Here is a 53389-nt window from a genome sequence, read left to right as displayed (position 1 = left end):
TCGCGATGTCGCCGGAGTACTGCAGGCCGCCGTCGCCGATGACCGGGACGCCCGCGGCCTTGGCGGCCAGCGCGGCCTCGTAGATCGCGGTGACCTGCGGGACACCGATGCCGGCGACCACGCGGGTGGTGCAGATGGAGCCGGGGCCGACACCGACCTTGATGCCGTCGCAGCCGGCGTCGACCAGCGCCTGGGCGCCGTCGCGGGTGGCGACGTTGCCGCCGATGACGTCGACGGAGGAGTTCGACTTGATCTTGGCGACCATGTCGCCGACCAGGCGGGAGTGGCCGTGGGCGGTGTCGACGACGATGAAGTCGGCGCCCGCCTCGATCAGGGCCTGGGCGCGTTCGTACGCGTCGCCGGCGACGCCGACGGCCGCGCCGACGAGCAGCCGGCCGCCCTTGTCCTTGGCGGCGTTCGGGTACTTCTCGGCCTTGACGAAGTCCTTGACCGTGATGAGGCCCTTGAGGGTGCCCGAGTCGTCGACCAGCGGAAGCTTCTCGATCTTGTGGCGGCGCAGCAGCTCCATGGCGTCCACGCCGGAGATGCCGACCTTGCCCGTGACCAGCGGCATCGGGGTCATGACCTCGCGCACCTGGCGGCTGCGGTCCGACTCGAAGGCCATGTCGCGGTTGGTGACGATGCCCAGGAGCTTGCCCGCCGCGTCCGTGACCGGGACGCCGGAGATGCGGAACTTCGCGCACAGCTCGTCGGCCTCGCGCAGCGTCGCGTCCGGGTGCACCGTGATCGGGTCGGTGACCATGCCGGACTCGGAGCGCTTGACCAGGTCGACCTGGTTGGCCTGGTCGGCGATCGACAGGTTGCGGTGCAGTACGCCCACACCGCCCTGACGGGCCATCGCGATGGCCATGCGGGCCTCGGTGACCTTGTCCATCGCCGCGGACAGCAGCGGAACGTTCACGCGCACGTTCCGGGAGATGAGGGAAGAGGTGTCGATCGCGTCAGGCGACATGTCCGACGCGCCCGGCAGCAGCAGCACGTCGTCGTAGGTCAGTCCGAGCGTGGCGAATTTGTCGGGCACTCCGTCGGCGGTCATGACACCTTCCCAAATGGTCTTGCTCAGCGCGGATGTCCATGCTAACGGGATCCCGACGCGTCTCATTCCACGACCAAGGTCAAGGAGAAGATTCGTAGTTTCCTACGGAGGAGATCCCAGAGATCCCCGCTCGCCTCCTACTGCTCGGCGAGCGCGCGGAGCCGGCTGAGCGCCCGGTGCTGGGCGACGCGCACCGCCCCGGGGGACATGCCGAGCATCTGCCCGGTCTCCTCGGCGGTCAGCCCGACGGCCACCCGCAGGACGAGGAGCTCGCGCTGGTTCTCCGGGAGGTTGGCCAGCAGCTTCTTGGCCCAGGCGGCGTCGCTGCTGAGCAGCGCCCGCTCCTCCGGACCCAGCGAGTCGTCGGGCCGCTCCGGCATCTCGTCCGACGGCACGGCCGTGCTGCCCGGGTGCCGCATGGCGGCCCGCTGCAGGTCGGCGACCTTGTGCGCGGCGATGGCGAAGACGAAGGCCTCGAAGGGCCGCCCGGTGTCCCGGTAGCGCGGCAGGGCCATCAGGACGGCGACGCAGACTTCCTGCGCCAGGTCCTCCACGAAGTGGCGGGCGTCACCCGGGAGCCGCGAGAGCCGGGCGCGGCAGTAGCGGATGGCGAGCGGGTGAACGAACGCGAGCAGGTCGTGCGTGGCCTGCTCGTCGCCCTCCACCGCTCTGCGTACGAGCGCGCTGACGGCCCCGGCACTGCCGCCTTTGGCGGCGCCGGTGGGGCCTGTGGCCGCAGGTGACCCCAGGGCCTCGTCGTCGCGCATCAATCCATGGTGCCTTGACGCCGGAGCTTCCGTGGCACCACGGCCGGTTTCGTGCATCGAAGCGTTATGAGCGGGTGCGCCGGAACTCATGATTGCGCCCTCCCCTCCCGCTCGGCCGAATGGTCCTCAAGGACGAGGACCCCACATCTCCAAGAATGCGGCACACCCTCAAGGATGCGGCATCGCGCACGAAGCGACACGTCCCCCGGATTGTGCCCCGCCAATCCCCGAGTGCGCACCGGGTACGGCGGGACACGGACCGGACCGTGACCCGCCGGTCAGCGGACCAGGCCCCAGCGGAAGCCGAGCGCCACGGCGTGCGCCCGGTCCGAGGCGCCGAGCTTCTTGAACAGCCTGCGGGCGTGCGTCTTGACCGTGTCCTCGGAGAGGAAGAGCTCGCGCCCGATCTCCGCGTTGGACCGGCCGTGGCTCATGCCCTCCAGCACCTGGATCTCGCGGGCGGTGAGGGTGGGCGCCGCGCCCATCTCCGCCGAGCGGAGCCGGCGCGGGGCCAGTCGCCAGGTCGGGTCGGCGAGGGCCTGGGTGACCGTGGCCCGCAGTTCGGCGCGCGAGGCGTCCTTGTGCAGGTAGCCGCGGGCGCCGGCGGCGACCGCGAGGGCCACGCCGTCGAGGTCCTCGGCGACCGTCAGCATGATGATGCGGGCGCCGGGGTCGGCCGAGAGCAGTCGGCGGACCGTCTCCACACCGCCGAGCCCGGGCATCCGTACATCCATCAGAATCAGGTCGGAGCGGTCGGCACCCCAGCGGCGGAGGACTTCCTCGCCGTTGGCAGCCGTCGTCACACGCTCGACGCCGGGCACGGTGGCAACCGCGCGACGGAGCGCCTCTCGGGCAAGCGGGGAGTCGTCGCAGACGAGGACGGATGTCATGACCGCCCTCCGCAGCTGCTGATGCGCGTCACCTTGAGCCTCCAGGCTGGTACGTATCGTCACCTGTGCGGTCGATGCCCCCGGACACCTGTCCGAGAACTTATTGGTTCAACCGCCTTCGCACTCTCAACGATGGTCACTCGAAAGAGTTACGGGTCGGACGGACACCTTCAGCACTCTACGTGAGGAAGCGATCACAACGCCGGAGCCACGAGCCGGTCGTCCTCCATCTGGAGCTATGCCCTATTTGGCGGCTTTCCTTCCGTTTGGCACATGTCTGAGGCTAGATTCCCAATGAGTCATATTTACATCTACTACGACAGTAGGTGTGGAGACATGGACCGTATCCGCCTCAGTACCGGCACCAAGAGGACTACCAATGGCAGATTTCTCCCGGCTCCCCGGACCGAACGCCGACCTCTGGGACTGGCAGCTGCTCGCCGCCTGCCGCGGGGTCGACAGCTCCCTCTTCTTCCACCCGGAAGGCGAGCGGGGCGCGGCGAGGAGCGCGCGCGAGGCCTCGGCTAAAGAGGTCTGCATGCGATGCCCGGTGCGCGCGGAGTGTGCCGCGCACGCACTCGCCGTCCGCGAGCCCTACGGGGTCTGGGGAGGGCTCACCGAGGACGAACGCGAGGAACTGATGGGCCGCGCCCGGCATCGCCTGATCCCCGCCTCCAGCGCGATCGGACCGATCCCGCCGCACTGATCCGAGTACAAACGTCCGAAGGAACGTTGCTGCAGCTTTCCGCGCGTCTTTCCGCGCGTCTTTCCGACCGCTGCCGTCACCGGGCGTGTCGCAGTCCCGCGCGCGGCGTCACGCGTCCGGCCGTACCCGACGCCACGGGTGCGGTCAGCGCGCGGCGGCCCGCTCCAGCTCGGCCAGGGTCGCGGCCACCGCCGGAACCCTGGCCAGGTCGGGCAGGGTCAGCGCCACGACCTCCCGCTCGACGGCCGGCTCCACGGCCACCGTGCTCACGCCCTTGGCCCGGACGGACTCCACCGCGAGCTCCGGCAGCACCGCGACGCCCAGCCCGGCGCCGACCAGGCCGACCACCGCCGGGTAGTCGTCGGTCGCGAAGTCGATCCGCGGGGTGAAGCCCGCGCCCTCGCACACCTCCACCAGGTGGCGGCGGCAGCGCGGACAGCCCGCGATCCAGGGCTCGTCGGCCAGGTCCGCCATGCCCACGCGCTCCGCCCCGGCCAGCCGGTGCCCCTCGGGGACCAGCCCGACGAGCCGGTCGGTCAGGAGCGGGCGCACCACCAGGTCCTCCCACTCCGCCGCGGAGGCCCGTCCGTCACCGTCTCCGCCGTACCGGAAGGCGAGCGCCAGGTCGCAGTCGCCCTCGCGCAGCATCTCCACCGAGCGCGGCGGTTCGGCCTCGACCAGGGAGATCCGGGTGCCCGGGTGCGCGGCGCGCATCGCGGCGAGCGCGGTCGGCACCAGCGTGGAACTTCCGCTGGGGAAGGACACCAGCCTGACCCGGCCCGCGCGCAGCCCGGCGATGGCCGCGACCTCCTCCTCGGCGGCGGTCAGCCCGGCCAGGATCCCCGCGGCATGCCGGACCAGGGCCTCACCGGCCTGGGTCAGCCGCATCTCGCGGCCGGTGCGGATGAGCAGCGGGGTGCCGGCCGACTGCTCCAGCGCCTTCATCTGCTGGGAGACGGCGGGCTGGGTGCAGCCGAGCTCGCGGGCGGCGGCGGAGAAGGACCCGGTCCCGGCGACGGCGCGCAGAACCCGGAGATGACGTGCCTCGATCACCTTTCGAGCATAAGCCCTTCTTTGACCGTCGCGCGAATACCCCCGTGACTCTTTGGGGTGGGCTCGGTTAGCGTGTGCGCATGGGTCGCATGCATCTGATCTCCGTGAACGTCGGCCGCGCCGAAGCCGTCGACTACACCGACGCGGAGGGCGGGGTGACGGGCCACGGCAAGCGCCCGGTCCCCGGGCCGGTCCGCGTCTTCGCCCCGGGCCCGCGGGCCACCGGCCTCGGCAGCGGTCTGGAGGGCGACGCCGTGTGCGACCGCCGCCACCACGGTGGCGACCACCAGGCCGTCTACGCGTACGCGCGCGAGGACCTGGACCACTGGGAGGCCGAGCTGGGCCGCGAGTTGCCCGGCGGGATCTTCGGCGAGAACTTCACCACCTCCGGCATCGACCTGAACGACGCGCGCCTCGGCGACCGCTGGCGGGTCGGCCCCGACCTGCTCCTCGAAGTCGCCTCGGCCCGCATCCCGTGCCGGACCTTCCAGGGGGTCCTCGGCGAGAGCGCCTGGGTCAGGCGGTTCACCCAGGCGGCGCGGCCGGGCGCGTACCTGCGGGTGGTCGAGGAGGGCTCGGTCTCGCCCGGCGACGCCATAGAGGTCGTCCACCGCGCGGACCACGAGGTGACGGTCGAATTCTGGTTCCGCGCCTTCACCACGGAGCGCGCGCTGCTGCCGCGCACCCTGGCCGCGGGCCCGGCAATGGAACCGCAAGGTCACGAGACCGTGCGCCGGTACGTGGAGAAGTACGGGACCGGGGCCGGGGCGAAGTAGAACCGACACCCGGGGCGGCTAGGTTGCGCCTATGACGACTGCGTTGATTACGGGATCCACGGCGGGCATCGGTGCCGCCTTCGCCAGGCGCCTCGCCGCCCAGGGCCACAACCTCGTGCTGGTGGCGCGCGACACCAAGCGGCTGGGCGAGCAGGCCACCGAGCTGCACGACCGGCACGGCATCGAGGCCGAGGTGCTGGCCGCGGACCTGGCCACCGAGAAGGGCATCGCGGCCGTCGAGCAGCGCCTCGGCGACCGCACCCACCCGGTGGACCTCCTGGTCAACAATGCCGGCTTCGGCAACAAGGGCCGCTACCTGGAAGTCTCCATGGCCGACGAGCTGACCATGCTGAAGGTGCACGTCGAGGCGGTCCTGCGGCTGACCTCGGCGGCCACCGCGTCGATGCGCACGCGCGGCCGCGGCGGCGTGATCAACGTCGCCTCGGTGGCCGCCTTCGTCCCGCGCGGTACGTACGGGGCGAGCAAGGCGTGGGTCGTGCAGTTCACCCAGGGCGCGGCGAAGGACCTGGCGGGATCCGGGGTCCGGCTGATGGCGCTGTGCCCCGGCTTCGTCCGGACGGAGTTCCACCAGCGCGCCGGCATGGGCACGGACAACATCCCCGGCTGGATGTGGCTCGACGCCGACAAGCTGGTGGCCACCGCGCTGGACGACCTGGCGCGGGGCAGGACGGTGTCGATCCCGGACCCGCGGTACAAGGCACTGATGGCCGTGGTGAAGCTGACGCCGCGCGGGCTGCTGGGCGGCGTCTCCTCGCGTACGGGCCGCAAGTACGGTCCCCAGTAACGCCCGTACACCCAGTACTCACCAGTAAACCGGCCGACTAGGCGAAATCTCCCTAAACTGGACATGTCCGACCAAGCCCGGGAGACCGCCATGACATTCGTACAGATAATCGATTACAAGACCAGTCGGCAGGATGACCTCAATCAGCTGCTGGACCGGTACGTCTCGCAGAGCCAGGGCAGGCGCACTGTCACCCACAGCATCGTGGGCAAGGACCGCGAGAACGAGAACCACTACGTGGACGTGGTCGAATTCCCCTCGTACGAAGAGGCCATGAAGAACTCTCACCTTCCGGAAACCGACAAGATGTTCCAGGAGATGATGGCCCTCTGCGACGGGATGCCGAGCTTCACCAACCTGGACGTGGTCCGGGACGAGCACCTCAACACGGTGCTGGTGAACCGGATGTACGACGAGATCGCGATGAAGGGTGACATGTCCGTCATCGAAGAGATCTTCGCGTCGGACTACCACGACCACGACATCAGCAACCCCGAGGACAAGATCGGTCGGGCGGGCATCCGCGAGGACATGGAGATGTGGCGGTCCGGCTTCGACTTCACCTTCACGCAGGACGCCCAGACGGCACAGGACGACTACGTCACCACGCTGTGGACCTGGACCGGCAAGCACAAGGGCGAGTTCATGGGCGTCGCCCCCACCGGCAAGACCTGCACGATGACCGGCACGACGGTCTTCCGGTGCGAGGACGGCATGATCAAGGAAGGCTGGTGGCACTACGACGCCATGGGCCTGATGCGCCAAATGGGCGCGATGTAGCCCCGTGCATACGGGAAAGCCCCGTTCCGCCGATGCGGAACGGGGCCTTCCTGGTGTGGAGCGCGATCAGTGGCTGTGGCCGTGACCGTGGCCGTGGCCCGCGTCGCCCTCTTCCTCAGCCGGCTTCTCGACGACCAGGGTCTCGGTCGTGAGCAGCAGGGAGGCGATGGAAGCGGCGTTCTCCAGCGCGGAGCGGGTGACCTTGACCGGGTCGATGACGCCGGCCTTGACCAGGTCGCCGTACTCGCCGGAGGCGGCGTTGAAGCCCTGGCCCTTGTCGAGCTCGGCGACCTTCGAGGTGATGACGTAACCCTCGAGACCGGCGTTCTCGGCGATCCAGCGCAGCGGCTCGACGGCGGCGCGGCGCACGACCGCGACACCGGTGGCCTCGTCGCCGGTCAGGCCGAGGTTGCCCTCGAGCACCTTGACGGCGTGGACGAGCGCGGAGCCACCGCCGGAGACGATGCCCTCCTCGACCGCGGCGCGGGTCGCCGAGATGGCGTCCTCGAGGCGGTGCTTCTTCTCCTTGAGCTCCACCTCGGTGGCGGCGCCGACCTTGATGACGCAGACGCCGCCGGCGAGCTTCGCCAGACGCTCCTGCAGCTTCTCGCGGTCCCAGTCGGAGTCCGTGGACTCGATCTCGGCCTTGATCTGGTTGACCCGGCCGACGACTTCCTCGTGGCTGCCGCCACCGTCGACGATGGTCGTGTCGTCCTTGGAGATCGTGACGCGGCGGGCGGTGCCCAGTACGTCCAGACCGGCCTGGTCGAGCTTGAGGCCGACCTCCTCGGCGATGACGGTGGCACCGGTGAGGGTGGCCATGTCCTGGAGCATCGCCTTGCGACGGTCACCGAAGCCGGGGGCCTTGACGGCGACCGCGTTGAAGGTGCCGCGGATCTTGTTGACGACGAGGGTGGAGAGCGCCTCGCCCTCGACGTCCTCGGCGATGATCAGCAGCGGCTTGGAGGCGCCGGCCTGGATGACCTTCTCCAGCAGCGGCAGCAGGTCCTGGATCGAGGAGATCTTGCCCTGGTTGATCAGGATGTACGGGTCGTCGAGGACGGCCTCCATACGCTCCTGGTCGGAGACCATGTACGGCGAGAGGTAGCCCTTGTCGAAGGCCATGCCCTCGGTGAACTCCAGCTCCAGGCCGAAGGTGTTGGACTCCTCGACGGTGATGACACCGTCCTTGCCGACCTTGTCCATCGCCTCGGCGATGAGCTCGCCGACCTGCTGGTCCTGCGCGGAGAGCGCGGCCACGGCGGCGATGTCGGACTTGTCCTCGATCGGGCGGGCGGTCGCGAGGAGCTCCTCGGAGACGGCCTTGACCGCGGCGTCGATGCCCTTCTTCAGGGCGGCCGGGGACGCGCCCGCGGCGACGTTGCGCAGACCCTCGCGGACCAGCGCCTGGGCCAGCACGGTGGCGGTGGTGGTGCCGTCACCCGCGATGTCGTTGGTCTTGGTCGCCACCTCCTTCACGAGCTGCGCGCCCAGGTTCTCGTACGGGTCGTCCAGCTCGACCTCGCGGGCGATGGTGACACCGTCGTTGGTGATGGTCGGCGCGCCGAACTTCTTGTCGATGACGACGTTGCGGCCCTTGGGGCCGATCGTCACCTTGACCGTGTCGGCAAGCTTGTTGACGCCGCGCTCGAGGGCGCGACGGGCGTCCTCGTCGAACTTCAGGATCTTCGGCATGGGAGCGGTTCAGTCCTCTCGTTGCGATCCTCGGCCGCTCACCGCGACCTCCACCGCCTAGAACGAACTACGCCCCTCGCCGCCCGGCATCAGCAGGGTGACCAGGGGCGCAGCTCAAATCAAAACTGGAAGCGAATTACTTCTCGACGATCGCGAGCACGTCGCGAGCCGAGAGGACGAGGTACTCCTCGCCGCTGTACTTCACTTCGGTGCCGCCGTACTTGCTGTACAGCACGATGTCGCCGACGCTGACGTCCAGCGGGAGACGCTGGCCGTCCTCGAACCGGCCCGGGCCCACGGCGAGGACGACGCCCTCCTGGGGCTTCTCCTTCGCGGTGTCCGGGATGACCAGGCCGGAGGCCGTGGTCTGCTCGGCGTCGAGCGGCTGGACCACGATGCGGTCCTCGAGCGGCTTGATGGCAACCTTGGAGCTGGCGGTCGTCACGATCCGACCTCCCCCTTCGGAGATCCGGGGTTAACTGTCTGAGGTGGCGACCAGGTCGATCCGTCGTCGCGGGTGCCGGACCTGCCTGTCGCTGTGTTGGCACTCACCGGGGGTGAGTGCCAGGTGCGAGACTATTCCGGCGATTAGCACTCGGTCAAGCGGAGTGCCAATTCTCGCCGCCGGGCGTTGCGCGGATCAGGCCCCCGAGCCCCGGAAACCCGGGCCGGCGGGCGTCCGGATCATCACTCACTCCTGGGCATTGTGTCTTGATATGTGGCGCTTGAGGGCGTGCACATCCTCGTGGTCGCGGACGAAGAGGGCCTCGCCGAATCCCTGCGGCGCGGTCTGGACGGCGGGGACGCTGAACCCGGCCGGGACCTTCACCGGCCCGGTGAAGCCGATCAGGCCGATCGACGCCGCGAAGCGGGACGTGGTGACCGACGAGGACTGGGGCCTGCTGTCGTTCGTCCGGCAGGCGAAGAACCCGTCGGGCGGGAAGGTGTACTTCAGGACACTCCCCGTCGAGCGCTTCGGAAGGAACCACGGGGAGGACATCAACGTCGTAGGTGATATGAAGATAAAGCGCCTCATTGCCGACCAGATCGGACCCAAGGCCGCTGGGAGCCCGAGCGCACCGGGTGCCGCCCCCTCCTCGCCGGACGCGGCGCCGCCGCCGTCCTCACCGCCGTCCTCGCCCGCCCCCGCGGACGGTGGCGGCGTCCCGTGCGCGGACTGAGGCCCCTGACGACGGCGGGCGCGCGCCGCCGCACCGAGGCGCTGCTCCTGGTCTTCGTCGTCGCGATCGCCGTCTTCGGGCACGCTGCCGCGGGCCTCGCGATGAACGGGGTGCTGCCGCCCAACCTCACCGGCTTCACGATCAGCATGACGCTGCTGTCGCTGGTGGGTCATCTGGGCGTGCGCCGCTTCGCCGCCTACGCCGACCCGCTGGTCTTCCCGCTGGCCATGCTGCTGACCGGGCTGGGGCTGGTGCTGCTGCACCGGCTCGACCAGGGGTACATCGAGCGGTACGGCTCGGAGGCCAACGCACCCGGGCAGCTGATGTGGACGGTGGTCGGGGTCGCCGCCTGTCTCCTGGTGCTGGCGCTGCTGCGCGACCACCGGCTGCTGCAGCGGTTCATCTACATCACGATGGCCGTCGCACTGGTGCTGCTGATCGCTCCGGCGTTCTTCGGCGCGGACACGTACGGCGCGAAGCGCTGGATCATCCTCTTCGGCTTCTCGCTGCAGCCCGGCGAGTTCGTGAAGATCATGATCGCGGTCTTCTTCGCGGGCTACCTGGTCGTCCACCGCGACTCCCTGGCGCTGACGGGCCGCAGGTTCCTGGGCATGCGGCTGCCGCCGATGCGCCAGCTCGGCCCCATCGTGACGGTGTGGATCGTCTCGATGCTGGTGCTGGTCTTCGAACGCGACCTCGGCACCTCGCTGATCTTCTTCGGGGTGTTCGTGGTGATGCTCTACGTCGCCACCGAGCGCACCAGCTGGATCGTGTGCGGCGTGCTCATGGCGTCGCTGGGCGCCTTCGTGGTGGGTTCGACGGAACCGCACGTCAAGGCGCGGGTGGCGGCCTGGCTGGAGCCGCTGTCGGTCTACTGGCCGAACCCTCCGGCGGGGGTCACCTCGGACCAGGCGGCCCAGGCGCTGTTCAGCTTCGGCACCGGCGGAATCTCGGGCACGGGCCTCGGCCTGGGCCATCCGGAGCTGATCAAGTTCGCGGGCCGCAGCGACTTCATCCTCACCACCGTGGGCGAGGAACTCGGGCTGGCCGGGGTCATGGCCGTCCTCATCCTCTACGGCCTCCTCGTGCAGCGGGGGCTGCGGATGGCACTCGGCGCCCGCGACCCCTTCGGCAAACTGCTGGCGGTCGGCCTCGCCTCGGCCCTGGCCCTGCAGGTCTTCGTGGTCGCCGGCGGCGTGACGGGCCTGATCCCGCTGACGGGCAAGGCGCTGCCCTTCCTGGCCAAGGGCGGCTCGTCCCTCCTGGCCAACTGGATCATGATCGCCCTGCTGCTGCGCATCAGCGACAGCGCGGAACGCCAACGCGAGGCGGACGCCCGCGGCCCGGCGGAAACGACGATCACCCCGGTGGTGTCGCGGGCGGGGTGACTGCGGGCGGGTGGGGCGACTGCGGGACGTCCCGGGTGCGCGCCGCGCCTACAGGTAGTCCTCCAGCCGCCCTATCCGGTAACCCTGTTCCTGGATCCGCTGGAGCATCCGCGCCGTCATCTGGGTCTCCGTCGTGCCCTTGAGCTCGGACGGGCCGCGGAAGTGGGCCAGGACGATGTCGCCGGGTTTGAGGGCGGAGCCCTCGGCGTACTGGAAGTTGTTGATCTGCATCGAGACGCGCCACAGGACCAGGGACGAGACCCCGCACTCCGAGGCGGCCCGGAGGGTGTCGTCGTTGTAGTTCCCGAACGGCGGGCGGAAGAGCGGCGGGCGCTGGCCGAAGCGCTTCTCCAGGCGTTCCTGCTGGCCGCATATCTCGTGCTTCTGCGCCGCGTAGGACAGGGTCCGCAGGTTCGGGTGCGTCAGCGTGTGGTTGTTTATCGTGCTCGCCGAGCCGTTGTCGCGGAGCTTCTCGAAGTGCCCGTAGTCCGGCGAGGCCACACTGTCCGTCAGGAACATGCTGATCGGCAGCTTCAGATCGGCCGCCATCTTCAGGAACTCGGGGTCCTTCTCCGCGCCGTCGTCGAAGGTCAGGAAGACGGTCTTCTCTCCGGCCGGGACGGGTATACGGTCGATCACCGGGACCTTGCCGGGGGCCGCCTTCGGTATCTCGGGCTTCCGGTCCGGCTTCGGGGCGTATTCGAGGGGGCCCTTCAGGCCCCACTTCCGGTACGCCTCGTCCGACGCCGCGCCCGCCCCTCCCGTCGGCGACGGTGCGGGCCGTGAGGCGGACGCGCCGGGCGCACCCGGGGTCTCCTGCGTCGCCTTCGTCTTCGGCCCCAGCCGTTCGGTGGTGTCCGCGCCGTCCCCGCACCCCGTCAGGGACAGCGCGAGCGCGCCGGCCGCCAGCGTTCCGGCTACCAACCGGCGCGCGTGCTTCACAGATAGTCCTCCAGGCGGGCCACGGCGTACCCCTTGGCCGTGACGGTCTTCATGACATGACGGATCATGTCAGGCATCGTGCCCTTCCAGTCCTCCTTGCCCCGGAAATGCGTGAGGATGATGTCACCGGGGTGCAGATCGCGGTCCCACTCCCGGTAGTCCATCCGGTTGGGGAAGGCCTCGGCGTTCCACAGCGGGACCGCCTTGATGCCGCAGGACTTCGCCGCGCGCAGGGTGTCCTGGTTGTAGTTGCCGTACGGCGGCCGGAAGAGGGTCGGCCGCTTGCCGAACTCCTTCTGGATCGTGTCCTGCTGGCCGCAGATCTCCTCGCGCTGCTTCTCGTACGACAGGCCCGGCATGTAGCGGTGGTTGAGCGTGTGGTTGTTCAGGGTGACGCCGGCGGCCTGCATCTGCTTGAAGTACGGGTAGTCGTCCCGGACGATGTAGTCGCTGAGGAAGGCCGTGTACGGGATCTTCAGCTCCTGCATCATCTTCAGGAACTCGGGATCCTTCTCCGCGCCGTCGTCGATCGTCAGGAAGACGACCTTGTTCTCCGTGGGAACGGTGGTGAAGACGTGCGGGTACTCCTCCTGGTCCTCCACCTCGAAGCCGTCGCGGGTGGTGATCTCGGGCTTCTCCTTGGGCGGCGCGGGGGCCGTCAGCGGTGTCTTGGCCAGCCCCCACTTCTTCGCCGCGGCGATGCGCGCCTGCTGGGCCGCCTTGGCCTTCTCGGCGGCGCCGAGCGCGCCGGCCGCGCCCGCCTCCGCGCCCTTGGCGGTCTTCGCCTTCTCGGCCCTGTCCGGTGCGCCGGACTCGCCGGAGCCGCACGCCGTGCCGAGGGCGGCTACCAGCAGGGCGGCCACGGCCACCCCGAACCGGCCGCGCGGACCCGCCGCGTACCGGTGACCGTGTTGCGCCTTATCTTCCTTTTGTCGGACTAGCTGCATAGTTGCGCATCCTGGCACCCGACACGCGGGCTCCCCGGGAGGACACCGCGAGCGGAATCCCACCTTCCATCGACTGGCCCACACCGGCCGGCCCCGTCGCCGACAATGGACCCGTGACCCCCGAAGACTTCGCCGCCCTCCTCACCCCCGAGGGGCACGCCCTCCTCGGCTCGCTCCGCGACTACGACCCCGCCCAGGAGCTGGCCGTCGCCACCCGGCTGCGCCGCGAGCACCCCGCAGCCCTGGTCTCCGCCGCGCTCGGGCAGGCCCGGCTGCGGCAGCGCGCGGTGGCGAAGTTCGGCGCCGAGGACGCCTTCCGGATGTACTTCACCCCCGGCGGCGGCGAGATGGCCACCCGCGCGTCGGTGGCCGCGTACCGCGCCGAGCGGCTCGCGGACCTCGGCGTACGCAGCCTCGCCGACCTGTGCTGCGGCATCGGAGGGGACGCCCTCGCCCTCGCGCGGCTCGGCATCCGGGTGCTCGCCGTCGACCACGACCCGCTGACCGTCGCCGTCGCGCGGGCCAACGCCGCGGCGCTGGGGCTGGCGGACCTGATCGAGGTCCGGGAGGCGGACGTGACGGACGTGGACGTGTCCCCGTACGACGCCGTCTTCATCGACCCGGCCCGGCGCGGCGGGCGCGGCCGGATCTTCGATCCGGAGTCCTACTCGCCGCCGCTGTCGTGGGCCGTGGAGACGGCCCGCACGGCGAAGTACGCCGCCATCAAGATCGCCCCCGGGATCCCGCACGAGGCCGTCCCGGCGGAGGCCGAGGCCGAGTGGATCTCCGACCAGGGCGACGTCAAGGAAGCCGTGCTCTGGTTCGGCACCGCGCCCGGCACCGTACGCGCCACCCTGCTGCCCGGGCCGCGCGCCCTGCACACCGCCGATCCGCTGCCCGACCCGGAGGCGGGGCCGGTCGGCCGCTGGCTCTACGAGCCCGACGGCGCCGTCATCCGCGCGCACCTCGTCGCCGAGGTCGCCGAGCAGCTGGACGGCCGGCTGATCGACCCGACCATCGCCTACGTCACCGCCGACGAGCTGCGCCCGACGCCGTACGCGACGGCGTACGAGATCACCGACGTGCTGCCCTTCGGCCTGAAGAAGCTGAAGGCGCTGCTGCGCGAGCGGGGGGTCGGCGTCCTCACCGTGAAGAAGCGCGGCTCCGCGATCGAGCCCGAGGAGCTGCGCAAGAAGGTCAAGCCGCAGGGGCCGAACTCGGCGACGGTCTTCCTGACCCGGGTCGCGGGGGCCCCGTCGATGCTGATCGGCGCGCCCGCCGTACCGCCCGCGGCGGGCCCCGGGCACTGAACCGGCAGACGGCGGCCCTCCCCGGCCCGGCCCTGCGCGGGAGCGCAGGACGACGCGGTCCGCTTCGGTCCGCTGCGATTCGGTCCGGTCCGGTCCCGTCCGGTCCCGTCCGGCGCAGGCGTAGCCGCCTGACGGCGCACCCTCAGCGGGCGCCGGCGCCCGGACGGCGCGGCCCCCGGCCGGCTCCTACGCGCGGAAGGCGCGAATCGCCCAGCGGTAGTGCGCGCCCGCCTTGCCCAGGCCCAGCAGGCCCGTGATCCACAGGATCATGCCGAGGCCCATGTAGTACGCGATCTCGCCGTACCGCCCCTCGGTCTGCCGGACCGACAGCGCGACCCCGAAGGTCAGGAACAGGCCCGCTCCGGCCAGCCCGAAGGAGGCGAGCAGCCAGGTCAGGCTCCGGCCGGGAGCGCGCACCCGCGAGTCGGCGGCCGGGTCCCGGTCCGCCTCCGCCCAGGCGCACAGCAGCCTGCGCACCTGACGGTCCCGCCGGGCGCCCCAGGCGAACCAGAACCCGGCCGGTACCAGCACGCCGACGCCGAGCACCGCGAAGAGGACGCCGAGGCCGAGGGAGACCACGTCGCCCTCCTCGAAGGCCATCAGGCCCATGGCGACGAAGGTCCAGCCGAGGGCGAAGACGGCCGAGACGGCCCAGAGCAGCAGCAGCCGCCCCATCCCCAGGCTCCGGCGGCCCAACTCCCGCAGGATGCGCGCGCGGTCGGCCCGGACGGCGCTTTCGTCCAGCCAGGCGCGCACGTGCGCGGGGGGTGGCGGAGGCGGCAGGTCACGGCGAGGCATGCGCATGACCATAGCGGCACCGCGGCCGGCCCCGGGGCCCGACGACGCCGGTCAGCCGCCGGCGACCTCCACCGACTCGAACCGCCAGCGGTGCACCGCCCGCGCGATCAAGTCGGCGGCGGGCTCGGGGAGTTCCGGCAGATCCGCCGACACCCCCTCGTCCGTCTCCCACCAGGTGACCACCAGGACCCGTTCCTGCGGGGCGCGGAACACCTCGCGGCGCACCGGCTCCCGCGCGAGGACCTGCGAACGGGCCCACTCCAGCAGCTCGTTGCCCCGGCCCCCGGCGGCCCGGGCCTCCCACATCAGCGCGACGGTGCTCATGAGTACAGGTTGTCCTTGCTCAACTCGTGCACGTGGTCATGGTCGTGGGCGTGCCCGTGGGTGTGCCCGTGGGTGTGCCCGTGGCCGTGCCCCTGGACGCCCGGCACGTGCGGGTCCGTCACCGGCAGCGACGAGTCCGCCGACAGGTCCCAGTCCGAGGCGGCCCGGTTCCGCTTGACCATTTCCGCGCCCAGCGCCGCCACCATGGCGCCGTTGTCGGTGCACAGCTTCGGCCGTGGCACCCGCAGGATGACGCCCGCGTCGTCGCACCGCTCCTGTGCCAGCGAGCGCAGCCGGGAATTGGCGGCCACACCGCCGCCGATCATCAGGTGGTCGACGCCCTCGTCCTTGCACGCCCGGATCGCCTTGCGCGTCAGCACGTCCACCACGGCCTCCTGGAAGGACGCGGCCACATCGCGCACGGGCACCTCCTCGCCCGCGTTCCGCTTCGCCTCGATCCAGCGGGCCACCGACGTCTTGAGCCCGGAGAAGGAGAAGTCGTACGGGGCGTCGCGCGGCCCCGTCAGCCCGCGCGGGAAGTTGATCGCCTTCGGGTCGCCCTCGCGTGCCAGCCGGTCGATCACCGGGCCGCCGGGGAAGCCCAGCTGGAGCACGCGGGCGATCTTGTCGAAGGCCTCGCCCGCCGCGTCGTCGATGGTCGCGCCGAGCGGCCGCACGTCGGAGGTGATGTCTGGGGCCAGCAGCAGCGAGGAGTGCCCGCCGGACACCAGCAGCGCCATGGTCGGCTCCGGCAGCGGGCCGTGCTCCAGCTGGTCCACGCAGATGTGCGAGGCGAGGTGGTTGACACCGTAGAGCGGCTTGCCGAGGGCGTACGCGTACGACTTGGCCGCCGAAACGCCCACCAGCAGGGCCCCCGCGAGGCCCGGACCGGCCGTGACCGCGATGCCGTCGAGGTCGCGGGCGCTGACCCCGGCCTCCTTCAGCGCGCGCTCGATGGTGGGGACCATCGCCTCCAGGTGGGCGCGCGAGGCCACCTCGGGCACGACCCCGCCGAAGCGCGCGTGCTCGTCGACGCTCGACGCGATCGCGTCCGCGAGGAGGGTGGTGCCGCGGACGATGCCGACGCCGGTCTCGTCGCAGGAGGTCTCGATGCCGAGGACGAGAGGTTCGTCAGCCATTGCTCTCACTGCTCTCAGTTCGTGCTTGTGCGGGGTCGGTCAGTCGCATGACGAGCGCGTCGACGTTGCCGGGCTGGTAGTAGCCGCGCCGGAAGCCGATGGGCTCGAAGCCGAAGCGCTCGTAGAGCTTCTGGGCGCGGGTGTTGTCCACCCGTACCTCCAGCAGCACCTCGGCGCACTCGAAGGCGGTGGCGGCGCGCAGCAGGTCGGTCAGGAGCCGGGCGCCGAGCCCGGTCCCCCACTGGTCGCGGGCGGCCGCGATGGTCTGTACGTCGGCCAGGTCGCCGGTGGCGGCCAGCCCGGCGTAGCCCACGATCCGGCCGGTCCCCGGGGCGCCGCCGCCGGCGGGAACCGTCTCGGCCACGACGTAGCGGCGGGTGGCCCGCGGGCCGCGGGCGTGGGCGAGTTCGGACCAGAACATGCCCGCGGACCAGGCGTCCTCGGGGAACAGCTCGTGTTCCAGCTCCAGCACGGGCTCTATGTCCCACCAGCGCATCTCGCGGAGCACGACGTCAGGGGCGGCCGTCACTGCGGGGTGACCACCTTGTAGTTCTTGGGCACCTGCGCGTCGGGCCGGCGCAGGTAGAGGGGGGTCGGCGGAAGGCCGGGACCGTTCTCGAACGCCGCCCCGGCCGCGAGCCGTTCCACGGCGAGGGAGGCCAGCGCGGCGGCCGACTGGTGCTCGGGCCCGCGCGCGTCCGGGAAGACCTCCGGGTACAGCAGCGCGCCCTGGCCCACCGCCGGGAGACCGGCGACCTGCTCGGCGATGTCGGCCGGGCGGTCCACGGCGGGCTCGCCGACCCGGGTCCGCGGGTCCTCGTAGCGCGCCCAGTAGACCTCCTTGCGCCGCGCGTCGGTGGCGACGGTGAAGGGGCCCTCGATCCCGGCGGCCCCCGCGGCGTAGGCGAGGCCGTCGAGGGTGCACAGGCCGTGCACGGGCACGCCGAGCACGGAGGCGAAGGTCGCGGCCGTGACGAGGCCGACGCGCAGCCCGGTGTAGGGGCCGGGGCCGACGCCGACGACGATGCCGGTGACGGCTTCGAGCTTCAGCCCGGCCTCGGCGAGCACCTTGTCGACACAGGGCAGCAACAGCTCCCCGTGGCGGCGGGCGTCGACCTGGCTGGACTCGGCGAGGACGGACGTGCCGTCGTGCAGGGCGACGGTGACGGCGGGCGTGGCGGTATCTACAGCGAGCAAGAGCACGCGAACAGCCTACGACTCCGGAACCCCAAGGGTTCGCGGGCGGTTGCGGAGCGGGCCTGCTGCTACCTTTCGATCAGATATCCAGGCAGCGCGGAGAGGTGGAGCAAGGTGGCACGCAGCAGCTCGGGAATCGTGGCCGGGCTCACCGCCGTGGCACTGGCAGCCGTCGGTTTCCTCGGCTACCAGGCATCCGCGACGGCGCCCGCGCACCCCCCGAAGGCGGCCGCGCAGGGGCCGGCACCCGCCCCGAGCCAGTCCGCCGCCAAGCAGGACCCGGCGAAGCCGGTGCCCGTGCCGGAGGGATCCGGTACCGGGGTGCGCGTCGTGTACTCGGTGGGCCAGAAGCGGGTGTGGCTGGTGGGCGACGCGGGCCAGGAGCCGAAGTCGTTCACGGTGATGCCGAGCACGGTGCACCCGAAGGCGGGCAGCTACCTGGTCGGCTCGCGCTCGGGCTCGGTCACGGGCTCCGACGGCGTGCCGATCGAGCACGTCGTACGGTTCGCCAGCACGGAGGGCGTGGCGATCGGCTTCAGCGCCCGCGCGGACGGCGCGACGCCGGAGCCCGACCCGAACAAGAAGACCGGCGGCATCCGCATGACGAAGGCCGACGGCGACGCCATGTGGGCCTTCGCGACGATCAACGTGAAGGTCGTCGTCGTTCCCTGACCGGGCCCCGCTTCACTCGTAAGAGCACACGGCCTCGCGCACTCAGGCCGCTTCGGACCCCGGAGCGGCCTGTTCCCGTACGCCGTCGCCCTCCGGCCCGCTCCCGTCCGCCGGTCCGTGCGGTTCGCGCGCGGGCGGCGTCGAGACGGCCGTGGCGGCCGGGCCGGCGGCGAGCAGCGCCCGCATCGACACGGCGGACGGGCGGGGTTCGCGCTGCGCTCCTGATGGTGCCGACATGGCTGCCTCCCGGGCCCCGGCACGCCGAACTTAGGCATACCTAAGAAACTCTCGGTACCATGTCATCACGGGCGCCGCCGCGGGCGCAATGTCTTGCCGACGAGTTGTCGGTACGTTCACTCCGTGAGGGCGCCCGCCAGGGTGTCCAGCCCGGCCCCGCCGGCCCAGCGCGCCCCGACCCCGCGGACCGAGACCTGCCGTACGTCGTCCAGGACCTCCTCGTGGCCGACCGCCCGCGCGATGACCACGTGCAGCCGGTCGTCGGAGAGCTCCTCCACCTTGCCGTCGCCCCACTCCACGACGACGACGGACTCGGGCAGCGAGACGTCGAGGTCCAGGTCCTCCATCTCGTCCAGCCCGCCGCCCAGCCGGTACGCGTCCACGTGGACCAGCGCCGGTCCGCCGCCCAGCGGGGGGTGTACGCGGGCGATCACGAAGGTCGGCGAGGTCACGGCCCCGCGCACGCCCATGCCCTCACCGAGCCCGCGGGTCAGTGTGGTCTTGCCCGCACCCAGCTCACCGGTCAGCAGGACGAGATCGCCCGGGCGCAGCAGGCCGGCGAGCCTGCGGCCCAGTTCGCGCATCGCGTCCGGGGAGTCGACGGTGATCCGGGCCCCGGCGTCGGCGTCGGCGCCTGCCTCAGGTCGTCCCGGTTCCTGGCTGCGCTGTGCTTCCAGCGGTACTTCTTCCATGCCCGCCAACGTTAGCCGGTGCGGCGGCCGGGACCGCGCCGGTGCGCGCCAGCAGCTCGGTCAGCAGCCCCGTCACCGTCTCGGGGTGCTCCAGCATCATCAGGTGCCCGGCGGACTCCAGGACCACCAGTTCGGCGCCCGGCAGCGCCTCCTTGATGGCCACGCTGTGCCCGGCCGGGGTGATCATGTCCTTGTCCCCGGCGACGACGGTGACGGGGATGTCCGCGAACCGCTGGAGCGCACCGGTCTTGTCGTGCGTCTGGAAGGCCGGGTAGAACTCGGCGACCACGTCGATCGGGGTGGCCTCGATGAGCCGCTCGGCGAAGCGGGCGACGGCCGGGTCCACGTCCCGGGAACCGAACGAGTACATCTTGATCATGCCGGCGAAGAGGTCCGCGGTGGCCCTGCGGCCCTTCTCCACCAGCTCCACCTGCGAGCCCAGCGCCTTGAGCACGCCCGGCAGGATGCGGCGTACGGCACCGAGGCCCACGGAGGGCAGCCCGTACGTCACCTCGTCGAGGCGGCCGCTGGAGGTGCCGACCAGGGCGACGCCGACGACCCGGTCGCGTACGAGGTCGGGGAACTGCTCCGCGAATCCCATGATGGTCATACCGCCCATCGAGTGACCCACGAGGATCAGCGGGCCCTCGGGCGCGGCGACGTCGATGACGGCCTTGAGGTCGCGGCCGAGCTGCTCGATGGTCACCGGATCGCCGTCCGCCTGTGCCAGTCCGCGGGCGCTGCGGCCGTGGCTGCGCTGGTCCCAGTAGACCGCGCGGACCACGCCGCGCAGGGCGGCGCGCTGGAAGTGCCAGGAGTCCTGGCCGAGGCAGTAACCGTGGCAGAAGACGACGGTGGCCTGCGGGGCGGCCTTGCGCAGCAGTCGCGACCGAGGCCGCTTGGCCTCCTCGGGGAGCTCGTCGACCTCGTAGTAGAGCTCGGTGGCGTCCTCGGCCGTGCAGGACCCCTGGGTCCCGCGCAGCCCGCCGTAGTCGCCCGCCGCGTCGAGGGCGAGGCGCGCCTTCATGCGCATGCCGCGCCCGACGGTGATCCGTTCGACCGCGACACCGGCAGCCGCGCCCGCGGCTATCACGCCGATGGCGGCGCCGGCCCAGCCGGCCTTGCGCCAGTTCTCGCTCACGCCGCCGCCCTCACTCCGTCTCAGGCGCCCAGGTACACCCGGGGCACTCGCCCTCCGATACGTGTGACGATCTCATACGCGATCGTGTCTGACGCCTGAGCCCAGTCCTCGGCGGTGGGCTCGCCGCGCTCCGCGTCCCCGAAGATGACGGCTTCGTCGCCCGCGGCCGCCCGGTCGCCGTCGAGGTCGACCACGAACTGGTCCATGGCCACGCGCCCGGCGACGCGGCGGATCCTGCCGCCGACGAGGACCGGGCCGCGCCCGGAGGCGTGCCGCGGGATGCCGTCGGCGTAGCCCGCCGGGATCAGCGCGAGGGTGGTCTCGGCGTCGGTGACGTAGTGGTGCCCGTAGCTCACGCCGTGTCCGGCCGGGACGGTCTTGACCAGCGCGAGGGAGGCCTTGAGGGTCATGGCGGGACGCAGGCCCAGCTGGGCCGAGGTGCCGAGCTCGGGCGCGGGCGAGACCCCGTAGACGGCCAGCCCACAGCGCACGAGGTCGAAGTGGGACTCGGGCACGGTGAGGGTCGCGGGCGAGTTCGCGATGTGCCGGACCTCGGGCTCGACGCCCTCCTTCTCGGCGTACGCGAGCATGTCGCGGAAGGCGGTGAGCTGGAGCTGGATGGACGGGTGCCCGGGCTCGTCGGCGCAGGCGAAGTGCGACCAGACGCCGGTGACCCGGACGGTGCCCTCGGCCTGGGCGGCGACGGCCGCCCCCACGAGCTCCGCCCAGTCGGCGGGCTGGCAGCCGTTGCGGCCGAGCCCGGTGTCGGCCTTGAGCTGGATCCTGGCGGGCCGGCCCGCCGCCCTGGCGGCCACCCGTACCTCGTCCAGGGCCCACATGCCGCTGACGGAGACGTCGAGACCGGCCTCGACGGCCTCCCGCCAGGGCCCTCCGGGGGTCCACAGCCAGCACATGATCCGGCCTTCGACCCCGGCGGCGCGCAGCGCGAGCGCCTCGTCGGGCGTGGCGGTACCGATCCAGCCGGCACCGGCCTCCTGGGCCGCCTTGGCGCAGGCCACAGCCCCGTGCCCGTAGGCGTCCGCCTTGACCACGGCCATCAGCTCGGCCCGGGGCGCCCGTTCGCGCAGCGCGCGCACGTTCGCCCGTACGGCATCGAGGTCGATCTCGGCGTACACGCGCGTCGGTGTCTCGTTCATCCTCCACAGTCTCTCAGAACCCCCCGCCACCGCCCGGCCCGGGCGCTGCGTGTGCGCCGCCACGGACCCGTCGCGGACCCGTCACGGCCGGCGGACGTCCCGCCAGGCACGGGGCAGGGCTTCGGCCAGTTGCTGGGCCAGCACCGGGGCTCCGGAGCCGGCGGCCAGCCGTCCGGCCAGTCCGTGGAGGTACGCCGCCACCGACCCGGCGTCCGCCCCGGACAGCCCGCCCGCCAGCAGGGAACCGGCCAGCCCGGACAGCACGTCCCCGCTCCCCGCGGTGGCCAGCCACGCGGTCCCCGTCGGGTTGGCCCGGACGGCCCGCGCCCCGGCGGAGGCGACCAGCGTCGTCGAGCCCTTCAGCAGCACCGTCGCCCCGTACCGCTGCGAAAGCGCCCGCGCCGCCGCCAGCCGCCCCGCCTCCACCGACTCCCGCGGGACCCCGAGCAGCGCCGCGGCCTCCCCCGCGTGCGGGGTCAGCAGGGTCGGGGCCGTCCGGGCCCGCAGCACCTCGGCGTCCATCCCCCGCAGTCCGTCCGCGTCGACCAGGACCGGCACGTCCTGCGCCAGCAGATCCGCGACCTCCCCGCCGCGCCCCTCGCCCAGTCCCGGCCCGACCACCCACGCCTGTACACGGCCCCGGCCGATCAGCGTCTCGGGGTACCGGGCGAGTACGGACTCCGCCGCCGGCCCGACGTAGCGCACCGCGCCCGCGCCGCCCCGCAGCGCCCCCGCCACGGCCAGCACGGCCGCGCCCGGGTACTGGAGTGATCCGGCGGCGATCCCGACCACGCCCCGCCGGTACTTGTCGCTCGACGCCGTCGGCACCGGCAGCAGCCCCGCCGCGTCGGCGTGCTGCAGGGCCTCCACGGCGGGCGCGGACAGCTCCAGCCCGATGTCCACCAGGTGCACCACGCCCGCCCGCGAGGCCCCGGGGTCGATCAGCAGTCCGGGCTTGTACGCCCCGAAGGTCACCGTCACGTCGGCCATGACGGCCGGCCCCGCCACCTCCCCGGTGTCCGCGTCCACCCCGCTCGGCAGGTCCACGGCGACCACGGGGACTCCCTGCGGGATCCGGTCCACCAGCGCTGCGGCCGCCGGCCTCAGCCCGCCGCGCCCGCCGATCCCGAGCAGCCCGTCCACCACGAGGTCCGCCCGCCGCGGGACCTCCCGCGCGAACCGCCCGCCGGCGGCCCGCAGCGCGGCGGACCCTCCCGCGTGCATCCGCTCCGGGTCCATCGGCACCGCCGTCACACCGGCTCCGCGCCTCGCCAGCCGCGCCCCGGCGTAGAGGGCGTCACCGCCGTTGTCGCCGGGCCCGACGAGCAGGACCACCCGCCCCCCGTAGACCCTCGGCAGCAGCCCCGCGCAGACGGCGGCCAGCCCGGCCGCCGCCCGCTGCATCAGGGCACCTTCGGGCAGCCGGGCCATCAGCTCGCGCTCGGCGGCCCGTACGGTCTCCACGCTGTAAGCAGTACGCATGGCACCAGCCTGCCCGACCGTGCCCCGACGAGGACGCCTATCCCTCGGCGATCACCACGGCGGACGCGACACCGGCGTCATGGCTCAGCGAGATGTGCCATGACTTCACGCCCAGTTCCAGCGCCCGCGCCTCGACCGTCCCGGACACCCGCAGCCGCGGCTGCCCGGAGTCCTCCACGTACACCTCGGCATCGGTCCACAGCAGCCCGGCGGGCGCGCCGAGCGCCTTGGCCAGGGCCTCCTTGGCCGCGAACCGGGCGGCGAGCGAGGCGGTCCCGCGCCGCTCACCGCTCGGCAGCGTCAACTCGGCGTCCAGGAAGAGCCGCTGCGCCATGTTCGGCGTCCGCTCCAGCGCCGCGCCGAACCGCTCGATCTCCGCGACGTCGATCCCCACGCCGATAATCACCGCACCAGCCCCCACTGCCTACTCCACCGTCACCGACTTCGCGAGGTTACGCGGCTGGTCCACCTCGTTGCCGCGCGCCGTCGCCAACTCGCAGGCGAACACCTGCAGCGGCACCGTCGCCACCAGCGGCTGGAGCAGCGTCGGCGTGGCCGGGATCCAAATCAGGTGGTCGGCGTACGGGACGACCGCCTCGTCGCCCTCCTCCGCGATCACGATGGTCCGCGCCCCGCGCGCCCTGATCTCCTGGATGTTCGACACGATCTTGTCGTGGAGCACGGACCGCCCGCGCGGCGACGGGACGACCACCACGACCGGCAGGTCCTGCTCGATCAGTGCGATCGGCCCGTGCTTGAGCTCGCCCGCGGCGAAGCCCTCGGCGTGCATGTACGCCAGCTCCTTGAGCTTGAGCGCGCCCTCCAGCGCCACCGGGTAGCCCACGTGGCGCCCCAGGAACAGCACGGTGTTCTTGTCGGCGAGGGACCGCGCCAGCGCCCGTACCGGCTCCATCGTCTCCAGTACGGTGTCCACCGCCGCGGCGATGTCCGACAGCTCGCGGATCACCGCCTCGATCTCGTCGCCCCACTTGGTGCCGCGCACCTGCCCGAGGTAGAGCGCGACGAGGTAGCAGGCCACCAGCTGCGTCAGGAACGCCTTGGTCGAGGCGACGGCCACCTCGGGGCCGGCGTGCGTGTACAGCACGGCATCCGACTCACGCGGGATCGTCGAGCCGTTCGTATTGCAGATGGCCAGCACCCTGGCGCCCTGCTCGCGCGCGTGCCGCAGCGCCATCAGGGTGTCCATGGTCTCGCCGGACTGCGAGATCGCGACCACCAGCGTCCGCTGGTCCAGGATCGGGTCGCGGTAGCGGAACTCGCTGGCCAGCTCCGTCTCGCACGGGATGCGGGTCCAGTGCTCGATGGCCAGCTTCGCGATCAGGCCCGCGTGGTACGCCGTACCGCACGCCACGATCACGACCTTGTCGACCTCCCTGAGCACCGAGACGGGGATGCGCACCTCGTCCAGGGTCAGCGAGCCGCTCGCGTCGATCCTGCCCAGGAGGGTGTCGGCGACGGCCTTCGGCTGCTCGGCGATCTCCTTGAGCATGAAGTAGTCATAACCCCCCTTCTCGGCCGCCGAGGCGTCCCAGTCCACGTGGTACGCCCGAACGGACGCGGGCGAACCGTCGAAGTCGGTCACCGTCACCCCGTCACGGCGGAGCTCGACGACCTGGTCCTGCCCCAGCTCGATCGCGGACCGGGTGTGGTCGATGAACGCGGCCACGTCCGAGGCGAGGAAGTTCTCTCCCTCTCCAACGCCCACCACCAGAGGCGAGTTCCGGCGCGCGCCCACCACCACGTCCGGCTCGTCGGCGTGCACCGCGACCAGCGTGAAGGCACCCTCCAGCCGCCGGCACACCTGCCGCATCGCCGCCGCGAGGTCCGCGGTCTGCGCGAACCGTTCGGCGAGCAGGTGCGCCACGACCTCGGTGTCCGTCTCGGACTCCAGCCGGTGCCCGCGCTCGGCCAGTTCGGCGCGCAGCGCGGCGAAGTTCTCGATGATGCCGTTGTGCACGACGGCCACCCGGCCGGAGTTGTCCAGGTGGGGGTGCGCGTTGACGTCGGTGGGCCCGCCGTGGGTGGCCCACCGGGTGTGCCCGAGCCCGGTGGAACCGGCCGGCAGCGGTTTGCCGACGAGCTCCTTCTCCAGATTGACGAGCTTTCCGGCCTTCTTCACGGAGGTCAGCCCCCCGTCGGAGAGCACGGCGACACCCGCCGAGTCGTAGCCGCGGTACTCCAGCCGCTTGAGTCCGGCGATGACCACATCGAGCGCCGACTGCGCTCCCACGTAACCCACAATTCCGCACATAGGGCGCAGCGTACGCCGAAGTCGCCCGCCTGCCCCGTACCTGAACAAGACGAAAAACCCCGCCCCGGCGAAGGCGCCGGGGCGGGGTCGACGGTCAGTCGGGCGGGTCTCAGCCGAGCTTCTTGACCTGGGCGTCGACGACGGCCTTCGGCTGCTCGGCGGTGCCGGTCAGGCTCAGGGCCGAGAAGTTCGCGAGGGTGTTCCCCTTGCGCACGACCACGAGCTCCATGCTGAACTTCTCGCCGTCCGCGTCACCCGTCACGGTGTACGCGAGCGCCTCGTCGCCCGCGGTGACCGCGGCGCCGGGAGCCAGCTTGCTGATCTTGAGCGAGTCGCCGCCCTGGCTGCCCGTGTAGCCGCCCGTGCAGGCCGCGCCCGCCTTCTTGATGGTGGCGAAGGCCTCCTCGGCGCCCTTGCCCTCGTACGAGGACAGGGTGACGGAGGTGGCGGTGGCACCCAGGGCTGCCATCGCGGCCTTCATCTTCTCCTCGGGGCTGGCGTCCGCGGCGGGCTCCTTGCCCTTGGCGACGGCCTTGGTACGGGCGGTGCCCGCGGCGGAGCCGACCGGAGCCATGGCCTGCGCCTTGACCAGCGGCTGGCACTCGGGCTTGTCACTGGTGGCACCGGCGGCCGCCGCCGCCTCGGCCGGCGTGGCCGGCTTGACCACGTGCTCGGGCAGGTCTGCCTGGACGACGAGCAGGCCGGTCAGCTCGGCGTCCGTCTTCGCCTTGGCGGCGGGCGCGGCCGACGCCGCCGGGGCGCCGGTGGACGGCTTGGCGTCCGCCTTGGTGTCGGCCTTGTCCGCACCGCAGGCGGTGGCCAGCAGGGCCAGGGACACCGCGGACGCGGTCAGGACGGTACGACGGACAAGAGCGGTACGCACGAAAGATCTCCCCCATGGAGCACGGTGAATTCAGGGCAGCGCGAAGAGCTATCCGGAGCTGCGGTGATCCACAATGTACGGGCCGTTCGATCACCCGTCCGGATTTTCGCGCGCGGGCAACCGATCGTGACCAGGGCGATACCCCCGCTGAGCCGAATCGAGACCGGCGCCGCCACCACCCCCGGCCGGCCCCCTCCGCACCCCCCTCGCGCCCCCTCCGCACCCCCTGAGCACGTGACCGACCACACCACCCACAACCGCCCCCGAGCCCCGACAATGGCGGTGTGATCACTTCGCCGCCACGAAGCAGCACGCCGGAGCGCGCAACGGAGCGCAACGGCCGGGACGGGCAGCACCCCACGCGCCCCGCCCACCGCCGGGGCCCCGAGCCCTCGCCGTACGTCGACCTCACCCGCGCCGAGTGGAGCGCCCTGCGCGAGCGGACCCCGTTGCCGCTCACCGCCGACGAGGTCGAGCGGCTGCGCGGCCTCGGCGACGTCATCGACCTCGACGAGGTCCGCGACGTGTACCTGCCGCTGTCCCGCCTCCTGAACCTGTACGTCGGCGCCACCAGCAACCTCCGGGGCACCCTGAACACCTTCCTCGGCGACGCGGGCAACGGCCACGGAGCCCAGCAGGGCACCCCGTTCGTCATAGGGGTCGCCGGGTCGGTCGCGGTCGGCAAGTCCACCGTGGCCCGTCTGCTCCAGGCCCTCCTCGCCCGCTGGCCCGAGCACCCGCGCGTGGAGCTCGTCACCACCGACGGCTTCCTCTACCCGATGAAGGAGCTCCAGCGGCGCGGCCTCACCTCCCGCAAGGGCTTCCCCGAGTCCTACGACCGCCGCGCGCTCACCCGTTTCGTCGCCGACATCAAGGCCGGCAAGGACGAGGTCCGGGCCCCGGTCTACTCGCACCTGATCTACGACATCGTGCCCGGCGAGGAGCTCGTGGTGCGACGCCCGGACATCCTCATCGTCGAGGGCCTCAACGTGCTCCAGCCGGCCCTCCCCGGCAAGGACGGCCGGACGCGCGTCGGCCTCGCCGACTACTTCGACTTCAGCGTGTACGTGGACGCGCGCCCCGAGGACATCGAGCGCTGGTACCTGGGCCGCTTCCGGAAGCTGCGCGAGACCGCCTTCCAGAATCCCTTCTCCTACTTCCGCAAGTACACCCAGGTCTCCGAGGAGGAGGCCATGGAGTACGCGCAGACGATGTGGCGGACCGTCAACAAGCCCAACCTGCTGGAGAACGTGGCCCCCACCCGCGGCCGCGCCACCCTGGTCGTGCGCAAGGGACCGGACCACAAGGTGCAGAAGCTGAGCCTGCGCAAGCTCTAGCCAGTGGCCCTTGGCCGGCTCTCCAGTGGCTAGGGTGCGGGAATGCTGCATCTGCGGATGATCACCCCGCCCCACCTCACGGAGCAGGTGGTGGCGCTGATCGACCGGACGGTGGGAACCACCCATCTGGTCGTGCTCCCCGGCGCCGCCCGCGACCCCGGGGGCGATCTCGTCCTGTGCGACGTCGCCCGCGAGGCGGCCGACGAGCTGCTGCAGGAGATGCGCTCGCTCGGCGTCGACAAGACCGGTTCGATCGCCGTCGAGAACATCGACCTGTCCATCTCCGCACGTGCCGACGCCGCGGAGGAGGAGGCGCCGGGCGAGGCCGCCGACGCGGTGGTCTGGGAACAGCTCGCCGAGTCGACGCACGAGGAATCCACCCTCACGTTCACCTACGGCGTCTTCATGATCATTGCGACGATGATCGCGGCCTGCGGCGTGGTCCTGGACAACGCGATCCTGATCGTGGGCGCCATGGCGGTCGGCCCGGAGTTCGGCCCGCTCGCCGGCGTCTGCACGGGCCTGGTCCAGCGCCGCCCGAGGCTCGCCGGGCGATCGCTCCTGGCACTGGTGGTCGGCTTCACGGCGGCGATCGCGGCCACGACGGTCTTCAGTCTGGGGATGGACGGGCTCGGCCTGTTCCACGAGCGACTGCTCGAAGACCCGCGGCCGAACACCAGCTTCATCTGGCAGCCCGACCCGTTCTCCTTCGTCGTGGCGCTGCTCGCCGGCGTGGCCGGCATGCTGTCGCTGACGTCGGCGAAGGCCGGGGCGCTGGTCGGCGTGGCGATCTCCGTCACCACCGTCCCGGCGGGCGCCAACGCCGCCGTGGCGCTCAGCTACGGCGATTTCGCCCAGATGTGGGGCTCGGGCATCCAGCTGGCGGTGAACCTGGGCGGCATCATCCTCTCGGGCACGCTCACCCTCCTCACCTGGAAACTGCTGTGGCGCACCCAGCAGGGCCGGATGATCCGGAAGCCGGGTGCGCCACTCAGGCCGGGCGGAGCGGGTTAGCCCAGGGTTAGCCCAGCGCCGACTTCACGACGTCGGCGAGCCGGCCGGCCACCGCGAGGGCCTGCTCGATGTCGGCGGCCTCCACCATCACCCGCACGAGCGGCTCCGTACCCGACGGACGGAGCAGCACCCGCCCGGTGGTGCCCAGCTCGCGCTCGGCGTCGGCCACCGCCGCCGCCAGCTCCCCGGAGGTCCCCACGCGGGACTTGTCCACGTCGGGAACGTTGATCAGCACCTGGGGCAGCCGCTGCATGACGCCGGCCAGCTCCGCCAGGGACTTGCCGGTGGCCGCGACCCGCGCCGCCAGCAGCAGGCCGGTCAGCGTGCCGTCACCGGTCGTCGCGTGGTCGAGGATGATCACGTGGCCGGACTGCTCGCCGCCCAGCGCGTAGCCGTGCTCCTTCATGGACTCCAGCACGTACCGGTCGCCGACCCCGGTCTGCACGACCTGGATGCCCTCGCCCTCCATCGCCAGCTTGAAGCCCAGGTTGGACATCACGGTGCCGACCACGGTGTTCTCGCGCAGCTGCCCGGCCTCGCGCATGGCCAGCGCCAGCACCGCGAGGATCTGGTCGCCGTCGACCTCCGCGCCGGTGCCGTCCACGGCCAGGCAGCGGTCCGCGTCACCGTCGTGCGCGATGCCGAGGTCCGCGCCGTGCTCGACCACGGCCGCCTTGAGCAGGCCGAGGTGGGTGGAGCCGCAGCCGTCGTTGATGTTCAGGCCGTTGGGCTCGGCGCCGATGGTGACGACCTCCGCGCCGGCCCGGGCGAAGGCTTCGGGCGACACGTACGCGGCCGCGCCGTGCGCCTCGTCAAGGACGACCTTCAGACCGTCGAGGCGGTTGGGGAGGACCCCGATGAGGTGGGCGACGTACCTGTCGAAGCCCTCGGTGTAGTCGGAGACCCGGCCGACGCCGGAGCCGGTGGGCCGGTCCCAGGGGGCGCCGGTGCGGTGCTGCTCGTAGGTCGACTCGATGCGGTCCTCCAGCTCGTCGGCGAGCTTGTGGCCGCCGCGCGCGAAGAACTTGATCCCGTTGTCGGGCATGGCGTTGTGGCTGGCGGAGAGCATCACGCCGAGGTCGGCACCCAGCGCACCGGTGAGATACGCCACCGCCGGGGTGGGCAGCACACCGACGCGCAGGACGTCCACGCCCGCGCTCGCGAGGCCGGCCACGACCGCCGCCTCAAGGAATTCGCCGGAGGCCCGGGGGTCCCGGCCGACCACGGCCGTCGCGCGGTGACCCGCGAAGGTACCCGCCTCGGCCAGTACGTGGGCTGCCGCCACGGAGAGGCCGAGCGCGAGCTCCGCCGTCAGATCCGCGTTGGCGACGCCGCGTACACCGTCCGTCCCGAAGAGTCGTCCCACTGTTGTCCTCCCGAGTTTCCGCTTCGCTTTGTGACCGCTTGTGACAGGTATTTGCCGCTTGTGGCGGTAAACGAACCGCCCCGACAGCACAGAGAGTGCTGCCGGGGCGGTTTCGTTGCAGAACAGCAGGCGCAGATTAACGCTTGCTGTACTGCGGAGCCTTACGGGCCTTCTTGAGACCGGCCTTCTTGCGCTCGACCGCACGGTCGTCGCGGGAGAGGAAGCCGGCCTTCTTCAGCGCCGGGCGGTTGTTGTCCACGTCCGCCTCGTTCAGCGCACGGGCCACACCGAGGCGCAGGGCGCCGGCCTGGCCGGAGACGCCGCCACCCGCGATGCGGGCGATGATGTCGTAGCGGTTGTCCAGCTCAAGGAGCTTGAACGGCTCGTTGACTTCCTGCTGGTGCACCTTGTTGGGGAAGTAGTCCTCAAGGGTGCGACCGTTGATCTTCCACTTGCCGGTGCCCGGAACGATCCGGACGCGGGCGATGGCGTTCTTGCGACGGCCCAGGCCGGCAGCCGGCTGGGGGTCGCCGAAGCGACCGGCAAGGGACTCGGAGGTGTAGTCGCCCTCGACGACGACCTCAGACTCGCTGGTGTACTCCTCGACGTTGCCCTCGAACTCGTCGACGGGGGTCGTCTCGGCGGTGGTCTCGGCCACGATGCTCCTCAGAATTTTCTACGTCTTAGGGGGTGGCCGGAACTACTGCGCGACCTGGGTGATCTCGAACGGCACCGGCTGCTGGGCAGCGTGGGGGTGCTGGTCGCCCGAGTAGACCTTCAGCTTCGAGAGCATCTGACGGCCCAGGGTGTTCTTGGGGAGCATGCCCTTGATGGCCTTCTCGACGGCCTTCTCCGGGTTGTTCGCCAGGAGGTCGTCGTACCGCACGGAGCGGAGACCACCCGGGTAGCCGGAGTGGCGGTACGCCATCTTCTGCGACGCCTTGTTGCCGGACAGGTGAACCTTGTCGGCGTTGACGACGATGACGAAGTCGCCCATGTCCATGTGGGGGGCGTAAGTCGGCTTGTGCTTACCCCGCAGGAGGGCAGCGGCCTGGGTCGCCAGACGGCCGAGGACAACGTCCTGGGCGTCGATGACGAGCCACTGGCGCGAGATGTCGCCGGGCTTGGGGCTGAACGTACGCACGCGTATGCCTTCGCTTCTTCAGTGGTGGTATCCCAAGGGCGCAAGCCCTACGGGAAGGTCCTGACAGGGTCACCACGGACGATCACGACAGCCCTCGTTCACATCGGGGACGCAACCCGTGTGAACCGCTGGTCATCGGCCCGGTGGACCGGCGCAAGGCCCTTTCACGTGAGAATGAGCAAGCCAATACGCATAACAAACCAGCAGAGTACCCAAGCAAACCCGTACGGGTCAAAACGCGGTCCGCGATGCCGATTCTGCTGGCGTCGCGGCGCACTCCGGTTCGGTCCTGGGTGGGGACCCCGCAGTTGTTACGGGCTCCAGGGTAACCCGAGCTGAGCGCAGCGCACGACGCGCCAGCAGAATCGCGAGCCCGCACAGGGTGGCGCAGTCCTTGAAGGCGCGCCGCTTGGCGTCCAGCTCCGACGGCCACGGGATCCCCGCCGTCTGGGGGGCCAGGGCCGCCCAGAACCAAGGCGAACGCGGCATCGAGCCCGGCCGCACCGCCGAGGCCAGCAGCAGCGGCAGCACCACCAGCAGGTAGTGGTCGAAGGACGGCCGGGACACCAGGAATGCGGCGAGCATCACCATGCAGGCCGTCTCCACCAGCCGCAGCTCGCCGCCGTCGGCATCGTCCGTACGCCGCCACCGCACCCGGGCCGCCCACAGGCCGGTCCCGGCCCCCGCGAAGGCGACCAGCACCGCCAGCGGCTCCGGCACCCCCAGCCGCGGCAGCACCGCGATCGGCGAGGCGTCCCACGGCAGCGCGTACGAGTCCTGCCCCTTGAGCAGGAACGGCAGGGTCTTGGTGAAGAACAGCGACGGGCTCGGCATCAGCAGCGCACCGGCCAGCGAGATCCCCAGCGGCACCAGCACCGCCGCGGCCAGCCCCCGCCAGCGCCGGGCGACCAGGAAGACCAGCCCCATCGGCACCAGCATCGGCTTGCAGGCGATGGCCAGCCCCACCACCAGCCCGGCCGCCCCCCAGTGCCGCCGGTGCGCGAGCAGCAGGGCCACCGGCAGCGCGGCCGCCGAGATGGCCGTCCAGTTGCCGATCAGCACGAGGTTGACGTACGGCTTGTAGGCGAGGGCGAGGACCGGGAAGCCGACCACCGCGAAGCGCGAGCGCAACGGCACCGAGAACAGCCGCAGCGCCGCCAGCCAGCCCGCGCCCAGCAGCGCCGACATCGCGACCGGCAGGGTCCACCTCAGCACCGTCTGCGGCAGCAGCGCCTCCGGCACCGCCATCAGCACGGCACTGGGCAGGTACAGGAAGCGCTTGTCCTCGTACGGGGACCCGCCCGCCAGCAGCGTCTGCGCGGCCTTGACCACGAAGGCGTTGTCCGAGCCCCAGTTCTCCCGCAGGCTCGTGGAGACGGCGATCCCCAGCAGCACCGCGAGCGAGAGGAGCTGCCAGGGCCGTGAGGCGGGCCGCAGCAGCCAGTCGATCAGCCGGTTGCCGGAGGTCTCCCACTTCATCAGCCAGATGCTAGGCCGCAGCCCCACGGCGACTTCCCCTCACTCCGGCCGAGGGGCGGTCGCCCCCCTAGCGCTTGCGTTCGACTCTACGTTCGTCCCAGACGGGTTCCTGAGTCTCCCGCACAACACCGTCCGAACCGAAGACCAGGTAACGGTCAAATGTGCGCGCGAACCAGCGGTCGTGCGTGACGCACAGCACGGTGCCCTCGTAGGCCTCCAGGCCGTCCTGGAGCGCCTCCGCGGATTCCAGGTCCAGGTTGTCCGTCGGCTCGTCCAGCAGCAGCGCCGTGGTCCCCGCCAGCTCCAGCAGCAGGATCTGGAAGCGCGCCTGCTGGCCGCCCGACAGCTTCTCGAAGGGCTGGTCGCCCTGACGCTCCAGCTCGTAGCGGCGCAGCACCCCCATCGCCGCGCCCAGGGGCTTGGCGGCCTCCGTCCACAGGATGTCCACGAGCGTGCGCCCGAACAGCTCGGGATGCGCGTGCGTCTGCGCGAAGTGGCCGGGAACCACCCGCGCGCCCAGCTTCCACGTGCCCGTGTGCGTGACGTCCTCGCCCGCCAGCAGCCGCAGGAAGTGAGACTTCCCGGAGCCGTTCGAGCCGAGGACCGCCACCCGCTCGCCGTAGAAGACCTCCAGCGAGAAGGGCTTCATCAGGCCCGTGAGCTCCAGGTTCTCCACGGTGAGCGCGCGCACGCCCGTACGGCCGCCCTTGAGCCGCATCCGGATGTCCTGCTCGCGCGGCGGCTCCGGCGGCGGGCCGGCCTCCTCGAACTTCTGGAAACGGGTCTGCATCGCCTTGTAGCGCGAGGCCATGTCGGGGCTGGACGCCGCCTGGTTGCGCAGCCGCAGCACCAGGGCCTTCAGACGGGCGTGCTCCTCGTCCCAGCGCCGCTTGAGCTCCTCGAAGCGCGCGAAGCGCTCCTTGCGGGCCTCGTGGTACGTGCCGAAGCCCGCACCGTGCACCCACACGTCCGTGCCCATCGGGCTCGGCTCCAGGCTGATGATCTTCTCGGCGGCCGTGGACAGCAGTTCCCGGTCGTGCGACACGAACAGCACGGTCTTGCGGGTGGCCTTCAGCTGGCCCTCCAGCCACCGCTTGCCCGGGACGTCGAGGTAGTTGTCCGGCTCGTCGAGCAGCAGCACCTCGTCCGGCCCGCGCAGCAGCGCCTCCAGGACGAGCCGCTTCTGCTCACCGCCCGACAGCGTGCGCACCTCGCGGAACTGCGCCGAGTCGTACGGGACGGCCAGCGCGGCCATGGTGCAGACGTCCCACAGGGTCTCCGCCTCGTAGCCCTGCACGTCGGCCCAGTCGCTGAGCGCCTGCGCGTACGCCATCTGCGCGGCCTCGTCGTCGACCGTCAGGATCAGCTGCTCGGCCCGGTCCACGGCCTTCGCGGCCTCCCGGATCCGTGGCTGCGCCACCGACACCAGCAGGTCCCGTACGGTCGTCTCGTCCCGCACGGACCCCACGAACTGCGACATCACGCCGAGCCCGCCGCTGACGGTGACCCCGCCGCCGTGCGGCTGGAGCTCCCCGGAGATCAGTTTCAGCAGGGTGGTCTTGCCGGCCCCGTTCGCCCCCACGAGGGCGACCACCGACCCCTCCCCCACCCGGAAGGAGACGTCAGGGAGCAGTACCCGCCCGTCGGGAAGGTAGTACTCCAGGTGGCTGGCTTCGAGATGTCCCATGCCGGGCATTGTCCAGGTCCGGCACCGATCCGCCCAAACGGATTAGGGGGGCGTCAGCAGCAGCCGGCTCCGGGAAGGGTCCGCACGTTGCGGGCCTCCTTGCTGCGCGCCGCCAGCAGCTCGTCGGCCGGGTAGCCGACCTCCTCCAGCGTGAGCCCGTGCGGCTTGACCACGTGCACCGAGGAGTCCCGTACGGCGGCTTCCAGCACCTTGCCCGGCCAGTCGGTCGGCCGGTGGCCGTCGCCCACGTGCAGCAGGGCCCCGACCAGCGAGCGGACCATGTTGTGGCAGAAGGCGTCGGCGCGGACGGTCGCGGTGATGATCCCGTCGTCGGCGCGCTCCCAGCTGAGCTGCTGGAGCGTACGGATGGTCGTGGCGCCCTCGCGCTTCTTGCAGTACGCGGCGAAGTCGTGCTCGCCGAGCAGCGGGGCGGCGGCCTCGTTCATGGCGTCCACGTCGAGGGGCCACTGGTGCCACAGCACGTGCCCGCGGCGCAGCGGGTCGACGCCGCCCTGGTGGTCGCCCACGCGGTAGGCGTAGCGGCGCCAGATGGCCGAGAAACGCGCGTTGAAGCCCTGCGGGGCCTCGGCGACCTTCCACACCCGTACGTCGTGCGGCAGCCTGCCCGCGAGGCGGCGCAGCAGCTTGTCGTGGTGCTCGGCCCAGACCTCCTCGGCCAGGTCGAACTGCGCGACCTGGCCGCGGGCGTGCACACCCGCGTCCGTACGCCCGGCCACGGTCAGCTCGACGGGCTCGGACAGCCGCATCACGGTCTGCAGGGCCGACTCCAGCTCGCCCTGGACGGTCCGCAGCACGCGCTGCTTCGCCCAGCCGGAGAAGTCCTTGCCGTCGTAGCTCAGGTCCAGCCGCACCCGGACGTGCCCGGGCTCCACCTCGTCACTCACGTGACAGATCCTCTCAGGCGGGTCTTTCAGAAACGGAGAACGGGCCCACCCCCGGAAGGGGCGGGCCCGTTCAAAGCCGATCAAGCAAGCTCGATCCCGAAGCGGGATCAGGCCTCCTTGGTCTCCTCGGCGGGGGCCTCGGTGGCCTCGGCCTTGGCCTCCGCCTCCTTGACCGCGCGCTTGGTGGCGGCCTCGGCCTCACCGGTGGCCTGCTGGGCGACCGTAAGGGCCTCGACCAGCTCGATCACGGCCATCGGGGCGTTGTCGCCACGACGGTTGCCGATCTTGGTGATGCGCGTGTAACCACCGGGGCGGTTCTCGTAGCGCGGGGCGATCTCGGTGAACAGCGTGTGCACGATGCTCTTGTCCGTGATCGTCTGCAGCACCAGGCGACGGTTGTGGATGTCGCCCTTCTTGGCCTTGGTGACCAGACGCTCGGCGTAGGGACGCAGGCGACGGGCCTTGGCCTCGGTGGTGGTGATGCGGCCGTGCTCGAAGAGCGCCTTCGCGAGGTTCGCGAGAAGGTGCTTCTCGTGCGCGGCGCTGCCGCCCAGACGGGCACCCTTTGCGGGACGCGGCATGGTGTTACTCCTTCATATCTGCACCGGCCGTGTCAGGTACCGGTGTCAGTTCCCCCGAGGCGGATGCCGCGGGAAAGATCTACGGGTGCTGCTTAGTACTGCTCGGTCTCGACGAAACCGGCGTCCGCGTCGTCGTCGGCGCCGAAGGCGTCGGCGGCGGCAGTCGGGTCGAATCCGGGCGGGCTGTCCTTGAGGGCCAGGCCCATGCCGGCCAGCTTCGCCTTGACCTCGTCGATCGACTTCGCACCGAAGTTGCGGATGTCGAGCAGGTCGGCCTCGGAGCGGGCGACGAGCTCACCCACGGAGTGGATGCCCTCGCGCTTGAGGCAGTTGTACGACCGAACGGTGAGCTCCAGCTCCTCGATCGGCAGCGCCAGGTCGGCGGCCAGGGCGGCGTCCGTGGGGGACGGGCCCATGTCGATGCCCTCGGCGTCGATGTTGAGCTCGCGCGCCAGACCGAACAGCTCGACCAGGGTCTTGCCGGCGGACGCCATGGCGTCACGCGGGCGCATGGCCTGCTTGGTCTCGACGTCGACGATCAGCTTGTCGAAGTCGGTGCGCTGCTCGACTCGGGTCGCCTCGACCTTGTAGGTGACCTTGAGGACCGGGCTGTAGATGGAGTCGACCGGGATACGGCCGATCTCCTGGCCCAGCTGCTTGTTCTGGACGGCGGAGACGTAGCCGCGACCGCGCTCGACGGTCAGCTCCATCTCCAGCTTGCCCTTGCCGTTGAGCGTGGCGAGGACCAGGTCCGGGTTGTGCACCTCGACACCGGCCGGGGGCGCGATGTCGGCAGCGGTGACCAGGCCGGGACCCTGCTTGCGCAGGTACATCACGACCGGCTCGTCGTGCTCCGAGGAGACGACCAGCTGCTTGATGTTGAGGATGATGTCGGTGACGTCTTCCTTGACACCCGGCACGGTGGTGAACTCGTGCAGGACGCCGTCCACGCGGATGCTGGTGACAGCGGCACCCGGGATCGAGGACAGGAGCGTACGGCGCAGGGAGTTACCGAGGGTGTAGCCGAAGCCCGGCTCCAGCGGCTCGATCACGAACCGCGAGCGGTACTCGTCTACGACCTCTTCGGTCAGCGAAGGACGCTGAGCGATAAGCATGTCTGTGTTCCTTCATTCGTGGACGCCCACTATTTGACGCCCGACGGGATGCCGTACCGGAGTACGGCTACTGCAAGGGTACGGGCGGCACGTCCCCCGAAGGGGTCGTACCGCCCGGACACTCAAGAACGCAACTGTGCGTCCGCTGCGTCAGACGCGGCGGCGCTTCGGCGGGCGGCAGCCGTTGTGCGGGGTGGGGGTGACGTCCTGGATCGAGCCGACCTCGAGGCCGGTGGCCTGGAGGGAGCGGATCGCGGTCTCGCGGCCGGAGCCCGGACCCTTGACGAAGACGTCAACCTTGCGCATGCCGTGCTCCTGCGCGCGGCGGGCGGCCGACTCGGCGGCCATCTGCGCGGCGAAGGGGGTGGACTTGCGCGAGCCCTTGAAGCCGACGTGGCCGGCGGAGGCCCAGGAGATCACGTTGCCCGAGGGGTCGGTGATCGAAACGATGGTGTTGTTGAACGTGCTCTTGATGTGGGCGTGCCCGTGAGCGACGTTCTTCTTTTCCTTGCGGCGCACCTTCTTGGCAGCGCCCTGACGACCCTTGGGGGGCATCTAAATCTCCTACGGGAGGTGGTCGGTCCTACAGCGCAAGACCGCTGAACAGGACTACTTCTTGCCCGGCTTCTTCTTACCGGCGATCGCGCGACGCGGGCCCTTGCGGGTACGAGCGTTCGTGCTGGTGCGCTGACCGTGCACCGGCAGGCCACGACGGTGGCGGATGCCCTGGTAGCACTGGATCTCGATCTTGCGACGGATGTCGCCCTGGATCTCGCGGCGGAGGTCACCCTCGGTACGGAGGTTGGCGTCCACGTACTCGCGGATCTTGACGAGGTCCTCTTCGGCCAGGTCACGAACGCGGGTGTTCGGGTTCACGCCGGTGGAGGCGAGGATCTCCTTGGACCGGGTGCGCCCGATACCGAAGACGTAGGTGAGTGCGATCTCCACACGCTTTTCGCGCGGGATGTCAACACCGGAAACGCGTGCCACAAATGGCTCCTGTGTGTTCGGGGGTCTTCCGCAGAACCAGTCCCGACCGCCGACCACCCGAAGTGGGTGATGGTACGTCCGGGTCCCCGGCCCCCGCCGGAGGTGCCGCCGGCCCCGCAAAGGGCTGGGCGGATTCTGCGTATGTACGTTTTCTTACGTCGCGCGAAGAACTGCGGAAGGCAGGTCGGTCGGCGTGCGTCAGCCCTGGCGCTGCTTGTGGCGCAGGTTGTCGCAGATGACCATGACCCGACCGTGACGGCGGATCACCTTGCACTTGTCGCAGATCTTCTTGACGCTCGGCTTGACCTTCATGTTGGTGAGGTTCTCCGGGTCAGTGCCACCACCCGCACCGGGACAAGACGCCCAGGCAGGAGTGAGGACAAGATCTACTTGTATCGGTAGACGATCCGGCCACGCGTCAGGTCGTACGGAGACAGCTCCACGACGACCCGGTCATCCGGGAGGATGCGGATGTAGTGCATGCGCATCTTGCCGCTGATGTGCGCGAGGACCTTGTGACCGTTCTGCAGTTCCACCTTGAACATCGCGTTCGGGAGGGACTCGATCACGGTGCCCTCGATTTCGATGGCACCTTGCTTCTTGGCCACGCTTCGCCTTTCGAATCGGCTACCTTGATCGGTCTCGCGCGCCATGCAGGCATGGAAGTGCACGAGAGCCGACGAGTCAGTCTACGTCAGGGCTCCCAGAAAAACGAATCCGGAAAGTTTGCCCCAGAGTGTAGATCATTAACCGGGGAGGTCCGGGGCGGTGGTGACCCCGGTCCTGCCTCCCCGTGCCGCGCCCGCGAGCTCGGCGCTGACGCGCCTCACGTGCTTCGCGCGGCCGCGCCCGACTCCGTCCGTCGGCCGGCCCTCCCAGTGGCAGCTGGGCGGGCCGGAGCCGGAGCCGACGCACCGGCCGGGATCAGCCCAGGGGGTCCGGGGCCGTGGTGACCCCGTACTCCGCCAGCTTCGCCTTGCCGCAGTCCGGGCTGGTCAGGACGATGGGGCCGGCCTCGGTCAGGGCGATGGAGTGCTCCCAGTGCGAGGACCAGGTGCCGTCCGTCGTGATGACCGTCCAGTCGTCCGCCAGGACCTCGGTCGCGGCCGTTCCCAGGGAGACCATCGGCTCGATCGCCAGGCAGACGCCCGGGACCAGCTTGATCCCCTTGCCCCGCTTGCGCGAGACGTAGTTCAGGAGGTGGGGGTCCATGTGCATCTCGGACCCGATGCCGTGGCCGCCGTAGTCCTCGATGATCCCGAACTTGCCGAGGCTGTGCTCACCGGTGGACGGACGCGGCTGGCGCTTGATGTACGTCTCGATCGCCTTCGAGATGTCCACGAGGCGGTTGCCGAGCTTCATGGCGGCGATGCCGGCCCACATGGACTCCTCGGTCACCCGGGACAGCTCCACGAGCTCAGGGGCGTGCCCGGTGCCCACGAAAGCGGTGTAGGCCGCGTCCCCGTGCCAGCCGTCGACGATCGCGCCGGCGTCGATCGAGATGATGTCGCCGTCCTTGAGGACCGTCTTGTCGTCCGGGATGCCGTGGACGACGACCTCGTTCACCGAGGTGCAGATGGTCGCGGGGAAACCGCCGTAGCCGAGGAAGTTCGACTTGGCCCCGGCGTCCGCGATGACCTTGCGGGCCACCATGTCCAGATCCCGCGTCGTGGCGCCCGGAACGGCCGCCTCACGGGTCGCCGCGTGGATCGCGGCGACGACCAGCCCCGCCTCGCGCATCTTCGCGATCTGCTCGGGGGTCTTGATCTGGACCATGAAACGTACCTTCCGGCTTCGAAACGAGTCTTCTCAACAGTACGGCCGCGATGCCCTGGGGACACCGCGGCCGTACCTGCACAACAAGGGTGACTACTTCTGCAGCGCTTCCATCGCGCGCTTCGTGACGTCCGCGACCTCACCGAGGGCGGGGATGGTCACGAGCAGGCCCTGGGCCTTGTAGTAGTCGATGATCGGCTCGGTCTGCGTGTGGTAGACCTCCAGCCGGTTACGGACGGTGTCCTCCGAGTCGTCGCCGCGCTGGTACAGCTCGCCGCCGCAGGTGTCGCAGACACCCTCGGCCTTCGGCGGGGCGTACGTGACGTGGAAGACGTGCGCGGAGTCGTTGCGGCAGATCCGCCGGCCGGCGATCCGCTTGACGACCTCGTCCTCCTCGACCTCGAGGTCGAGGACGGCGTCGAGCTTCATGCTCGCCGCCTGGAGCATCTCGTCCAACGCCTCGGCCTGCGAGACGTTGCGCGGGAAGCCGTCGAGCAGGAAGCCGTTCACCGCGTCGGCCTGCTCCATGCGGTCCTTGGCCATACCGATGGTGATCTCGTCGGGGACGAGGTCACCGGCATCCATGTACGCCTTGGCGCGCAGGCCGAGCTCGGTGTTCTGGCTGATGTTGGCCCGGAACAGGTCGCCCGTGGAGATGTGCGGGATCGACAGGTTCTTGGCGAGGAACGCGGCCTGCGTTCCCTTGCCGGCACCGGGCGGTCCAACGAGGACGATTCGCATCAGCGGAGGAACCCTTCGTAATTACGCTGCTGGAGCTGGCTCTCGATCTGCTTCACGGTTTCCAGACCCACACCCACGATGATCAGGATGCTCGTCCCGCCGAACGGGAAGTTCTGGTTCGCTCCGAAGCCCGCCAACGCCATCGTCGGCACAAGAGCGATGAGACCCAGGTACAGCGACCCCGGCCAGGTGATCCGGTTGAGTACGTAGCTCAGGTACTCGGCGGTAGGTCGACCGGCGCGGATACCCGGGATGAACCCACCATACTTCTTCATGTTGTCTGCAACTTCCTCGGGGTTGAACGAAATCGCCACGTAGAAGAACGCGAAGAAGACGATCAGGAGGAAGTAGGTCGCGATGTAGTAAGGGTGGTCACCCTTGACGAAGTGCTTCTGGATCCAGGTGGCCCATCCCGCGGTCGAACCGCTGAACTGGACGATCAGCGCCGGGATGTACAGCAGCGACGAGGCGAAGATGACCGGGATGACACCGGCCTGGTTCACCTTCAGCGGGATGTAGGTCGAGGTGCCGCCGTACGCGCGGCGGCCGATCATGCGCTTCGCGTACTGGACCGGGATCCGGCGCTGCGCCTGCTCGACGAAGACCACCAGGGCCACCATCGCGAGGCCGACGAGGATCACGACACCGAACTCGACCCAGCCGTCGGCGATCTTGCCCTGGAGCTTGATCTGCCAGAGGGCTCCGATGAAGCCGGCGGCGATCGAGATGAACATGAGGATCGACATGCCGTTGCCGATGCCGCGGTCGGTGACGAGCTCACCGAGCCACATGACGACACAGGTACCGGCGGTCATGGTGACCACCATGACGATCGTGGTGAAGATGGACCGGTCCGGGACGATCTGGCTGGCGACCTGGCAGCCCTGGAACAGGGCACCGGTGCGGGCGGTGGCGACGAGGCCGGTGCCCTGCAGGATCGCGAGCGCGACCGTCAGATAGCGCGTGTACTGAGTGATCTTCGCCGTGCCGGACTGTCCCTCTTTTTTGAGGTTCTCCAGCTTCGGGATGACCACGGTCAGCAGCTGCAGGATGATGCTCGCGGTGATGTACGGCATGATGCCGAGCGCAAAGATCGTGATCTGCAGCAGCGCGCCGCCGCTGAACATGTTGACGAGACCGAACAGCCCGTTGCTGCTGCCTGCCTGGTCGACACAGATCTGAACGTTCTTGTAGCTCACGCCGGGTACCGGGATGTGGGACCCGAGCCGGTACAGCACGATGATGCCGAGCGTGAAGAGCAGCTTCTTGCGCAGGTCGGGCGTCTTGAACGCCCGGGCGAACGCGGTGAGCACGGTGCCTCCTGCGACCCCCGCGCTACTGCGTCAGAGGTGACGGTCTGAGGGATCGACGAATACGACAAAGCAAAGGTGCACGCCACCTTACCGGCGAGTGTGCCTCCCGTGGAACGACCAACCGGGGATGCCCCATATGTGAGGCATCCCCGGTCGGGTTTCGAGCTATTTAGCCACTGATTTCGTCTTAGACGAGCTCGGTGACAGTGCCGCCGGCAGCGGCAATCTTCTCCTTGGCGGAGGCGGAGACGGCGTCAACCGAAACCTGCAGCGCCACGGAGAGCTCGCCCTGGCCCAGGACCTTGACGAGGCTGTTCTTGCGAACCGCGCCCTTGGCGACCAGGTCGGCCACCGTGACCTCTCCACCCTCGGGGTAGAGAGCGCCGAGCTTGTCCAGGTTCACGACCTGGAACTCGGTGCGGAACGGGTTCTTGAAGCCCTTGAGCTTCGGCAGGCGCATGTGGAGGGGCATCTGCCCACCCTCGAAGCGCTGCGGGATCTGGTAGCGGGCCTTCTGGCCCTTCGTACCACGACCGGCCGTCTTACCCTTCGACGCCTCACCACGACCGACACGGGTCTTCGCGGTCTTGGCACCGGGGGCGGGACGGAGGTTGTGGGCCTTCAGCGGGCTGTTCTCAGCCATGTTAGTCAACCTCCTCAACCGTCACGAGGTGGCGGACGGTGTGAACCATTCCGCGGAACTCGGGGCGGTCCTCCTTGACGACCACGTCGTTCAGGCGCTTGAGCCCGAGCGAACGCAGAGTGTCACGGTGGTTCTGCTTGCTGCCGATGTACGACTTCGTCTGCGTGATCTTGAGGCGGGCCATTACGCAGCACCCGCCCCGGCACGCGCACGGAGCAGAGCCGCGGGGGCAACGTCCTCGAGGGGCAGACCACGGCGAGCCGCGATCTCCTCGGGACGCTGCAGGCCCTTGAGCGCTGCAACGGTCGCGTGCACGATGTTGATCGCGTTCGACGAGCCGAGCGACTTCGACAGGATGTCGTGAACGCCGGCGCACTCCAGAACGGCGCGCACCGGGCCACCGGCGATAACACCGGTACCGGGGGAAGCCGGCTTCAGCAGCACGACGCCCGCGGCACGCTCGCCCGTGATCGGGTGAGGAATGGTGCCCTGGATGCGCGGAACCTTGAAGAAGTTCTTCTTGGCTTCCTCGACACCCTTGGCGATGGCCGCGGGAACTTCCTTGGCCTTGCCGTAACCGACACCTACGGTGCCGTCACCGTCGCCCACCACGACCAGCGCGGTGAAGCTGAAGCGGCGACCACCCTTGACAACCTTGGCGACGCGGTTGATCGCGACAACGCGCTCAACGTAAGCGGTCTTCTCGGCGGCAGGGCCACCGTCGCGACCCTTCCGGTCCCGCCGCTCGCCGCCACCGGCACCGCTTCCGCGGCGCTGGGGTCCAGCCATTGGATTACCTCTCTCTGTTACGTCCGTGAGTCCCGGAACCGGGGCTTAGAACTTCAGCCCGGCTTCGCGGGCGGCGTCAGCCAGAGCGGCAATGCGCCCGGCGTATCGGTTGCCACCGCGGTCGAACACGACGGTCTCGACACCCGCGGCCTTGGCACGCTCGGCGACGAGCGCGCCGACTGCCTGGGCCTGGGCGCTCTTGTCGCCTTCGCCACCGCGGATCGAAGCGTCCAGGGTCGACGCCGACGCCAGGGTGTGACCCTGGAGGTCGTCGATGACCTGAGCAACGATGTTGCGGTTCGAACGCGTCACGACGAGGCGCGGACGCTCCGCCGTACCCGAGACGTTCTTGCGGATGCGGATGTGGCGGCGAGCCTTGGCAGCGCGCTTGTACGCGTCGCCCTTGGCGATCTTCACACCGTATGCCATGGCTACTTACCAGCCTTTCCGACCTTGCGGCGGATGACTTCGCCGGCGTACTTGACACCCTTGGCCTTGTACGGGTCGGGCTTCCGCAGCTTGCGGATGTTGGCGGCGACCTCGCCGACCTTCTGCTTGTCGATGCCCTCGACCGAGAACTTGGTCGGCGACTCGACCTTGAAGGAGATGCCCTCGGGCGCCTCCACCAGGATCGGGTGGCTGTAGCCGAGCTGGAACTCCAGGTTGGAGCCCTTCGCGGCCACGCGGTAACCGACACCGCTGATCTCGAGAGCCTTGACGTACCCCGTGGTCACACCGGTGATCATGTTCGCCACCAGCGTGCGGGACAGGCCGTGCAGGGCCTTGTTCTGACGCTCGTCGTTCGGGCGGGTGACGTTCAGAACGCCGTCCTCGCCCTTGACGACTGCGATGGGCGCCTTAACGGTGTGCGCGAGGGAACCCTTGGGGCCCTTCACGGCAACCGTGCTGCCATCGATGGTGACGTCCACACCGGCGGGAACCTGGATGGGGAGCTTGCCGATTCGCGACATTGCTTTTCCTCCGTTCCCGACTACCAGACGTAGGCGAGGACTTCCCCACCTACGCCCTTCTTGCCTGCCTGCTGGCCGGTGAGGAGACCGTGGGACGTGGAGATGATCGCCACGCCCAGGCCGCCGAGCACCTTCGGCAGGTTGGTGGACTTCGCGTACACGCGCAGACCGGGCTTCGAGATCCGCTTGATGCCCGCGATGGAGCGCTCACGGTTCGGCCCGAACTTCAGCTCGAGGACGAGGTTCTTGCCGACCTCGGCGTCCTCGACCTTCCAGCCGGTGATGAAACCCTCCTGCTTGAGGATCTCTGCGATGTGCGACTTGATCTTGCTGTGCGGCATCACGACGGTGTCGTGGTACGCCGAGTTAGCGTTACGCAGACGCGTGAGCATGTCTGCGATCGGGTCAGTCATGGTCATGAAGTGGCCTTCGGCCTCTCTCGCCGGGGTTTCCTGTATGCGCCATCCCTCTCCCCACTCAGTGGCGGGACGGGTGCGGTGCGGGGACCTACGGCGTAGTAAGTCGTTATGGGCGGCGGACGCCCAACCACACAAGCCTAAGGCATGCGGGGCCGGGCACCCACCGTCCAGATGCTTACCGAGAGTGCCTGGTAATTCCCAAGTCCTTGCGGACGAGGGGGATTTACCAGGAGCTCTTGGTCACGCCCGGCAGCTCGCCACGGTGAGCCATCTCACGAAGGCAGACGCGGCACAGGCCGAACTTGCGGTACACGGAGTGGGGACGACCGCAGCGCTGGCAGCGGGTGTACGCACGCACACCGAACTTGGGCTTGCGGGCAGCCTTCGCGATGAGAGCCTTCTTCGCCATCTCGCTTACGCCTCCTTGAAGGGGAAGCCGAGGTGACGAAGGAGCGCGCGGCCCTCAGCGTCGTTGGTCGCCGTGGTGACCACGGTGATGTCCATACCCCGGGTACGGTCGATCTTGTCCTGGTCGATCTCGTGGAACATGACCTGCTCCGTGAGACCGAAGGTGTAGTTGCCACGGCCGTCGAACTGCTTCGGCGACAGACCACGGAAGTCACGGATACGCGGAAGCGCGAGCGACAGCGTACGGTCCAGGAACTCCCACATGCGGTCACCGCGGAGGGTGACGTGGCAGCCGATCGGCTGACCCTCGCGCAGCTTGAACTGCGCGATGGACTTGCGGGCCTTCGTGACGGCCGGCTTCTGACCGGTGATCGTCGTCAGGTCCCTGATGGCGCCGTCGATCAGCTTGGAGTCGCGGGCGGCGTCGCCCACACCCATGTTGACCACGATCTTCACGAGGCCGGGGATCTGCATGACGTTCTCGTAGGAGAACTCTTCACGCAGCTTGCCCGCGATGTCCTCGCGGTACTTCGTCTTGAGACGCGGAGTGGTAGCCATCAGATGTCCTCACCCGTCCGCTTGGCAACGCGGATCTTGTTGCCCTCGTCGTCGAAGCGGAAACCGACGCGGGTAACGACCTTCTGGCCGTCCTTCTCCACGACCAGCTGAACGTTGCTGACGTGGATCGGCGCCTCGGTGATCACGATGCCACCGGTCTGCGAGCCACCAGCGGTCTGGCCGGCCTTGGTGTGCTTCTTGACCCGGTTGACACCCTCGACGAGGACGCGGTTCTCAGCGGGGAAGGCGACGATGACCTTGCCCTGCTTGCCCTTGTCCTTACCGGTGATGACCTGAACCAGGTCGCCCTTCTTGATCTTCATGCTTACAGCACCTCCGGCGCGAGCGAGATGATCTTCATGAACTTCTTCTCGCGCAGCTCACGGCCCACCGGGCCGAAGATACGGGTGCCGCGAGGGTCGCCGTCGTTCTTCAGAATGACGGCGGCGTTCTCGTCGAAGCGGATGTACGAGCCGTCCTGGCGGCGACGCTCCTTGACGGTGCGAACGATGACCGCCTTGACGACGTCACCCTTCTTCACGTTGCCACCGGGGATCGCATCCTTGACGGTGGCGACGATGACGTCACCGATGCCCGCGTAGCGGCGACCGGAACCACCGAGAACACGGATGCAAAGGATCTCCTTTGCACCAGTGTTGTCGGCGATACGCAGTCGCGACTCCTGCTGGATCACGTGTATCTCCTGTTTGTCTGCCGGTTCCCGGTGGGGGCTTCACTCCGAGGAGCGAGGCCCCCACCGAGCCTGGCGGAACGAATCCGGGGGAAACCCCCCGGACGAATTACTTGGCCTTCTCGAGGATCTCGACGATGCGCCAGCGCTTGCTCGCCGACAGCGGACGCGTCTCCATGATGAGGACGCGGTCGCCGACACCGGCAGCGTTCTGCTCGTCGTGAGCCTTGAGCTTGTTCGTACGGCGGATGACCTTGCCGTACAGGGCGTGCTTGACGCGGTCCTCGACGGCGACGACGACGGTCTTGTCCATCTTGTCGCTGACGACCAGACCCTCACGGGTCTTGCGGAAACCGCGCTCGGTCTTCTCAGTCACGTTGTTCTCGCTCATCAGGCGCTCTCCACCGTCTCGATACCGAGCTCACGCTCGTGCATCAGGGTGTAGATGCGAGCGATGTCCTTACGGACGGACTTGAGCCGGCCGTTGTTCTCCAGCTGACCCGTGGCCGCCTGGAAGCGGAGCTTGAACAGCTCCTCCTTGGCCTCGCGCAGCTTGCCAACGAGCTCCTCGTTGCCGAGCTCACGCAGCTCGGACGCCTTGGTTCCCGTCGCCATCACGACTCACCTGCCTCGCGCCGAACAATCCGGCACTTCATCGGAAGCTTGTGAGCAGCGCGGGTGAGCGCCTCACGAGCAATCTTCTCGTTCGGGTAGGACAGCTCGAACATGACCCGGCCCGGGTGCACGTTGGCGATCCACCACTCAGGAGAACCCTTACCGGAACCCATGCGGGTCTCAGCAGGCTTCTTCGTCAGCGGGCGGTCCGGGTAGATGTTGATCCAGACCTTGCCGCCACGCTTGATGTGGCGGGTCATCGCAATACGAGCCGCCTCGATCTGGCGGTTCGTCACGTACGCCGGGGTCAGCGCCTGGATGCCGTACTCGCCGAACGTGACCTCAGTACCGCCCTTGGCCATACCGCTGCGCTTCGGGTGGTGCTGCTTGCGGTGCTTGACCCTACGAGGGATCAGCATGTCGGTCAGGCCTCCGTTCCGGTGCTCTCGGCCGGAGCGGCGGCGGGAGCGTCGGCCTTGGGGGCCTCGGCACCAGCAGCCTGCTGCGGCTTGCGGCCACCACGGCCGCCGCGCTCGCCACCACGGCCACCACGGCCGGCGGGACGGTCGCCAGCGCCCTGCGCGCCACGGGCCGGGCGGTTACCCGCACGGGCCGCAGCGTTCTCGGCGCGAACCTCGGCGATGTTCTTGACGTCGCCCTTGTAGATCCAGACCTTCACACCGATACGGCCGAAGGTGGTCTTGGCCTCGAAGAAGCCGTAGTCCACGTTCGCGCGCAGCGTGTGCAGCGGCACACGACCCTCGCGGTAGAACTCGGAGCGGGACATCTCGGCGCCGCCGAGACGGCCGCCACACTGGATCTTGATGCCCTTGGCGCCGGCCTTCATCGTGCCCTGCATGCTCTTACGCATGGCGCGACGGAAGGAGACGCGGGAGGAGAGCTGCTCGGCAACGGCCTGGGCAACCAGCTGGGCATCGAGCTCGGGGTTCTTGACCTCGAGGATGTTCAGCTGGACCTGCTTGCCCGTGAGCTTCTCGAGGTCACCGCGGATGCGGTCGGCCTCGGCGCCACGGCGGCCGATGACGATGCCCGGACGAGCGGTGTGGATGTCCACACGCACGCGGTCACGGGTGCGCTCGATCTCAACCTTCGAGATGCCGGCGCGCTCCATGCCGGACGTCATCATCCGACGGATGGCGACGTCTTCCTTGACGTAGTCCTTGTACAGCTTGTCGGCGTACCAACGCGACTTGAAGTCGGTGGTGATGCCGAGCCGGAACCCGTGCGGGTTTACCTTCTGGCCCATTACCGGGAACCTTCCTTGCTGCTGACGACCACGGTGATGTGGCTGGTCCGCTTGCGGATCCGGTAGGCACGGCCCTGCGCACGCGGACGGAACCGCTTCAGGGTCGGGCCCTCGTCCACGTACGCCTCGCTGATGACCAGCGTGGAGGCGTCCGGGTGGTTGTAGTTGTGTGCGGCGTTGGCGATGGCGCTGTCAAGCACCTTGCCAACCGGCACGCTCGCGGCCTGCGGGGCGAAACGCAGGACCGCCTGAGCCTCCGTGGCATCCATGCCACGGATAAGGTCCACCACTCGGCGGGCCTTCATGGGCGTGACGCGGATGTACCGCGCCTGGGCCCTGGCTTCCATGGTTGTCCCTTCGGTGTAAGTCATAGTCGTAACCACCCCGCCTTTAGCGGCGCTTCGACTTCCGGTCGTCCTTGACGTGGCCGCGGAAGGTGCGAGTCGGCGAGAACTCGCCGAGCTTGTGGCCGACCATCGACTCGGTGACGAACACCGGGACGTGGGTCTTGCCGTTGTGCACCGCGATGGTGTGACCCAGCATGCTGGGGATGATCATCGAGCGACGGGACCAGGTCTTGATGACGTTCTTGGTGCCGGCTTCGTTCTGGACGTCCACCTTCTTTACGAGGTGGTCGTCGACGAAGGGCCCCTTCTTGAGACTGCGCGGCATCTAAACCCGCTCCTAGCGCTTCTTGTTCGTCTTGCGGCGGCGGACGATGTACTTGCTCGAAGCCTTCTTCGGCGAGCGAGTACGACCCTCCTTCTGACCCCACGGGGAGACCGGGTGGCGACCACCACTGGTCTTGCCCTCACCACCACCGTGCGGGTGGTCAACCGGGTTCATCGCGACACCGCGGACGGACGGGCGAACGCCCTTCCAGCGCATGCGGCCGGCCTTGCCCCAGTTGATGTTCGACTGCTCGGCGTTGCCGACCTCGCCGACGGTGGCGCGGCAGCGCGCGTCGACCAGGCGGATCTCACCGGAAGGCATACGAAGGTGGGCCATCGTGCCCTCCTTCGCCAGCAGCTGCACGGAGGCACCCGCGGAACGGGCGAACTTGGCGCCACCACCGGGACGGAGCTCGATCGCGTGGATCGTGGTACCGACCGGGATGTTGCGGAGGGCCAGGTTGTTGCCGGGCTTGATGTCGGCCGTGGGGCCGTTCTCAATCCGGTCGCCCTGCTTCAGAGCCTTCGGCGCGATGATGTAGCGCTTCTCGCCGTCCGCGTAGTGCAGGAGCGCGATGCGCGCGGTGCGGTTGGGGTCGTACTCGATGTGCGCGACCTTGGCCGGCACGCCGTCCTTGTCGTGACGACGGAAGTCGATCACGCGGTAGGCGCGCTTGTGTCCACCACCCTGGTGGCGAACGGTGATCCGGCCGGTGTTGTTACGGCCGCCCTTGCTGTGCAGAGGGCGAACCAGCGACTTCTCCGGCGTGGACCGCGTGATCTCGACAAAGTCGGCGACGCTGGAGCCACGACGGCCCGGGGTCGTCGGCTTGTACTTGCGGATACCCATTTCTCAGTCCTCGTCCGATTCCGGACGACTAGACCTCCGTTAGGAGGCCTGGCCGCCGAAGATGTCGATTCGGTCGCCCTCAGCGAGGGTCACGATGGCGCGCTTGGTGTCAGCGCGCTTGCCGAAACCGGTCTTGGTGCGCTTGCGCTTACCCTGACGGTTGATCGTGTTGACCCCGGTGACCTTGACCCCGAAGACCGCTTCCACGGCCTGCTTGATCTGGGTCTTGTTGGAGCCGGGCGCGACGATGAACGTGTACTTGTTCTCGTCCAGCAGCGCGTAGCTCTTCTCCGAGACAACCGGCTTGATCAGCAGGTCGCGCGGGTCGGTGAAGGTCTTGCTGGTAACGGTCGCCTCAGACATCAGGCGTCGCTCCCTTCGGTCTCATCGGCCTTGGGGCCAGACACGAAGGACTCGAAAGCGGCCTGGGTGAAGACCACGTCGTCAGAGACGATCACGTCGTACGTGTTCAGCTGGCCCGGCTCCAGGATGTGAACCTGGGGCAGGTTGCGGGCGGACAGCCACGCGGCCTCGTCGGCACGCTCGACGACCAGGAGCACGTTCTTGCGCTCCGAGATCTTGCCGAACAGCGTCTTGGCGGCCTTCGTGGAGGCGGCACCCTCGACCACGCCGGTGACGACGTGGATGCGGGAGTGACGCGCACGGTCCGAGAGGGCACCGCGGAGGGCGGCGACCTTCATCTTCTTGGGGGTCCGCTGCGAGTAGTCACGCGGCTGCGGGCCGTGGACGACGCCACCGCCGACGAACTGCGGAGCGCGGGTCGAACCCTGACGGGCGCGGCCGGTGCCCTTCTGGCGGTACGGCTTGCGGCCACCACCACGGACTTCGCCGCGACGCTTGGTCTTGTGCGTGCCCTGACGGGCAGCTGCCAGCTGGGCGACAACGACCTGGTGGATCAGCGGAACGCTGGTCTTCGCGTCGAAGATCTCCGCGGGGAGCTCGACGGTACCGGCCTTGTCGCCTGCCGGCGAAAGGATGTCAATGGTGCTCATTACCTCAAGCCCCCTTGGCCGCGGTACGGACCAGGACGAGGCCGCCGTTCGGACCGGGGACCGCGCCCTTGATGAGCAGCAGACCCTTCTCCGCGTCAACCGCGTGGATGGTCAGGTTCTGGGTGGTGACGCGCTCGTTGCCCATACGACCAGCCATGCGCATGCCCTTGAAGACACGCCCAGGGGTGGCGCAGCCACCGATCGAACCGGGGGAGCGGTGCTTGCGCTGGACACCGTGACCGGCGCCGAGGCCCCGGAAGTTGTGCCGCTTCATGACACCGGCGAAGCCCTTGCCCTTGCTGTTGCCCGTGACGTCAACCTTGACGCCGGACTCGAACACCTCAGCAGTGATCTCCTGGCCGAGCGTGTACTCGCTGGCGTCGGAGGTGCGGAGCTCCACCAGGTGGCGGCGGGGGGTCACGTCGGCCTTGGCGAAGTGGCCCTTGAGGGGCTTGTTCACCTTGCGCGGGTCGATCTCGCCGAAGGCGATCTGGACCGACTCGTAGCCGTCGATGTCGTTCGTACGGACCTGGGTAACGACGCAGGGCCCGGCCTTGACAACGGTCACCGGGACGACACGGTTGTTCTCGTCCCAGACCTGGGTCATGCCGAGCTTCTCGCCCAGGACGCCCTTGATCTGCTTTGCCATCTTCTCGACGCCTCTCAGAGCTTGATCTCGATGTCAACGCCGGCCGGAAGGTCCAGGCGCATCAGCGAGTCAACGGTCTTGGGCGTCGGGTCGAGGATGTCGATCAGGCGCTTGTGCGTGCGCATCTCGAAGTGCTCGCGCGAGTCCTTGTACTTGTGCGGCGACTTGATGACGCAGTACACGTTCTTCTCAGTGGGCAGCGGCACCGGGCCCGCGACCGACGCACCAGTGCGCGTCACCGTCTCGACGATCTTCTTCGCCGAGGAGTCGATGACCTCGTGGTCGTAGGCCTTGAGCCGGATGCGGATCTTCTGTCCCGCCATGGCTACTCCGTAGTCCTGTCTCTATGTGGAAACGCTCTGGCCCCCGGCCGGCTGCGGGACGGATCCCGCGGCCTCTCCTCCGACCCACGCGGTCGGGCGTGTCGCACTCCCTCTACAGAAAATTCCCATACGGAAATTCCCTCTCCAAGGGGGTGCGGTCCCGGGACCGCGCTGCGGGGGAGAAACACCCACCGAGTGCCTGGTGGGCACCGTGCTGACACTTCCCAGAAGATTCCCGTACGTCCGTCCCCATTGCTGCCCCGAAAGGCAGATTAAGGACGACGAGTACTGTGGGACTCGCTTCCGGTCCTCCCGGCGGGAGGCGTGCAACATCGGCACTCAACCGAGCAACTTGAGTAGTCTGCCATACGAGGCACGTACCTGGCCAATCGGGCGGAAGAGAATACCCCGCCACGCTGAGTGGTCAAACTGCCGCACCCGTGTCCGCCCGGCGGGGTATCTCCGCCGGTCAGGACCGGGTCACCGTCCCGCAGCCGTCCCTGCTGGTCGCCTCGATGCTCTTGCTCCGGTCGTACGGGTCCTGGGGCGTCCCCGAGGGCGTGACTCCGGTCACCGGATCCGCGTCGAAGGCCGGGTGCACGTACCCGTCGTACACCTCGCAGGCGCTGTTGGCTATGTCGACGCGGTGGTCGCCGAGCCGGAGCCGGCCGGCGGTGACCTGCCACGTGCGCGGGTCGGCCACCGTGAAGGTGATCTCGCGGCGCACGATGGTCCGCTCGACCTGATCCGCTCCCGGCGCGGCCTTGACCAGCGGGTAGACGAACGAGTAGTCGAGCCGGACGTCGGCCTGGCCGGCCTCCTCCCCGGCTTCCACCCACATCCGGCCGCGGACCTTGACCACGTCTCCCACGGGCTTCACCTCGGCCGGGTTGTACCGGGTGAACAGGTTCATCGGGTCCTGCTCCTTGCCCGGCTGGGCCAGGGACTTCTCCAGGTGCGCGGACAGCTCCTTGTCCTTGGGGTCCAGCAGGGCCAGGGCCGCCTCGGGCCGCTCCCCCTTCAGGACCGCCGGGTCCAGGTTGGCCGCGACCAGGAACGCCTTGGCCTGCCGGAGCGCCTCCGCGACCCTCTCCTGCGACACCCCTCCGACGGCCTCGGCCGCGGGAAGTTCGATTCCGGCGGCGCCGTCCGCCCACTGGAGGGCCGGGGAGCCCCGGAAAGGTTCCTGCAGGGTCGGGCGGTCCGGGTCCACCGAGGGCGGCGGGGCGGTCGGGCGCCCCGTCTCCGCGGCCAGCGGGCCCGCCTTCGCGGCGTCCTGCCGGGCCTGCGCCTTGCCCGTGACCCGGTCGATCACCAGCTCGGGGCGTACGGCGACCAGCGCGAGCCCGGCGATGAAGACGATCGCCGCGGCCGCCTTGAGCCGGCGCCCGCCCGCCCTTCGCCGCGGTGCGGCCGCGGTGCGCCAGCCCGCCGGTTCCGGCTCGCCGCGCAGCCGCTCCGTGACCATGCGGGCCCTCGCCGACGGCTCCCTCGGCGGGCTGCCCGCCCCCGCGGCGGCCTGTTCCTGGAACCGGGCCCACTCCTCGTCGGAGATGCCCGGCCTGTCGTTGACGTCGTCGCCGTTCCTCATGTCCCACCCCTCGATGACGGCCGAGAGGCCCCGCACCATCCGGTGCGGAGCCTCTCACCTGCGGATGCACGCAATCTAGATCACTTGCTGAAGTACCCCGTGATGTCGGCGATGAGGTCGACGGTGCCCTGGTTGTTGTAGAAGCTGACCTTCCCGTCCACCACGGGCACGACCACCAGGTTCGGGATCGTC

The 53389-nt window shown here is 69.7% G+C and carries 68 protein-coding genes (1 of these 68 running past the window's edge); 10 read left to right on the top strand and 58 right to left on the bottom strand.

Annotated elements, in window-relative coordinates:
* From guaB to ACFCZ1_RS24635, 3 genes are all read right to left on the bottom strand, one after another.
* On the bottom strand, positions 1-1057 hold the 5' portion of the coding sequence (gene guaB / locus ACFCZ1_RS24645) for an IMP dehydrogenase (RefSeq protein WP_376680422.1). Its footprint begins 443 nt before the window's first position; only the first 1057 of its 1500 coding nucleotides appear in the window; its start codon is at positions 1055-1057; the stop codon falls past the left edge of the window.
* A gap of 137 nt (positions 1058-1194) precedes the next feature.
* Positions 1195-1824, bottom strand: a complete 630-nt coding sequence (locus ACFCZ1_RS24640; RefSeq protein ID WP_376680421.1) for a sigma-70 family RNA polymerase sigma factor — start codon at positions 1822-1824, stop codon at positions 1195-1197.
* 278 nt (positions 1825-2102) lie between these two features.
* Positions 2103-2714 (bottom strand): response regulator transcription factor, encoded by a 612-nt coding sequence (locus ACFCZ1_RS24635; RefSeq protein ID WP_003948568.1) that lies wholly within the window; start codon positions 2712-2714, stop codon positions 2103-2105.
* Between the two features lie 379 nt (positions 2715-3093).
* On the opposite strand from ACFCZ1_RS24635, the gene ACFCZ1_RS24630 reads away from it, so the two are divergent.
* Positions 3094-3420, top strand: coding sequence for a WhiB family transcriptional regulator (locus ACFCZ1_RS24630; RefSeq protein WP_362582926.1), 327 nt, complete (start codon positions 3094-3096; stop codon positions 3418-3420).
* A 144-nt stretch (positions 3421-3564) separates the two neighbouring features.
* Here ACFCZ1_RS24630 and ACFCZ1_RS24625 read toward each other — a convergent pair whose 3' ends face one another.
* Positions 3565-4473 (bottom strand): LysR family transcriptional regulator, encoded by a 909-nt coding sequence (locus ACFCZ1_RS24625; RefSeq protein ID WP_376680420.1) that lies wholly within the window; start codon positions 4471-4473, stop codon positions 3565-3567.
* An 89-nt stretch (positions 4474-4562) separates the two neighbouring features.
* Here ACFCZ1_RS24625 and ACFCZ1_RS24620 point away from each other — a divergent pair, with 89 nt between their 5' ends.
* The 3 genes from ACFCZ1_RS24620 to ACFCZ1_RS24610 all read left to right on the top strand — a co-directional run bounded on the left by ACFCZ1_RS24620 (position 4563) and on the right by ACFCZ1_RS24610 (position 6834).
* Positions 4563-5249, top strand: coding sequence for an MOSC domain-containing protein (locus ACFCZ1_RS24620; RefSeq protein WP_376680434.1), 687 nt, complete (start codon positions 4563-4565; stop codon positions 5247-5249).
* A 31-nt stretch (positions 5250-5280) separates the two neighbouring features.
* Positions 5281-6054 (top strand): SDR family NAD(P)-dependent oxidoreductase, encoded by a 774-nt coding sequence (locus ACFCZ1_RS24615; RefSeq protein WP_376680419.1) that lies wholly within the window; start codon positions 5281-5283, stop codon positions 6052-6054.
* Between the two features lie 90 nt (positions 6055-6144).
* Positions 6145-6834 (top strand): ester cyclase, encoded by a 690-nt coding sequence (locus ACFCZ1_RS24610; RefSeq protein WP_376680418.1) that lies wholly within the window; start codon positions 6145-6147, stop codon positions 6832-6834.
* Between the two features lie 66 nt (positions 6835-6900).
* On the opposite strand, the gene groL is transcribed toward ACFCZ1_RS24610, so the two are convergent.
* The gene (gene groL, locus ACFCZ1_RS24605) at positions 6901-8529 is read right to left on the bottom strand and encodes a chaperonin GroEL (protein WP_376680417.1); all 1629 of its coding nucleotides are present in this window, start codon (positions 8527-8529) and stop codon (positions 6901-6903) included.
* A 136-nt stretch (positions 8530-8665) separates the two neighbouring features.
* On the bottom strand, positions 8666-8974 hold the full coding sequence (gene groES, locus ACFCZ1_RS24600) for a co-chaperone GroES (RefSeq protein WP_030230757.1): 309 nt from the start codon (positions 8972-8974) through the stop codon (positions 8666-8668).
* Between the two features lie 163 nt (positions 8975-9137).
* Between groES and ACFCZ1_RS24595 the strand changes: the two genes are divergently transcribed.
* Entirely contained in the window at positions 9138-9710 is a 573-nt protein-coding gene (locus tag ACFCZ1_RS24595; RefSeq protein ID WP_376680416.1) for a hypothetical protein, read from the top strand.
* The gene (locus ACFCZ1_RS24590; protein WP_376680415.1) at positions 9698-11098 is read left to right on the top strand and encodes an FtsW/RodA/SpoVE family cell cycle protein; all 1401 of its coding nucleotides are present in this window, start codon (positions 9698-9700) and stop codon (positions 11096-11098) included. The genes ACFCZ1_RS24595 and ACFCZ1_RS24590 overlap by 13 nt, the downstream gene beginning before the upstream one ends.
* Before the next feature lie 48 nt (positions 11099-11146).
* On the opposite strand, the gene ACFCZ1_RS24585 is transcribed toward ACFCZ1_RS24590, so the two are convergent.
* Both ACFCZ1_RS24585 and ACFCZ1_RS24580 read right to left on the bottom strand, forming a co-directional pair.
* Positions 11147-12040 carry a polysaccharide deacetylase family protein gene (locus tag ACFCZ1_RS24585; protein ID WP_376680414.1) on the bottom strand — a complete coding sequence of 298 codons (894 nt, stop codon included), beginning with the start codon at positions 12038-12040 and terminating at the stop codon, positions 11147-11149.
* Positions 12037-12987 carry a polysaccharide deacetylase family protein gene (locus ACFCZ1_RS24580; protein WP_376680413.1) on the bottom strand — a complete coding sequence of 317 codons (951 nt, stop codon included), beginning with the start codon at positions 12985-12987 and terminating at the stop codon, positions 12037-12039. The genes ACFCZ1_RS24585 and ACFCZ1_RS24580 overlap by 4 nt, the downstream gene beginning before the upstream one ends.
* A 113-nt stretch (positions 12988-13100) precedes the next feature.
* On the opposite strand from ACFCZ1_RS24580, the gene ACFCZ1_RS24575 reads away from it, so the two are divergent.
* Complete coding sequence (locus ACFCZ1_RS24575) at positions 13101-14297, top strand: methyltransferase domain-containing protein (RefSeq protein ID WP_376680412.1); 1197 nt, start codon at positions 13101-13103, stop codon at positions 14295-14297.
* Between the two features lie 186 nt (positions 14298-14483).
* Here ACFCZ1_RS24575 and ACFCZ1_RS24570 read toward each other — a convergent pair whose 3' ends face one another.
* Genes ACFCZ1_RS24570 through tsaB form a run of 5 tightly spaced genes read right to left on the bottom strand, consistent with a single transcriptional unit; the run spans position 14484 to position 17761 of the window.
* A complete protein-coding gene (locus tag ACFCZ1_RS24570) occupies positions 14484-15095 on the bottom strand; it encodes a hypothetical protein (RefSeq protein WP_376680411.1) in 612 nt (203 codons plus the stop codon).
* A gap of 51 nt (positions 15096-15146) precedes the next feature.
* Positions 15147-15419, bottom strand: a complete 273-nt coding sequence (locus ACFCZ1_RS24565; RefSeq protein WP_376680410.1) for a hypothetical protein — start codon at positions 15417-15419, stop codon at positions 15147-15149.
* Positions 15416-16558, bottom strand: a complete 1143-nt coding sequence (gene tsaD, locus ACFCZ1_RS24560; RefSeq protein WP_376680409.1) for a tRNA (adenosine(37)-N6)-threonylcarbamoyltransferase complex transferase subunit TsaD — start codon at positions 16556-16558, stop codon at positions 15416-15418. The genes ACFCZ1_RS24565 and tsaD overlap by 4 nt, the downstream gene beginning before the upstream one ends.
* Positions 16551-17054 (bottom strand): ribosomal protein S18-alanine N-acetyltransferase, encoded by a 504-nt coding sequence (gene rimI / locus ACFCZ1_RS24555; protein WP_376680433.1) that lies wholly within the window; start codon positions 17052-17054, stop codon positions 16551-16553. The genes tsaD and rimI overlap by 8 nt, the downstream gene beginning before the upstream one ends.
* Positions 17055-17083: 29 nt before the next feature.
* Entirely contained in the window at positions 17084-17761 is a 678-nt protein-coding gene (tsaB, locus tag ACFCZ1_RS24550) for a tRNA (adenosine(37)-N6)-threonylcarbamoyltransferase complex dimerization subunit type 1 TsaB (protein WP_376680408.1), read from the bottom strand.
* A gap of 108 nt (positions 17762-17869) precedes the next feature.
* On the opposite strand from tsaB, the gene ACFCZ1_RS24545 reads away from it, so the two are divergent.
* Entirely contained in the window at positions 17870-18427 is a 558-nt protein-coding gene (locus ACFCZ1_RS24545; protein WP_376680407.1) for a hypothetical protein, read from the top strand.
* Between the two features lie 42 nt (positions 18428-18469).
* Here ACFCZ1_RS24545 and ACFCZ1_RS24540 read toward each other — a convergent pair whose 3' ends face one another.
* The 8 genes from ACFCZ1_RS24540 to ACFCZ1_RS24505 all read right to left on the bottom strand — a co-directional run bounded on the left by ACFCZ1_RS24540 (position 18470) and on the right by ACFCZ1_RS24505 (position 26291).
* Complete coding sequence (locus ACFCZ1_RS24540) at positions 18470-18664, bottom strand: hypothetical protein (protein WP_376680406.1); 195 nt, start codon at positions 18662-18664, stop codon at positions 18470-18472.
* A 116-nt stretch (positions 18665-18780) separates the two neighbouring features.
* A complete protein-coding gene (tsaE, locus tag ACFCZ1_RS24535) occupies positions 18781-19356 on the bottom strand; it encodes a tRNA (adenosine(37)-N6)-threonylcarbamoyltransferase complex ATPase subunit type 1 TsaE (protein WP_376680405.1) in 576 nt (191 codons plus the stop codon).
* The gene (locus ACFCZ1_RS24530) at positions 19304-20497 is read right to left on the bottom strand and encodes an alpha/beta fold hydrolase (RefSeq protein ID WP_376680404.1); all 1194 of its coding nucleotides are present in this window, start codon (positions 20495-20497) and stop codon (positions 19304-19306) included. Before ACFCZ1_RS24530 ends, tsaE begins: the two co-directional genes overlap by 53 nt.
* 20 nt (positions 20498-20517) lie before the next feature.
* Entirely contained in the window at positions 20518-21654 is a 1137-nt protein-coding gene (alr, locus tag ACFCZ1_RS24525; RefSeq protein WP_376680403.1) for an alanine racemase, read from the bottom strand.
* A gap of 81 nt (positions 21655-21735) precedes the next feature.
* Positions 21736-23136, bottom strand: coding sequence for an NAD(P)H-hydrate dehydratase (locus tag ACFCZ1_RS24520; RefSeq protein ID WP_376680402.1), 1401 nt, complete (start codon positions 23134-23136; stop codon positions 21736-21738).
* 37 nt (positions 23137-23173) lie between these two features.
* Positions 23174-23542, bottom strand: coding sequence for a holo-ACP synthase (locus ACFCZ1_RS24515; protein WP_376680401.1), 369 nt, complete (start codon positions 23540-23542; stop codon positions 23174-23176).
* Between the two features lie 18 nt (positions 23543-23560).
* Entirely contained in the window at positions 23561-25408 is a 1848-nt protein-coding gene (gene glmS / locus ACFCZ1_RS24510) for a glutamine--fructose-6-phosphate transaminase (isomerizing) (RefSeq protein WP_376680400.1), read from the bottom strand.
* Positions 25409-25517: 109 nt separating this feature from the next.
* Positions 25518-26291: a hypothetical protein gene (locus tag ACFCZ1_RS24505; protein WP_376680399.1), complete on the bottom strand. Its 774-nt coding sequence runs from the start codon at positions 26289-26291 to the stop codon at positions 25518-25520.
* 284 nt (positions 26292-26575) lie between these two features.
* Here ACFCZ1_RS24505 and coaA point away from each other — a divergent pair, with 284 nt between their 5' ends.
* Both coaA and ACFCZ1_RS24495 read left to right on the top strand, forming a co-directional pair.
* The gene (gene coaA / locus ACFCZ1_RS24500) at positions 26576-27628 is read left to right on the top strand and encodes a type I pantothenate kinase (RefSeq protein ID WP_376680398.1); all 1053 of its coding nucleotides are present in this window, start codon (positions 26576-26578) and stop codon (positions 27626-27628) included.
* A gap of 42 nt (positions 27629-27670) precedes the next feature.
* Positions 27671-28642, top strand: a complete 972-nt coding sequence (locus ACFCZ1_RS24495) for a DUF389 domain-containing protein (RefSeq protein WP_376680397.1) — start codon at positions 27671-27673, stop codon at positions 28640-28642.
* A gap of 7 nt (positions 28643-28649) precedes the next feature.
* On the opposite strand, the gene glmM is transcribed toward ACFCZ1_RS24495, so the two are convergent.
* From glmM to ACFCZ1_RS24310, 37 genes are all read right to left on the bottom strand, one after another.
* Positions 28650-30008: a phosphoglucosamine mutase gene (gene glmM, locus ACFCZ1_RS24490; protein ID WP_376680396.1), complete on the bottom strand. Its 1359-nt coding sequence runs from the start codon at positions 30006-30008 to the stop codon at positions 28650-28652.
* A gap of 136 nt (positions 30009-30144) precedes the next feature.
* On the bottom strand, positions 30145-30666 hold the full coding sequence (rpsI, locus tag ACFCZ1_RS24485; RefSeq protein WP_215143970.1) for a 30S ribosomal protein S9: 522 nt from the start codon (positions 30664-30666) through the stop codon (positions 30145-30147).
* A 42-nt stretch (positions 30667-30708) separates the two neighbouring features.
* Positions 30709-31152 carry a 50S ribosomal protein L13 gene (gene rplM, locus ACFCZ1_RS24480; protein WP_376680395.1) on the bottom strand — a complete coding sequence of 148 codons (444 nt, stop codon included), beginning with the start codon at positions 31150-31152 and terminating at the stop codon, positions 30709-30711.
* Between the two features lie 231 nt (positions 31153-31383).
* Complete coding sequence (locus tag ACFCZ1_RS24475; protein ID WP_376680394.1) at positions 31384-32631, bottom strand: glycosyltransferase family 87 protein; 1248 nt, start codon at positions 32629-32631, stop codon at positions 31384-31386.
* A 67-nt stretch (positions 32632-32698) separates the two neighbouring features.
* A complete protein-coding gene (locus ACFCZ1_RS24470) occupies positions 32699-34327 on the bottom strand; it encodes an ABC-F family ATP-binding cassette domain-containing protein (protein WP_376680393.1) in 1629 nt (542 codons plus the stop codon).
* Between the two features lie 44 nt (positions 34328-34371).
* A complete protein-coding gene (truA, locus tag ACFCZ1_RS24465; protein WP_376680392.1) occupies positions 34372-35223 on the bottom strand; it encodes a tRNA pseudouridine(38-40) synthase TruA in 852 nt (283 codons plus the stop codon).
* A 107-nt stretch (positions 35224-35330) separates the two neighbouring features.
* The gene (gene rplQ / locus ACFCZ1_RS24460) at positions 35331-35804 is read right to left on the bottom strand and encodes a 50S ribosomal protein L17 (RefSeq protein WP_376680391.1); all 474 of its coding nucleotides are present in this window, start codon (positions 35802-35804) and stop codon (positions 35331-35333) included.
* Positions 35805-35896: 92 nt separating this feature from the next.
* A complete protein-coding gene (locus ACFCZ1_RS24455; protein ID WP_007265920.1) occupies positions 35897-36919 on the bottom strand; it encodes a DNA-directed RNA polymerase subunit alpha in 1023 nt (340 codons plus the stop codon).
* A 150-nt stretch (positions 36920-37069) separates the two neighbouring features.
* A complete protein-coding gene (rpsK, locus tag ACFCZ1_RS24450) occupies positions 37070-37474 on the bottom strand; it encodes a 30S ribosomal protein S11 (RefSeq protein ID WP_003956432.1) in 405 nt (134 codons plus the stop codon).
* A 54-nt stretch (positions 37475-37528) separates the two neighbouring features.
* Positions 37529-37909 (bottom strand): 30S ribosomal protein S13, encoded by a 381-nt coding sequence (gene rpsM, locus ACFCZ1_RS24445; protein ID WP_007265919.1) that lies wholly within the window; start codon positions 37907-37909, stop codon positions 37529-37531.
* Between the two features lie 198 nt (positions 37910-38107).
* The gene (gene rpmJ / locus ACFCZ1_RS24440; protein ID WP_003956441.1) at positions 38108-38221 is read right to left on the bottom strand and encodes a 50S ribosomal protein L36; all 114 of its coding nucleotides are present in this window, start codon (positions 38219-38221) and stop codon (positions 38108-38110) included.
* A gap of 74 nt (positions 38222-38295) precedes the next feature.
* Positions 38296-38517 carry a translation initiation factor IF-1 gene (gene infA, locus ACFCZ1_RS24435; protein ID WP_003956442.1) on the bottom strand — a complete coding sequence of 74 codons (222 nt, stop codon included), beginning with the start codon at positions 38515-38517 and terminating at the stop codon, positions 38296-38298.
* Between the two features lie 316 nt (positions 38518-38833).
* Positions 38834-39685 carry a type I methionyl aminopeptidase gene (gene map / locus ACFCZ1_RS24430; protein WP_376680390.1) on the bottom strand — a complete coding sequence of 284 codons (852 nt, stop codon included), beginning with the start codon at positions 39683-39685 and terminating at the stop codon, positions 38834-38836.
* Positions 39686-39778: 93 nt separating this feature from the next.
* Positions 39779-40426, bottom strand: coding sequence for an adenylate kinase (locus ACFCZ1_RS24425; protein WP_376680389.1), 648 nt, complete (start codon positions 40424-40426; stop codon positions 39779-39781).
* Positions 40426-41739: a preprotein translocase subunit SecY gene (secY, locus tag ACFCZ1_RS24420; RefSeq protein WP_362395166.1), complete on the bottom strand. Its 1314-nt coding sequence runs from the start codon at positions 41737-41739 to the stop codon at positions 40426-40428. The genes ACFCZ1_RS24425 and secY overlap by 1 nt, the downstream gene beginning before the upstream one ends.
* A gap of 187 nt (positions 41740-41926) precedes the next feature.
* On the bottom strand, positions 41927-42382 hold the full coding sequence (gene rplO, locus ACFCZ1_RS24415; protein WP_008739693.1) for a 50S ribosomal protein L15: 456 nt from the start codon (positions 42380-42382) through the stop codon (positions 41927-41929).
* A gap of 1 nt (position 42383) precedes the next feature.
* The gene (gene rpmD / locus ACFCZ1_RS24410) at positions 42384-42566 is read right to left on the bottom strand and encodes a 50S ribosomal protein L30 (protein ID WP_005313525.1); all 183 of its coding nucleotides are present in this window, start codon (positions 42564-42566) and stop codon (positions 42384-42386) included.
* On the bottom strand, positions 42566-43171 hold the full coding sequence (rpsE, locus tag ACFCZ1_RS24405) for a 30S ribosomal protein S5 (RefSeq protein ID WP_030298218.1): 606 nt from the start codon (positions 43169-43171) through the stop codon (positions 42566-42568). The genes rpmD and rpsE overlap by 1 nt, the downstream gene beginning before the upstream one ends.
* A gap of 45 nt (positions 43172-43216) precedes the next feature.
* Positions 43217-43600 (bottom strand): 50S ribosomal protein L18, encoded by a 384-nt coding sequence (gene rplR, locus ACFCZ1_RS24400; protein ID WP_030026334.1) that lies wholly within the window; start codon positions 43598-43600, stop codon positions 43217-43219.
* Positions 43601-43602: 2 nt separating this feature from the next.
* The gene (rplF, locus tag ACFCZ1_RS24395) at positions 43603-44142 is read right to left on the bottom strand and encodes a 50S ribosomal protein L6 (RefSeq protein WP_376680388.1); all 540 of its coding nucleotides are present in this window, start codon (positions 44140-44142) and stop codon (positions 43603-43605) included.
* A 20-nt stretch (positions 44143-44162) separates the two neighbouring features.
* Positions 44163-44561 carry a 30S ribosomal protein S8 gene (gene rpsH / locus ACFCZ1_RS24390; protein WP_007265911.1) on the bottom strand — a complete coding sequence of 133 codons (399 nt, stop codon included), beginning with the start codon at positions 44559-44561 and terminating at the stop codon, positions 44163-44165.
* 223 nt (positions 44562-44784) lie between these two features.
* Complete coding sequence (locus ACFCZ1_RS24385; protein ID WP_003956452.1) at positions 44785-44970, bottom strand: type Z 30S ribosomal protein S14; 186 nt, start codon at positions 44968-44970, stop codon at positions 44785-44787.
* Between the two features lie 5 nt (positions 44971-44975).
* On the bottom strand, positions 44976-45527 hold the full coding sequence (gene rplE / locus ACFCZ1_RS24380; RefSeq protein ID WP_030154702.1) for a 50S ribosomal protein L5: 552 nt from the start codon (positions 45525-45527) through the stop codon (positions 44976-44978).
* Complete coding sequence (gene rplX, locus ACFCZ1_RS24375; RefSeq protein WP_073912889.1) at positions 45527-45850, bottom strand: 50S ribosomal protein L24; 324 nt, start codon at positions 45848-45850, stop codon at positions 45527-45529. The genes rplE and rplX overlap by 1 nt, the downstream gene beginning before the upstream one ends.
* Before the next feature lie 2 nt (positions 45851-45852).
* A complete protein-coding gene (gene rplN, locus ACFCZ1_RS24370) occupies positions 45853-46221 on the bottom strand; it encodes a 50S ribosomal protein L14 (RefSeq protein WP_008739701.1) in 369 nt (122 codons plus the stop codon).
* A 106-nt stretch (positions 46222-46327) separates the two neighbouring features.
* Complete coding sequence (gene rpsQ, locus ACFCZ1_RS24365; protein WP_030008467.1) at positions 46328-46609, bottom strand: 30S ribosomal protein S17; 282 nt, start codon at positions 46607-46609, stop codon at positions 46328-46330.
* Positions 46609-46833: a 50S ribosomal protein L29 gene (gene rpmC / locus ACFCZ1_RS24360; RefSeq protein WP_008739703.1), complete on the bottom strand. Its 225-nt coding sequence runs from the start codon at positions 46831-46833 to the stop codon at positions 46609-46611. Before rpmC ends, rpsQ begins: the two co-directional genes overlap by 1 nt.
* Positions 46833-47252 carry a 50S ribosomal protein L16 gene (gene rplP / locus ACFCZ1_RS24355; RefSeq protein WP_008739704.1) on the bottom strand — a complete coding sequence of 140 codons (420 nt, stop codon included), beginning with the start codon at positions 47250-47252 and terminating at the stop codon, positions 46833-46835. The genes rpmC and rplP overlap by 1 nt, the downstream gene beginning before the upstream one ends.
* Before the next feature lie 5 nt (positions 47253-47257).
* On the bottom strand, positions 47258-48100 hold the full coding sequence (rpsC, locus tag ACFCZ1_RS24350) for a 30S ribosomal protein S3 (RefSeq protein ID WP_008739710.1): 843 nt from the start codon (positions 48098-48100) through the stop codon (positions 47258-47260).
* Complete coding sequence (rplV, locus tag ACFCZ1_RS24345) at positions 48100-48447, bottom strand: 50S ribosomal protein L22 (RefSeq protein WP_007265904.1); 348 nt, start codon at positions 48445-48447, stop codon at positions 48100-48102. Before rplV ends, rpsC begins: the two co-directional genes overlap by 1 nt.
* Before the next feature lie 43 nt (positions 48448-48490).
* The gene (rpsS, locus tag ACFCZ1_RS24340) at positions 48491-48772 is read right to left on the bottom strand and encodes a 30S ribosomal protein S19 (RefSeq protein WP_008739713.1); all 282 of its coding nucleotides are present in this window, start codon (positions 48770-48772) and stop codon (positions 48491-48493) included.
* A 12-nt stretch (positions 48773-48784) separates the two neighbouring features.
* A complete protein-coding gene (rplB, locus tag ACFCZ1_RS24335) occupies positions 48785-49621 on the bottom strand; it encodes a 50S ribosomal protein L2 (protein ID WP_008739715.1) in 837 nt (278 codons plus the stop codon).
* 39 nt (positions 49622-49660) lie between these two features.
* Entirely contained in the window at positions 49661-49984 is a 324-nt protein-coding gene (gene rplW / locus ACFCZ1_RS24330) for a 50S ribosomal protein L23 (RefSeq protein ID WP_030154694.1), read from the bottom strand.
* A complete protein-coding gene (gene rplD / locus ACFCZ1_RS24325; protein WP_266880617.1) occupies positions 49984-50634 on the bottom strand; it encodes a 50S ribosomal protein L4 in 651 nt (216 codons plus the stop codon). The genes rplW and rplD overlap by 1 nt, the downstream gene beginning before the upstream one ends.
* A 4-nt stretch (positions 50635-50638) precedes the next feature.
* Positions 50639-51283 carry a 50S ribosomal protein L3 gene (rplC, locus tag ACFCZ1_RS24320; protein WP_007265899.1) on the bottom strand — a complete coding sequence of 215 codons (645 nt, stop codon included), beginning with the start codon at positions 51281-51283 and terminating at the stop codon, positions 50639-50641.
* A 14-nt stretch (positions 51284-51297) separates the two neighbouring features.
* A complete protein-coding gene (gene rpsJ / locus ACFCZ1_RS24315; RefSeq protein WP_003948644.1) occupies positions 51298-51606 on the bottom strand; it encodes a 30S ribosomal protein S10 in 309 nt (102 codons plus the stop codon).
* Positions 51607-52075: 469 nt separating this feature from the next.
* The gene (locus ACFCZ1_RS24310; RefSeq protein WP_376680387.1) at positions 52076-53197 is read right to left on the bottom strand and encodes a hypothetical protein; all 1122 of its coding nucleotides are present in this window, start codon (positions 53195-53197) and stop codon (positions 52076-52078) included.
* Positions 53198-53389: the final 192 nt, after the last annotated feature.

Source organism: Streptomyces sp. NPDC056224 (genome assembly GCF_042267665.1).
In the GTDB taxonomy this organism is placed as follows: Bacteria; Actinomycetota; Actinomycetes; order Streptomycetales; family Streptomycetaceae; genus Streptomyces.
This window is presented reverse-complemented; position numbering and strand designations above follow the sequence as displayed.

Bases quoted from the DNA above. Each gene is read 5' to 3' on its own strand.
- ACFCZ1_RS24640 (WP_376680421.1), bottom strand. From the start codon at position 1,824: ATGCGCGACGACGAGGCCCTGGGGTCACCTGCGGCCACAGGCCCCACC.
- ACFCZ1_RS24635 (WP_003948568.1), bottom strand. From the start codon at position 2,714: ATGACATCCGTCCTCGTCTGCGACGACTCCCCGCTTGCCCGAGAGGCG.
- ACFCZ1_RS24630 (WP_362582926.1), top strand. From the start codon at position 3,094: ATGGCAGATTTCTCCCGGCTCCCCGGACCGAACGCCGACCTCTGGGAC.
- ACFCZ1_RS24620 (WP_376680434.1), top strand. From the start codon at position 4,563: ATGCATCTGATCTCCGTGAACGTCGGCCGCGCCGAAGCCGTCGACTAC.
- ACFCZ1_RS24615 (WP_376680419.1), top strand. From the start codon at position 5,281: ATGACGACTGCGTTGATTACGGGATCCACGGCGGGCATCGGTGCCGCC.
- ACFCZ1_RS24610 (WP_376680418.1), top strand. From the start codon at position 6,145: ATGACATTCGTACAGATAATCGATTACAAGACCAGTCGGCAGGATGAC.
- groL (WP_376680417.1), bottom strand. From the start codon at position 8,529: ATGCCGAAGATCCTGAAGTTCGACGAGGACGCCCGTCGCGCCCTCGAG.
- ACFCZ1_RS24580 (WP_376680413.1), bottom strand. From the start codon at position 12,987: ATGCAGCTAGTCCGACAAAAGGAAGATAAGGCGCAACACGGTCACCGG.
- ACFCZ1_RS24570 (WP_376680411.1), bottom strand. From the start codon at position 15,095: ATGCCTCGCCGTGACCTGCCGCCTCCGCCACCCCCCGCGCACGTGCGC.
- ACFCZ1_RS24565 (WP_376680410.1), bottom strand. From the start codon at position 15,419: ATGAGCACCGTCGCGCTGATGTGGGAGGCCCGGGCCGCCGGGGGCCGG.
- tsaD (WP_376680409.1), bottom strand. From the start codon at position 16,558: ATGGCTGACGAACCTCTCGTCCTCGGCATCGAGACCTCCTGCGACGAG.
- rimI (WP_376680433.1), bottom strand. From the start codon at position 17,054: ATGCGCTGGTGGGACATAGAGCCCGTGCTGGAGCTGGAACACGAGCTG.
- ACFCZ1_RS24540 (WP_376680406.1), bottom strand. From the start codon at position 18,664: ATGTCGGCACCATCAGGAGCGCAGCGCGAACCCCGCCCGTCCGCCGTG.
- tsaE (WP_376680405.1), bottom strand. From the start codon at position 19,356: ATGGAAGAAGTACCGCTGGAAGCACAGCGCAGCCAGGAACCGGGACGA.
- alr (WP_376680403.1), bottom strand. From the start codon at position 21,654: ATGAACGAGACACCGACGCGCGTGTACGCCGAGATCGACCTCGATGCC.
- ACFCZ1_RS24520 (WP_376680402.1), bottom strand. From the start codon at position 23,136: ATGCGTACTGCTTACAGCGTGGAGACCGTACGGGCCGCCGAGCGCGAG.
- glmS (WP_376680400.1), bottom strand. From the start codon at position 25,408: ATGTGCGGAATTGTGGGTTACGTGGGAGCGCAGTCGGCGCTCGATGTG.
- ACFCZ1_RS24495 (WP_376680397.1), top strand. From the start codon at position 27,671: ATGCTGCATCTGCGGATGATCACCCCGCCCCACCTCACGGAGCAGGTG.
- ACFCZ1_RS24475 (WP_376680394.1), bottom strand. From the start codon at position 32,631: ATGAAGTGGGAGACCTCCGGCAACCGGCTGATCGACTGGCTGCTGCGG.
- ACFCZ1_RS24470 (WP_376680393.1), bottom strand. From the start codon at position 34,327: ATGCCCGGCATGGGACATCTCGAAGCCAGCCACCTGGAGTACTACCTT.
- rplQ (WP_376680391.1), bottom strand. From the start codon at position 35,804: ATGCCGCGTCCCGCAAAGGGTGCCCGTCTGGGCGGCAGCGCCGCGCAC.
- ACFCZ1_RS24455 (WP_007265920.1), bottom strand. From the start codon at position 36,919: ATGCTTATCGCTCAGCGTCCTTCGCTGACCGAAGAGGTCGTAGACGAG.
- rpsK (WP_003956432.1), bottom strand. From the start codon at position 37,474: ATGCCCCCCAAGGGTCGTCAGGGCGCTGCCAAGAAGGTGCGCCGCAAG.
- rpmJ (WP_003956441.1), bottom strand. From the start codon at position 38,221: ATGAAGGTCAAGCCGAGCGTCAAGAAGATCTGCGACAAGTGCAAGGTG.
- map (WP_376680390.1), bottom strand. From the start codon at position 39,685: ATGGTCCAGATCAAGACCCCCGAGCAGATCGCGAAGATGCGCGAGGCG.
- ACFCZ1_RS24425 (WP_376680389.1), bottom strand. From the start codon at position 40,426: ATGCGAATCGTCCTCGTTGGACCGCCCGGTGCCGGCAAGGGAACGCAG.
- rplO (WP_008739693.1), bottom strand. From the start codon at position 42,382: ATGGCTGAGAACAGCCCGCTGAAGGCCCACAACCTCCGTCCCGCCCCC.
- rpmD (WP_005313525.1), bottom strand. From the start codon at position 42,566: ATGGCCCGCCTCAAGATCACGCAGACGAAGTCGTACATCGGCAGCAAG.
- rpsE (WP_030298218.1), bottom strand. From the start codon at position 43,171: ATGGCTGGACCCCAGCGCCGCGGAAGCGGTGCCGGTGGCGGCGAGCGG.
- rplR (WP_030026334.1), bottom strand. From the start codon at position 43,600: ATGGCATACGGTGTGAAGATCGCCAAGGGCGACGCGTACAAGCGCGCT.
- rplF (WP_376680388.1), bottom strand. From the start codon at position 44,142: ATGTCGCGAATCGGCAAGCTCCCCATCCAGGTTCCCGCCGGTGTGGAC.
- rpsH (WP_007265911.1), bottom strand. From the start codon at position 44,561: ATGACCATGACTGACCCGATCGCAGACATGCTCACGCGTCTGCGTAAC.
- ACFCZ1_RS24385 (WP_003956452.1), bottom strand. From the start codon at position 44,970: ATGGCGAAGAAGGCTCTCATCGCGAAGGCTGCCCGCAAGCCCAAGTTC.
- rplE (WP_030154702.1), bottom strand. From the start codon at position 45,527: ATGGCTACCACTCCGCGTCTCAAGACGAAGTACCGCGAGGACATCGCG.
- rplX (WP_073912889.1), bottom strand. From the start codon at position 45,850: ATGAAGATCAAGAAGGGCGACCTGGTTCAGGTCATCACCGGTAAGGAC.
- rpsQ (WP_030008467.1), bottom strand. From the start codon at position 46,609: ATGAGCGAGAACAACGTGACTGAGAAGACCGAGCGCGGTTTCCGCAAG.
- rpmC (WP_008739703.1), bottom strand. From the start codon at position 46,833: ATGGCGACGGGAACCAAGGCGTCCGAGCTGCGTGAGCTCGGCAACGAG.
- rplP (WP_008739704.1), bottom strand. From the start codon at position 47,252: ATGCTGATCCCTCGTAGGGTCAAGCACCGCAAGCAGCACCACCCGAAG.
- rpsC (WP_008739710.1), bottom strand. From the start codon at position 48,100: ATGGGCCAGAAGGTAAACCCGCACGGGTTCCGGCTCGGCATCACCACC.
- rplV (WP_007265904.1), bottom strand. From the start codon at position 48,447: ATGGAAGCCAGGGCCCAGGCGCGGTACATCCGCGTCACGCCCATGAAG.
- rpsS (WP_008739713.1), bottom strand. From the start codon at position 48,772: ATGCCGCGCAGTCTCAAGAAGGGGCCCTTCGTCGACGACCACCTCGTA.
- rplB (WP_008739715.1), bottom strand. From the start codon at position 49,621: ATGGGTATCCGCAAGTACAAGCCGACGACCCCGGGCCGTCGTGGCTCC.
- rplW (WP_030154694.1), bottom strand. From the start codon at position 49,984: ATGTCTGAGGCGACCGTTACCAGCAAGACCTTCACCGACCCGCGCGAC.
- rplD (WP_266880617.1), bottom strand. From the start codon at position 50,634: ATGAGCACCATTGACATCCTTTCGCCGGCAGGCGACAAGGCCGGTACC.
- rplC (WP_007265899.1), bottom strand. From the start codon at position 51,283: ATGGCAAAGCAGATCAAGGGCGTCCTGGGCGAGAAGCTCGGCATGACC.
- rpsJ (WP_003948644.1), bottom strand. From the start codon at position 51,606: ATGGCGGGACAGAAGATCCGCATCCGGCTCAAGGCCTACGACCACGAG.
- ACFCZ1_RS24310 (WP_376680387.1), bottom strand. From the start codon at position 53,197: ATGAGGAACGGCGACGACGTCAACGACAGGCCGGGCATCTCCGACGAG.